Annotated in this window: 49 protein-coding genes, 5 tRNA genes and 2 pseudogenes (1 of these 56 running past the window's edge); 19 read left to right on the top strand and 37 right to left on the bottom strand. The window is 41.6% G+C overall.

The genetic code is table 11. From position 1 onward, the window contains the following. Positions 1–1,238, bottom strand: partial view of an exodeoxyribonuclease V subunit gamma gene (locus FTU64_RS05850; RefSeq protein WP_180059388.1) — the beginning only. Its footprint begins 2,548 nt before the window's first position; only the first 1,238 of its 3,786 coding nucleotides appear in the window; it begins with the start codon at positions 1,236–1,238; the stop codon falls past the left edge of the window. 179 nt (positions 1,239–1,417) lie between these two features. Between FTU64_RS05850 and FTU64_RS05845 the strand changes: the two genes are divergently transcribed. Then, complete coding sequence (locus tag FTU64_RS05845) at positions 1,418–1,939, top strand: hypothetical protein (RefSeq protein ID WP_180024754.1); 522 nt, start codon at positions 1,418–1,420, stop codon at positions 1,937–1,939. A 141-nt stretch (positions 1,940–2,080) separates the two neighbouring features. Here the strand turns inward: FTU64_RS05845 and FTU64_RS05840 are convergent, their stop codons facing one another. Then, positions 2,081–3,499 (bottom strand): phosphate--AMP phosphotransferase, encoded by a 1,419-nt coding sequence (locus FTU64_RS05840; protein ID WP_180059387.1) that lies wholly within the window; start codon positions 3,497–3,499, stop codon positions 2,081–2,083. 205 nt (positions 3,500–3,704) lie between these two features. Here FTU64_RS05840 and FTU64_RS05835 point away from each other — a divergent pair, with 205 nt between their 5' ends. The 7 genes from FTU64_RS05835 to FTU64_RS05805 all read left to right on the top strand — a co-directional run bounded on the left by FTU64_RS05835 (position 3,705) and on the right by FTU64_RS05805 (position 10,005). Beyond that, complete coding sequence (locus FTU64_RS05835) at positions 3,705–4,418, top strand: hypothetical protein (RefSeq protein WP_180059386.1); 714 nt, start codon at positions 3,705–3,707, stop codon at positions 4,416–4,418. 225 nt (positions 4,419–4,643) lie between these two features. After that, entirely contained in the window at positions 4,644–5,588 is a 945-nt protein-coding gene (ubiE, locus tag FTU64_RS05830; protein WP_078189802.1) for a bifunctional demethylmenaquinone methyltransferase/2-methoxy-6-polyprenyl-1,4-benzoquinol methylase UbiE, read from the top strand. 16 nt (positions 5,589–5,604) lie between these two features. Next, positions 5,605–6,273, top strand: coding sequence for an SCP2 domain-containing protein (locus FTU64_RS05825; protein ID WP_180002881.1), 669 nt, complete (start codon positions 5,605–5,607; stop codon positions 6,271–6,273). Between the two features lie 18 nt (positions 6,274–6,291). After that, positions 6,292–7,911 carry an AarF/ABC1/UbiB kinase family protein gene (locus FTU64_RS05820; RefSeq protein ID WP_180007065.1) on the top strand — a complete coding sequence of 540 codons (1,620 nt, stop codon included), beginning with the start codon at positions 6,292–6,294 and terminating at the stop codon, positions 7,909–7,911. A gap of 113 nt (positions 7,912–8,024) precedes the next feature. Next, positions 8,025–8,432: a hypothetical protein gene (locus FTU64_RS05815; protein ID WP_180054276.1), complete on the top strand. Its 408-nt coding sequence runs from the start codon at positions 8,025–8,027 to the stop codon at positions 8,430–8,432. Between the two features lie 106 nt (positions 8,433–8,538). Further along, positions 8,539–9,618 carry a patatin-like phospholipase family protein gene (locus FTU64_RS05810; protein WP_180054274.1) on the top strand — a complete coding sequence of 360 codons (1,080 nt, stop codon included), beginning with the start codon at positions 8,539–8,541 and terminating at the stop codon, positions 9,616–9,618. A gap of 72 nt (positions 9,619–9,690) precedes the next feature. Next, a complete protein-coding gene (locus FTU64_RS05805; RefSeq protein WP_078189807.1) occupies positions 9,691–10,005 on the top strand; it encodes a hypothetical protein in 315 nt (104 codons plus the stop codon). A gap of 70 nt (positions 10,006–10,075) precedes the next feature. On the opposite strand, the gene FTU64_RS05800 is transcribed toward FTU64_RS05805, so the two are convergent. From FTU64_RS05800 to FTU64_RS05790, 3 genes are all read right to left on the bottom strand, one after another. Beyond that, entirely contained in the window at positions 10,076–12,256 is a 2,181-nt protein-coding gene (locus FTU64_RS05800) for a SulP family inorganic anion transporter (protein ID WP_180054272.1), read from the bottom strand. Positions 12,257–12,488: 232 nt separating this feature from the next. Continuing rightward, positions 12,489–14,456, bottom strand: a complete 1,968-nt coding sequence (locus FTU64_RS05795) for a DUF2075 domain-containing protein (protein WP_180007251.1) — start codon at positions 14,454–14,456, stop codon at positions 12,489–12,491. A gap of 89 nt (positions 14,457–14,545) precedes the next feature. Next, positions 14,546–16,906 carry a Tex family protein gene (locus FTU64_RS05790; RefSeq protein ID WP_180059385.1) on the bottom strand — a complete coding sequence of 787 codons (2,361 nt, stop codon included), beginning with the start codon at positions 16,904–16,906 and terminating at the stop codon, positions 14,546–14,548. A 335-nt stretch (positions 16,907–17,241) separates the two neighbouring features. On the opposite strand from FTU64_RS05790, the gene ompR reads away from it, so the two are divergent. The 5 genes from ompR to FTU64_RS05765 all read left to right on the top strand — a co-directional run bounded on the left by ompR (position 17,242) and on the right by FTU64_RS05765 (position 22,857). After that, positions 17,242–18,006 carry a two-component system response regulator OmpR gene (gene ompR, locus FTU64_RS05785; RefSeq protein WP_180059384.1) on the top strand — a complete coding sequence of 255 codons (765 nt, stop codon included), beginning with the start codon at positions 17,242–17,244 and terminating at the stop codon, positions 18,004–18,006. 285 nt (positions 18,007–18,291) lie between these two features. Beyond that, positions 18,292–19,752: an ATP-binding protein gene (locus tag FTU64_RS05780; RefSeq protein WP_168377982.1), complete on the top strand. Its 1,461-nt coding sequence runs from the start codon at positions 18,292–18,294 to the stop codon at positions 19,750–19,752. A 206-nt stretch (positions 19,753–19,958) separates the two neighbouring features. Next, the gene (locus tag FTU64_RS05775; protein WP_180059407.1) at positions 19,959–21,476 is read left to right on the top strand and encodes an acetyl-CoA hydrolase/transferase family protein; all 1,518 of its coding nucleotides are present in this window, start codon (positions 19,959–19,961) and stop codon (positions 21,474–21,476) included. 126 nt (positions 21,477–21,602) lie between these two features. Continuing rightward, on the top strand, positions 21,603–22,022 hold the full coding sequence (locus tag FTU64_RS05770; protein ID WP_168377983.1) for a GNAT family acetyltransferase: 420 nt from the start codon (positions 21,603–21,605) through the stop codon (positions 22,020–22,022). 148 nt (positions 22,023–22,170) lie between these two features. After that, on the top strand, positions 22,171–22,857 hold the full coding sequence (locus FTU64_RS05765) for a DsbA family protein (protein WP_078189812.1): 687 nt from the start codon (positions 22,171–22,173) through the stop codon (positions 22,855–22,857). A gap of 76 nt (positions 22,858–22,933) precedes the next feature. Here FTU64_RS05765 and FTU64_RS05760 read toward each other — a convergent pair whose 3' ends face one another. Beyond that, positions 22,934–23,134, bottom strand: a complete 201-nt coding sequence (locus FTU64_RS05760; RefSeq protein ID WP_067761311.1) for a dodecin family protein — start codon at positions 23,132–23,134, stop codon at positions 22,934–22,936. Between the two features lie 237 nt (positions 23,135–23,371). Between FTU64_RS05760 and FTU64_RS05755 the strand changes: the two genes are divergently transcribed. The 5 genes from FTU64_RS05755 to FTU64_RS05735 all read left to right on the top strand — a co-directional run bounded on the left by FTU64_RS05755 (position 23,372) and on the right by FTU64_RS05735 (position 27,292). Next, positions 23,372–23,620, top strand: coding sequence for a glycine zipper domain-containing protein (locus FTU64_RS05755; RefSeq protein ID WP_218950844.1), 249 nt, complete (start codon positions 23,372–23,374; stop codon positions 23,618–23,620). 234 nt (positions 23,621–23,854) lie between these two features. Beyond that, positions 23,855–24,043: a hypothetical protein gene (locus FTU64_RS05750; RefSeq protein ID WP_180010237.1), complete on the top strand. Its 189-nt coding sequence runs from the start codon at positions 23,855–23,857 to the stop codon at positions 24,041–24,043. Positions 24,044–24,393: 350 nt separating this feature from the next. After that, positions 24,394–24,573 (top strand): hypothetical protein, encoded by a 180-nt coding sequence (locus FTU64_RS05745; protein ID WP_078189814.1) that lies wholly within the window; start codon positions 24,394–24,396, stop codon positions 24,571–24,573. Positions 24,574–24,584: 11 nt separating this feature from the next. Then, positions 24,585–26,033, top strand: a complete 1,449-nt coding sequence (locus tag FTU64_RS05740; protein ID WP_180059383.1) for a hypothetical protein — start codon at positions 24,585–24,587, stop codon at positions 26,031–26,033. A 98-nt stretch (positions 26,034–26,131) separates the two neighbouring features. Continuing rightward, positions 26,132–27,292 (top strand): hypothetical protein, encoded by a 1,161-nt coding sequence (locus tag FTU64_RS05735; RefSeq protein WP_180059382.1) that lies wholly within the window; start codon positions 26,132–26,134, stop codon positions 27,290–27,292. Between the two features lie 66 nt (positions 27,293–27,358). Here FTU64_RS05735 and FTU64_RS05730 read toward each other — a convergent pair whose 3' ends face one another. The 6 genes from FTU64_RS05730 to FTU64_RS05705 form a co-directional block, all read right to left on the bottom strand. Then, positions 27,359–27,634: a hypothetical protein gene (locus FTU64_RS05730; RefSeq protein ID WP_180059381.1), complete on the bottom strand. Its 276-nt coding sequence runs from the start codon at positions 27,632–27,634 to the stop codon at positions 27,359–27,361. Positions 27,635–27,787: 153 nt separating this feature from the next. Then, positions 27,788–29,707, bottom strand: a complete 1,920-nt coding sequence (htpG, locus tag FTU64_RS05725; RefSeq protein ID WP_180010233.1) for a molecular chaperone HtpG — start codon at positions 29,705–29,707, stop codon at positions 27,788–27,790. Positions 29,708–29,824: 117 nt separating this feature from the next. Then, positions 29,825–30,172, bottom strand: coding sequence for a lysozyme inhibitor LprI family protein (locus FTU64_RS05720; RefSeq protein WP_078189819.1), 348 nt, complete (start codon positions 30,170–30,172; stop codon positions 29,825–29,827). A 161-nt stretch (positions 30,173–30,333) separates the two neighbouring features. After that, entirely contained in the window at positions 30,334–30,921 is a 588-nt protein-coding gene (locus FTU64_RS05715; RefSeq protein ID WP_180059380.1) for an OmpW family protein, read from the bottom strand. 306 nt (positions 30,922–31,227) lie between these two features. Continuing rightward, positions 31,228–32,595 (bottom strand): Na+/H+ antiporter family protein, encoded by a 1,368-nt coding sequence (locus FTU64_RS05710; RefSeq protein WP_180007047.1) that lies wholly within the window; start codon positions 32,593–32,595, stop codon positions 31,228–31,230. Between the two features lie 96 nt (positions 32,596–32,691). Further along, positions 32,692–33,567 carry an alpha/beta fold hydrolase gene (locus FTU64_RS05705; RefSeq protein WP_180059379.1) on the bottom strand — a complete coding sequence of 292 codons (876 nt, stop codon included), beginning with the start codon at positions 33,565–33,567 and terminating at the stop codon, positions 32,692–32,694. A 128-nt stretch (positions 33,568–33,695) separates the two neighbouring features. Between FTU64_RS05705 and FTU64_RS05700 the strand changes: the two genes are divergently transcribed. Continuing rightward, entirely contained in the window at positions 33,696–34,178 is a 483-nt protein-coding gene (locus FTU64_RS05700; protein WP_180054258.1) for a DUF4442 domain-containing protein, read from the top strand. 50 nt (positions 34,179–34,228) lie between these two features. Here FTU64_RS05700 and FTU64_RS05695 read toward each other — a convergent pair whose 3' ends face one another. From FTU64_RS05695 to FTU64_RS05575, 25 genes and pseudogenes are all read right to left on the bottom strand, one after another. Next, entirely contained in the window at positions 34,229–34,585 is a 357-nt protein-coding gene (locus FTU64_RS05695; RefSeq protein WP_078192840.1) for a DNA transfer protein p32, read from the bottom strand. 130 nt (positions 34,586–34,715) lie between these two features. Beyond that, on the bottom strand, positions 34,716–35,258 hold the full coding sequence (locus tag FTU64_RS05690; protein ID WP_180002852.1) for a hypothetical protein: 543 nt from the start codon (positions 35,256–35,258) through the stop codon (positions 34,716–34,718). A gap of 160 nt (positions 35,259–35,418) precedes the next feature. Then, positions 35,419–39,618 carry a DNA-directed RNA polymerase subunit beta' gene (gene rpoC / locus FTU64_RS05685; RefSeq protein WP_180054256.1) on the bottom strand — a complete coding sequence of 1,400 codons (4,200 nt, stop codon included), beginning with the start codon at positions 39,616–39,618 and terminating at the stop codon, positions 35,419–35,421. Between the two features lie 140 nt (positions 39,619–39,758). Continuing rightward, entirely contained in the window at positions 39,759–43,847 is a 4,089-nt protein-coding gene (rpoB, locus tag FTU64_RS05680; protein ID WP_180002850.1) for a DNA-directed RNA polymerase subunit beta, read from the bottom strand. Between the two features lie 303 nt (positions 43,848–44,150). Beyond that, positions 44,151–44,522 carry a 50S ribosomal protein L7/L12 gene (rplL, locus tag FTU64_RS05675; protein ID WP_078189828.1) on the bottom strand — a complete coding sequence of 124 codons (372 nt, stop codon included), beginning with the start codon at positions 44,520–44,522 and terminating at the stop codon, positions 44,151–44,153. Positions 44,523–44,570: 48 nt separating this feature from the next. Further along, complete coding sequence (gene rplJ, locus FTU64_RS05670) at positions 44,571–45,077, bottom strand: 50S ribosomal protein L10 (protein ID WP_111885844.1); 507 nt, start codon at positions 45,075–45,077, stop codon at positions 44,571–44,573. A 350-nt stretch (positions 45,078–45,427) separates the two neighbouring features. Then, entirely contained in the window at positions 45,428–46,123 is a 696-nt protein-coding gene (gene rplA, locus FTU64_RS05665; protein ID WP_078189830.1) for a 50S ribosomal protein L1, read from the bottom strand. 3 nt (positions 46,124–46,126) lie between these two features. Further along, complete coding sequence (gene rplK, locus FTU64_RS05660; RefSeq protein ID WP_004868049.1) at positions 46,127–46,555, bottom strand: 50S ribosomal protein L11; 429 nt, start codon at positions 46,553–46,555, stop codon at positions 46,127–46,129. Between the two features lie 115 nt (positions 46,556–46,670). Then, on the bottom strand, positions 46,671–47,204 hold the full coding sequence (nusG, locus tag FTU64_RS05655; protein WP_078189831.1) for a transcription termination/antitermination protein NusG: 534 nt from the start codon (positions 47,202–47,204) through the stop codon (positions 46,671–46,673). 7 nt (positions 47,205–47,211) lie between these two features. Next, a complete protein-coding gene (gene secE / locus FTU64_RS05650) occupies positions 47,212–47,652 on the bottom strand; it encodes a preprotein translocase subunit SecE (protein WP_078189832.1) in 441 nt (146 codons plus the stop codon). 76 nt (positions 47,653–47,728) lie between these two features. Then, a tRNA-Trp gene (locus FTU64_RS05645) sits at positions 47,729–47,804 on the bottom strand. Positions 47,805–47,859: 55 nt separating this feature from the next. Further along, on the bottom strand, positions 47,860–49,050 hold the full coding sequence (gene tuf / locus FTU64_RS05640; protein ID WP_078190047.1) for an elongation factor Tu: 1,191 nt from the start codon (positions 49,048–49,050) through the stop codon (positions 47,860–47,862). Positions 49,051–49,204: 154 nt separating this feature from the next. Further along, positions 49,205–49,279 (bottom strand) — tRNA-Thr (locus FTU64_RS05635). Between the two features lie 23 nt (positions 49,280–49,302). After that, positions 49,303–49,378: transfer RNA gene (locus FTU64_RS05630), tRNA-Gly, on the bottom strand. Positions 49,379–49,416: 38 nt separating this feature from the next. Continuing rightward, positions 49,417–49,500: transfer RNA gene (locus FTU64_RS05625), tRNA-Tyr, on the bottom strand. 54 nt (positions 49,501–49,554) lie between these two features. Next, positions 49,555–49,630: transfer RNA gene (locus FTU64_RS05620), tRNA-Thr, on the bottom strand. A gap of 98 nt (positions 49,631–49,728) precedes the next feature. Continuing rightward, on the bottom strand, positions 49,729–51,222 hold the full coding sequence (gene trpE, locus FTU64_RS05615) for an anthranilate synthase component I (RefSeq protein ID WP_180054353.1): 1,494 nt from the start codon (positions 51,220–51,222) through the stop codon (positions 49,729–49,731). Positions 51,223–51,339: 117 nt separating this feature from the next. After that, positions 51,340–52,008, bottom strand: a complete 669-nt coding sequence (gph, locus tag FTU64_RS05610; RefSeq protein ID WP_180059378.1) for a phosphoglycolate phosphatase — start codon at positions 52,006–52,008, stop codon at positions 51,340–51,342. A gap of 77 nt (positions 52,009–52,085) precedes the next feature. Continuing rightward, positions 52,086–52,799, bottom strand: coding sequence for an FHA domain-containing protein (locus FTU64_RS05605; protein ID WP_180059377.1), 714 nt, complete (start codon positions 52,797–52,799; stop codon positions 52,086–52,088). 77 nt (positions 52,800–52,876) lie between these two features. Further along, positions 52,877–55,108 carry a type II secretion system secretin GspD gene (gspD, locus tag FTU64_RS05600; RefSeq protein WP_180059376.1) on the bottom strand — a complete coding sequence of 744 codons (2,232 nt, stop codon included), beginning with the start codon at positions 55,106–55,108 and terminating at the stop codon, positions 52,877–52,879. Positions 55,109–55,150: 42 nt separating this feature from the next. Next, on the bottom strand, positions 55,151–56,017 hold the full coding sequence (locus tag FTU64_RS05595; protein ID WP_180007029.1) for a type II secretion system protein N: 867 nt from the start codon (positions 56,015–56,017) through the stop codon (positions 55,151–55,153). Next, on the bottom strand, positions 56,017–56,760 hold the full coding sequence (gene gspN, locus FTU64_RS05590) for a type II secretion system protein N (protein ID WP_180059375.1): 744 nt from the start codon (positions 56,758–56,760) through the stop codon (positions 56,017–56,019). The genes FTU64_RS05595 and gspN overlap by 1 nt, the downstream gene beginning before the upstream one ends. Positions 56,761–56,926: 166 nt before the next feature. Further along, the gene (locus tag FTU64_RS05585) at positions 56,927–57,253 is read right to left on the bottom strand and encodes an H-NS family nucleoid-associated regulatory protein (RefSeq protein ID WP_180007248.1); all 327 of its coding nucleotides are present in this window, start codon (positions 57,251–57,253) and stop codon (positions 56,927–56,929) included. Between the two features lie 142 nt (positions 57,254–57,395). Then, positions 57,396–57,548 (bottom strand): annotated as a pseudogene (locus FTU64_RS05580) (acyl-CoA thioesterase); the annotation flags it as partial. Between the two features lie 14 nt (positions 57,549–57,562). Next, a pseudogene (locus tag FTU64_RS05575) lies at positions 57,563–57,671 on the bottom strand (IS5/IS1182 family transposase); the annotation flags it as partial.

Here is a 57,671-nt window from a genome sequence, read left to right as displayed (position 1 = left end):
TCTGGAAAAATATCTTCCCAGCCTTCGCCACCAGACATATTCACCAATAATGCAAAGTTATCCCGCGCACGCTTGCCTAAACGCGTCAGTAGTGAATGCTGTGATTCACGAAATTCGGCATTGGTCGTACTCAGATAGGCCTGAATTTGCGCTGTGCTGACATTGGGATTTCGCTCAATATAACGCTGTTGTAATTTCAAGTTATAACGATCTTTCCAAACTGGATCGACCATGTCTGCCCAATACTCACGCGATGGGTTGAAATACAACAAATGTACTTCGGTATACGCCGCCAAGCGATATAAAAATTTCAGTTGTGCAGGTGGTAATTCTAAGGTCGTAAAAACAAAAATTTGTTCAGGCAAACCGTTATAGGTTTGATGACGCTCATCATCATCGCGTTCATCATCCTCAGCATCCAAATCAAACTGCTGCTGCCGATTTTGCTCAGCACGCGCCAAGGCAAACCAAAATTTATTGTCTATTTCCTGACGGTCATTAAAGTCTTTTTGGAATACTTGATGCCATAACCAACGCTGCCAATGCTCCAGTTGTCGAGCCTGCGTCGGTAGATATTCATCGGCTTGTTCAGGTTTCAGACCTGTGAGTTGCATGATATTTAAAGGCTGATTGTGACTCCACGCCTTCAACCAATCGGTATCGCAATGTGGACAAATCCAGTGCTCAACACCTTCATCAGGGGTATGAATACAACTGCCACGAAAGGCCATGTAGTTGGTAAAAAGCCGAGTGACTTGAGCAGCGATCCAGTACAACATTTCTTGCCGCTTTTGCTCACGTTTTTTTCGATCTGAGAGCTGTGCTGTGCTGTCAAAAATACGCTGAACTAAGGGCTGAACATCTGTCGGAATCTGTGCTGCATCAAACTGATCAGCTGCAATAAAAACCGCTAAAGCATTATAAATACGCCATTGCATAATCAACGGCGGCATGTTGATACCTTTAATCCGCTCTCGGTCTTGTTTATTCGGCAAGGCCCAATCGTAGGCTTTCCACTGCAACCCTAAAATTTTACGATGATGCTTAATATTGGCACTAATACTGATTTTTTCAGCAATTTGTTTTTCTAACCATGCAGCAATGGCTTGATCGGGCACCACGATATGTCGTTCTTGCAAGACGGACAAAGCATTGGTCGATTGATTCGATTTCAATTTTTCGATTAGACAATCCACCAAAACTTCGATTCGTTGACTTTGAATTACATGTATTGCCATGGATTACCTTTACAGCCTGAGTGACCAACTACTACAAAACAACAATGATTATTTACTATACATCTTGGGCTGTCTATGCGACTTTGACAAGAGAATAGATTGCAAAAAATGCTTTTAAACAAGTATCTTAATGATACTTTATGAGAAAAAAACCAATCCAGTATCAAGGGTATCTGCTTATGAAAATTGATAACATTCCTGATTCCATCGACCCTAACTTAAATCTGGACATTATTCGCGCTGAATGCTTAGAGCTCGTCAAAAAACGTGCTTATTTTTCAGCAGGTGCAGCTATTATTCCTGTGCCATTTTTGGATGTGGTGATTGACGTCGGAATTTTGTCACAGCTCATTCCAGAAATTAATGCGCGTTTTGGTTTAGCGCCAGATCAAATTAGTGTGTATGATCCAAAAACCAAACAAATTCATTGGACAGAACTGCGTAAACGTGGTGTCGAATTTTCTGGTTTAGTGGTTGCACGAACCGCGATGAAAAAATCGCTAAATAACATTGCAGCAAAATATATTACCAAACAAGTCACTAAATTTATTCCATTAGGTGGACAATTGGTGGCAGCCAGTTTGGGTTATATTGTGATGAAAAAAGTCGCTGAAACCCATGTAGAAGAAAGCTACCAATTGGCGAAGCGTATTCAACAGAAATTTCCGAACCAACCTGTCCCAACGCCGAACAATGGTTAACGAAACGATGTATAGCGCATCAACAAGATTTAAGAATCAAAGTGATTTAAACCATAGATCTAAAGATGAAGTAAATCTGAAAATGAGCGAGTTTTGAAAATGAAGAAAAAAGCCACGAATTGCGTGGCTTTTTTCATAAAGTCAATCTGCTTTCAACTGCGCTAAAATCGTTTTTAGCACTTGTAAACGAGCACTATGCTTATCATTGGTCGCAATCACATGCCACGGCGCATATTCTGTACTCGTGCGTTGCAACATATCTGCAGCAGCTTTGAGATAGTCATCCCAACGGTCACGATTCCGCCAGTCATCTGGAGTAATTTTAAACCGTTTATGTGCGGTTTCTTCGCGGGCTTTAAACCGCGCAGCTTGCTCATCCTTATCTATGGCTAACCAGAACTTGATGACAACCGTTTGACTGTCATATAAGTCCTTTTCAAAACGGTTGATTTCATCATAGGCCCTCTGCCATTCAACCGTATTGGCAAAGCCTTCAATCCGCTCAACCAAGACGCGACCATACCAACTGCGGTCAAAAATCGTGATTTTCTCTTCAGGGACAATTTTATTCCAAAAGCGCCATAAGTAAGGACGGCGTAGTTCATATTTTTCAGGTGCTGCTATGGTATGAATTTCATATTCGCGTGGGTCTAACTTTTTAACAATACGTTTAATTGCTCCGCCTTTCCCTGCGGCATCCATCCCTTCAAACACGATCACCACGTTGCGTGAATCAAAACGTAAAGCTTCAGCCACCTTACGGCTTAATTTTTTTAATTCTTTTTTATAATCGGCTTCATCAGCGACGGCTGTACTTGGCTCCAATAAAGCCTGTGGTGTTTTGGCTTGTTTCCAACGCCCTACCGCTTTAGTTTCATGTGTTGGACAATGTTTTAAAGTGCGTAAAATATGCTGTGCAAATTGCTGATCACGGACTTGCTCATCTTCACAGTCGATAATGATCCAGTCATGACTAAAACGCTGACGTAAACGTTGCAAGTTGTCATATTGTTTTTTATTGCGCCAATCTAAACCATGCAATTTATGCCAACGCGCTTCACTCGGGTCCATTTCATCCAAACGTTTTTGTAAAGATTTCCAAGATAAATCGAACCAGACCTTAATCACATCGACATGATTATTTTTTAGGTCTTGTTCATAGGCTCGCATGTTCTCGACATATTCATCAAATAAGGTTTCATCCAAAGGCTTTGACACATGCATAGCGGTACTGAGCAAATCACTGTACCAGTTTCCAAACATCACCATGATTTGCCCTTCGGCAGGAATAAACCGTGCATAAGACTGCCAAAAGGTTTGTTTTTGATTAAACATGATCGGGGCATCCGCTTTCACCCTTAAATAGCGTGGATCGACCCATTCACGGAGCTGTTTGACAGCCTCGCCCTTACCCGCAAGCTCGATTCCACTCACTAAAATCAACACGCTTTTGGCATTGGGCTGACGGCTGGTATTTTTTAGTTGATACTGCGCTTCAATCAGCTCAACCGAGAGTTGTTCTTCATCCATCAATTGAAATTCTGTTTCTTTTAAGCTCATGGCGGACCCTTGGTTTTATTCTGTTTTGAGTATAACCATGCCCTTCACCCCACAACAATGCTTTCATGTATATGCTGAAATGCAAAATATGACCGTTTCTGCAACAAACTGACTCAGATTGACCTATAATTTCGTCACTTTGTCATAGCCCTAAGCTCCAACACCCACTAAGATTCAAACATCTAAAAAATAATTGAGACACTCAATGTCCAAACTTGCGGTATTAGATGATTTACTTGAACTGTATTACCAGTTGAATTACCACAAAAAGCCAGAAATTTTACAGCGTTTACAAGATGTCCAGCAGTGGCAAAAGCAGCGCATGCAACGTACGCATGCTGTGCAATTTGCTGAAAAACACAATGTACTGATGTCTGAATATTTTATTAACCGTTTATATGGCGGTCCTGATTTTGATGCATTAGCTGCACAAATTGCACGTCTCACCCGCTATGCGCACAAAGCAGAAAAACTAATTCCAGATAATGCCATTAAGACTGGCACTTCGGGCGTACAACTTGCGATATTGGCCGTACAGCTCGATGAACAAGTAGCCATGCAATTACTGCAAGATTATCCAAATAATCCAACCCTGACCGATGAAATGATGCGTCAGACCTATCTCAAGCTCGATCAAGGTAAAGACCGCATGTTGCAGCTGCAACTGCTGGACGATTTAGGCCGCAATTTAGATAAATACATGCGCTCATTTATGGTCTATACCGCATTTAAAATGTGTAAGGGCGCAGCAAACAAATACAATTTCGAAATAATGTACGACTTTATGCAAGATGGCTTCTTGGCAATGAAACCGCTCAAGTCAGCAGAAAAATTTGTCCGCGAATTTACCGCTGTAGAACGCAAAATCGTTGACCGTGTACATGCCGGAGACCCGAACCCGTTTCAGCCTGCGGCTTAACAAAACTCACATCCCATAAAGCCCGTGTTTGATATAAAACAAACTGGGCTTGCAAGACTGAATTCAGATTTTTTATAGGGGATTTGCAAAGCAATTACAGCAGACCCTTATTTTTTCTGTATATTATTCACAACAAATGCAAATGACTGCTGTATAACAACAGAGAATCTGTCATCATGCTTGCAAAGCAACATTAACCCTATTTATAAGTTAGGAGTGACTCTAATGTCTAACGAGAATCAAACGCCTGCCCCTACACCTGAGTCGGCACAAAATACAGACAAAGTGAGTCCATTCTTAACTGAGCCTTTACCACAAGGGACAGCGCAAGGTCAGCAACAATCTTTAGAACAACGTCTGACCGACACACCTGTGACAGGTTCAGTACCCAAATATAATCTGCCACGTGGCGCGAATACTGGTAACGTTGGGGCAACCACGCACTTTGGTTATCAAACCGTGAGCAGCGAAGATAAAGCACAAAAAGTAGCGGAAGTTTTCCACTCAGTGGCTGCAAAATACGACATCATGAATGACTTAATGTCATTTGGTATTCACCGTCTATGGAAACGTTTTGCCATTAACATGTCTGGTGTACGTCGCGGTCAGCACGTCCTAGATATTGCAGGCGGTACTGGTGACCTTGCCAAAGTATTTAGCCGTGAAGTTGGCCCGACAGGTCATGTGGTGCTTTCAGATATCAATGAATCGATGCTCAATGTCGGTCGTGACCGCCTCATTGATGCTGGTTGTACCAATGTCGATTTCGTTTTGGCCAATGCTGAAACTTTAGAACCTTTTGCAGACAACAGTTTTGACCTATTGACCATTTCATTTGGTCTACGCAACGTGACTGACAAAGATGCTGCACTAGCTGCCATGTACCGCGTTCTTAAGCCAGGTGGTCGTTTACTGATTTTAGAATTCTCTAAACCGGTATTTGAACCATTCTCAAAACTGTATGACTTATACTCATTCACTGCATTACCAATTATGGGAAAAATCGTAGCAAATGACTCTGAAAGTTATAAATACCTTGCAGAATCAATTCGTATGCACCCAGACCAACGTACTCTTAAAGGTATGATGGAAAATGCGGGCTTCCAAAACTGTGATTACCACAACTTAACGGGTGGTATCGTGGCTGTACACCGTGGTTTCAAACTTTAATACTGCAGGCTGAACTATGTGGTCGATTCTCGCACTTGGTGCAGTTGAACGCTTAATTCATCATGTCATTGATTTGGATGCTATTACTCGCATCCAACTGAATGAATTGCAAGGCAAAATGCTTCGTGTGGTGATCGACTCACCACAGTTGTCGGTGGATGTGTTTTTTGACGATCAGAAAGTTCGCTTAGAACCGACGCCTACAGGACATACTGAAACTGCATCCATCTTTGAGCAACGCCCTTTCGAGCAGCAGTCAAACATAACTGAAGCAACGGCGACCTTACATGTCAAAACGGTCGTCGAGCTCCTCAAACTGCTGTTGGCTGAAGATGTCGGCAATATTCCATTGCAAGGTGATTATCACTTATTGCAGGATATCCAGCGCATTATGCAGCAAGCTGAGCCTGATTTAGCTTCGCATCTAAGCCCTTGGATTGGTCCAAGCCTTGCGCATGAAATTGGTAAGTTACAACTTGCACCCAAACATCTCAAACGTACTTTACAAAGCCATTTGTTCTTTGCTGAAGACGCGTTAAAAGAAGATTCAGGCTTGCTTGCCCCACGCTGGCAAATGGATGACCTGAATCAAGACACCCGAATTTTGAATCAAAATCTGGACCGTGCAGAAGCAAAAATTCAGCAGCTGCACAGCCAAATTGACTCATTACAAGACAACACTTAAGACTAGGTAATTGCATATATGATTCCGCACGTTTCACGTTTACTCGACCTTTGGCGCATTGCTGCGCACTATAGACTCGACACGTTGTTTCCTGCGGAAGAATTACCGGAAAAAGCCCGTCATATTATTTCCCTCATTCGTATACATCCTGCAGCACGTTTAAGCAAAGAACGTAAAAATCCACTGAAGCTAAAACAAGCTTTAGAAGATATGGGACCTTTGGCCATTAAACTCGGTCAATTACTGTCTACCCGTCGTGACTTGATTCCACCTGAAGTTTTACAGCAATTGGTGCTTTTACAAGACCGTGTAAAACCTTTTTCAAATGACGTTGCCAAAATGCGCATTCAGGAATCACTCAAAGCCGATGTTAATACCTTATTTGCACGCTTTGACGAGCAACCTTTAGCCGCAGCATCTATCGCACAAGTGCATACTGCTGCACTGCATGATGGTCGCGAAGTCGTAGTGAAAGTGGCTCGCCCGAATATTCGCAATCAAATTCTGCATGATTTTGAAATATTAGAGTGGCTTGGTCAGTTCCTTGAAAAACGCCTAGAAGCCGCTCGTGCCCTGCATCTGTCTGAAATTATTCAAGACTACCGTCAAATTATTCTCAATGAATTGGATTTGACTTTAGAAGCGGATAACACGCGTCGTATGCGTCATTACTTCACCGGTTCAAGCATGATGTACGTGCCTGAAGTCTATATGGACAGCCGTGATGTCATGGTCGAAGAGCGTATTACGGGTGTACCAATTTCAGATATTGCGACCTTTGATCGCTTGGGCATGGATCGTAAAGATTTAGCCGAAAAAGGGCTCACCATTTTCTTTACCCAAGTGTTCCGCGACAACTTCTTTCATGCAGACATGCATCCGGGGAATGTCTTCGTCGAAACCATCAATCCAAGCAATCCACGCTTTATTGCCTTGGACTGCGCGATTATGGGTGAGCTTTCAAAGCACGACCAAATGACCGTAGCACGCATGCTGCTTGCGGTTATGAACAGCGACTTTATGCAGCTGATTCAAATCGTGCATCAAGCGGGTTGGATTCCACCGGGTACAGATCAAGATGCATTAGCACGTGAAATGCGTCGTACGGTTGGCCCGATGGTCTCTAAACCAATGCATGAATTGGACTTCGCCGGCATCCTGATTCAAGTGATGGATATTGCGCGTCGTTTCCATTTAGAGATTCCGCCACAACTGATGTTGCTGCTCAAAACCTTGGTCCATGTCGAAGGTTTAGGAACTGATCTCTATCCTGAATTGGATATTTGGAGTTTGGCAAAACCAATCCTCACCGATTGGATTAAAGCGCAAATGAATCCGCAGAAAAACTTAAAAGAACTCGGACAAAAAATTCCTGACTTACTTTTAGGTGCGCAAGATTTACCAACGCTGATGATCGACAGTCTGAATGGTTTAAAAAATCAGTCGGCTTGGCATGCCAAACAACTGAATGAACTGCAAAGCATGCGCTTGCAAATGGAACATCAGCAAAAACGTAGTTGGGTTTTTGGCAGTATTATGGCCATCTTCCTCTCCATCGCGATAATTGCGCCATGGTATGTTTCCATCGTATTAATTGCACTTTCAAGCTTACTTGCCATTTGGCGTGTGTTTAAATAATCTTTGTATTTAAATAATATGTTGTATCCATAGCTCCTTTAAGCCTTTTGACAATAAAGGGCTTAAAGCTATAAAAACAAAAAAATTCAAAAATTTGAATAAGGCTGAACGCCATGTCATACAGTTATTTAGGGGTACTGTATAGTCGAAATCCACTCCGAGCATGTGCAACGGCCTTGCTGTATAGTTTTTCGACCCTGCTCGATGTGCTAGTTCAATTAAATATGCACATGCCTTTCCTAAACTGGCAACCGCCAGCCAACACCACTCTGTATCGGATGCAGCATAGCGCTGCATTTTGGTGGATTATTTTCTTCAATGCACTTCCCTGTTTATTCCTACTTTGTTTACCACAGCAAAAGCTGATGGCAGGGTTAAATTATTGGTTATTTGTTGAGGCCGTGATTTTTATCATTAACTTTTTTGCGTGGGCGGTCTTTCCAATGGCAACATGGGCAATCGTCTGCCTCAGTTTGTTTCAATTGCATCGGCATAATGAACAATTATTACAGCATTCCTGAGCGACGCCCTGATATGACTGAGAAGTCATTTGTCGTAAGTTTCAGCCATTGGGTCTGTGCAAAAACACACTAGAATAATTCTACGACTGTATTTTAAGCGACTGCCATGACTCAAATTTTGCAAAAAAGACCGCCTGCGCTCAATATCCGTGCTGGCCATTTAGCCCGCCAACTGATTGAACAAGAGGGTTTAAACGCTGCTCAAGTGGATATCCTGCCCGGTGCTGCGGGTGGTCCGAAAGGCATTGGTATTCAAGGTTTAGATCAGGCGATTTTTGCTGACTTTTTGCCACGCGCGCAACAAAAGCGTACTTTAATTGGTTCATCGATTGGCAGTTGGCGCTTTGCCAGTATTGCTGCTGGGGGAGCCATTGAAGGGACGAAACGCCTCTCTGAGCTGTATACCAATCTGAGCTTTCATAAAAAGATGAGCCGTCAAGAAGTCAGCGATGTGTGTCGTGGCATGCTGATCGATTTGATTCAAGGTCAAGAAGCGGCACTGGTTAATCACCCGGATTATCACCTCACTGTGCTTTCAGTCAAAGCTCAGCATATTTTCCAAAGTGATAAAGCCCTGCCTCTGTTAGCCTCTGTCGCAGGGATCGTGGGCACGACAGCGCTCGCACGTAAACACAGTCGTTATTTCATGCAGCGTGTAATTAGTCAGCCTGTGTCAGGTCATCAATTTACCGTGGCGGATGATGGCTTTACCACGCATTACCATGCATTGACTCAAGACAGTGTCATGCCGTGGCTTATGGCTTCTGCATCTATTCCCGGTGTCATGGCCGCGATACGTGATATCCCTGATGCGCCACAAGGCAGTTACCGCGATGGCGGCCTGATTGACTATCATATTGACCTACCCTTCCAAAGTCAGGGCATCGTGCTGTATCCACATTTCACGGATAGCATCACCCCAGGCTGGTTTGATAAATTATTTAAACGCCAAGCCAATCCTGAAAATCAGGCGCGTACCCTGTTACTGTCACCTTCACAAGAATACCTTGCAAGCTTGCCGCTTGGCCGACTGCCTGACCGTAAAGACTTTACCCTCAAAGGCTTAGACAACCAACAACGCATTAAAATGTGGAATCAATGTGTGGCTGAAAGTCAGCGTATGGGCGATGAGTTTTTGGAGTTGGTTGAAAAGCAACATTTCCCAGCAGTCATGCAAGCACTCTGAGCGTTACAGTAATCTCTTGCGAGGGACGCTATAATCCTATTTCAAAATTTTGAGCTTATTTAGTATAGATTTATGCGGATATTTTTAACTGTTTTGCAGTATGCCTGCATCGCTTTTGCACTTTTCCTTGTTTATCAAGTGTCAACCGCCTTGATCAGCGGCCAATACGATTTAATGGAAGTGGTGGCAGATGTTGGTACGATTTTAATTTGTATCGATTTGGCGGTGTTTTTATTTACCAGTAATGCAAAACAAGGCATTAGCATCGAAGACTATGCGAAACAATTGGAACAAAAGCCGTCAAAATTGGTATATGTGACCCGTAAATTGGGACATTTCGGTATTTTGCTGATCATTACCAGTTGGATCGTACCGATGATTCGCTAGTGTATTTTAGTTCAATAAAAAGGATCATCATGTGTTCATGATGATCCTTTTTTATGTCATCAGATTTTATTTATCCGAAGAAATTAACCCGTCCAGTTCTTACATCATACACTGCACCAACAATCGCCACTTTACCTTCTTGCACCAATTGCTGTAGCACTTCACTATTTTGCAAAATATAGCGGATGTTGTAATGCACATTCATTTGCGTCACTTGCTCTAAAAATGCCGGACTCAGCGTTTGTGGTTGCATCAATTCGGCAACACGCGATACAGACTCATTGAGTGGCCCCAGCACATATTGAATATGCGGCATACGCGTCAGGCTCTGTATCGATTGACCAGCTAAATACAACTGACAAGCACTGCTAACCGCACCACAGTCCGTATGACCAAGCACTACGATCACTTTGGCGCCTTTGGCTTCGCAGGCAAATTCCAATGAACCCAAAACTTTTTGCCCCGCGACATTCCCCGCTATGCGCAAACTAAATAAATCACCAATTCCAACATCAAAAATCATTTCAGTCGGCGCACGAGAATCCATACAACCTAACACTGCCGCAATCGGATGCTGCCCTTCTTCTGCGGTCACCCGCAGTTGACGATAGATATCTCGTTGCAAACGCTCATTTTGTACAAAACGTTCATTGCCTGCTTTGAGCAAAGCGAGCACGGCCTCTGGCGTCAAACGTTGCTGTAAAGCTGCGGTACTGATATCTATATCTAATGCCGCCTCCTGCGCATCGGCATAGTGTGCCTTGAAACCAATCAACTGTACTTGCACTTTACGCTGCACAGCCTTTTCCTGTTGGTACTCTTGAATGAGTTGGAAAATATCAGCATCCATATCACTCACATGTGTGGCATCAATCACCACTTGTTCACCGCGATGGATATGTTCCAATGCCGAGATTAATGCCGACCGGTTGAGAAAACTGACTTGTGAAGGCAATTCAATCCGTGTAATCACCCCATGTAAATGATGCTCTTTATACACCTTCAGCCCCTTATTAAAATTGGCGTATAAAATGAAGGCCGCACTACTGGCTAAACCAATCAAGATTCCGAGCAATAAGTCTGTGAATAAAATCGCCAATAAGGTAATAATAAAAGGAATAAATTGTTTCCAACCTTTTAAATACAGCTGTTTAAACAATTTGGGATGTGTCAGTTTAAAACCTGTGAGGATTAAAATTGCAGCTAATGCTGAAAGCGGAATCATGTTCATCAAAGGCACTAAACACAGCACGGCAAACAAGAGCAACACGCCATGAAAGATAGCAGAACATTTACTTTTAGCTCCGGCACTGGCATTGACCGAACTACGGACAATTACTGAAGTTAGCGGCATCCCGCCTATAGCGCCCGAAACGACATTACCGATGCCTTGCGCCCATAACTCTCGATTGGGGGGTGAAGAGCGCTTATGCGGATCTAATTTATCTGCTGCTTCTAAATTTAATAAAGTTTCTAATGACGCCACAACCGCCAAAGTGATAGCACCCGTGTAAATCAGTGGATTATTTAAAGCGGTCCAATCTGGAAAGATCATCACATTTTGTAGTTGATCCCAAAGATTTGGAAGTTGGATGAGGTTCGATGGATGAACTGCATAAGACGAACCACTGAGTACCAACACAGCATTGCACAGTGCAGCGAGGACTACAGCAACTAAAGCAGAAGGCAGAACCCACTTTTTGCATGGGCTCTGCTCCCATAGCAACATCAGCACAAGGCTACCGATACCGATCAGAACGGCACCGATATCCCATTGCAAATCGAGCGGCTGTGACTGCCACAGCACAGACCATGAAAATTGGTTCAAGCCAAATAGATAAGGTATTTGACTCCCAATCAAGATCAGTCCGATGGCTGCCAATAAACCCAATATGACATTGTTTGGAATAAAGTTGGCAAAGAAACCGAGCCGAAATATGCCAAATCCAATATGTAAGATACCGGCAAAAACAATACACAATAAAAAGGCGGCATAGTTGCCGCCGAGTAGTTCAAGCTGTACCAAAATGACTGCTGTTAAACCTGCTGCTGGCCCTGCAACACTGATATGTGAGCCACTCAATGCTCCGACTAAAATACCACCGACAATGCCGGCAATAATGCCAGAGAGAATCGGTGCGCCAGAAGCCAATGCAATGCCTAGGCATAGCGGTAAAGCTACGAGAAATACCACTGTTCCAGATAAAAAGTCGTGAATATGAAATCGATGTCGTTCAATTTTAGATGTCATCATTTTACCGTTTATAATAAATATCAAATAATTAGATGTAAGTATGTAAAGCCTAAAGTTTGTGACCACTTTATGGCGTGACTTATATTGTCTGACAATCGAACGATTCTATAGTGTGTTTTGATACGTGATTTGTGTGATTTTTACACTTTATTGCGAAGTTTAAGATTCAGCTCATTTATCTTTGATAGGCCTTAAAAGAAATAAAAAAACCTCCCAAATGGGAGGTTTTTTATAGCGTATTGAAACCACATTGCTTCAAAAAATTATACGTCGAATCATAATATTTCTTGGGACGAGTCCAGTCACTGTCATCTACAGATGGTATATACAACACCATACCTTGTCGCGCCCGAGTCAGTAGCACTCGATATGCATTTAACAGGTATTTCTGCTTTTCAGTTTGCCTTATATTTTGCCATCGACTACCTTTAAAGGCTTGAAATTGCCAATCTTGATCAAAATAAAAATTAATATCCCATGCCACGCAACTGTAATCTATTTCCAAGCCTTGCACATCAAACTCAGTTGCAATATCTTCCAAATAATACGCAGAACGTACATCTGTATTTGAATTCAAAAACCAATCTGCAGGTGTTATTTTATTCTTTACATCAATACCTTCGGCTTTTAAACGTCTGGCACCCGAACTAGCAATAACCCCAAAGCGCTCTGAACCCTTAGCCTTTCTTTTTAACCACTGTTTAGCAACATTAAAATCACGACAAAGCAGAATAGGATAATCTTGGGACATCATATGGTAAGTTTCTTTCGCGGACTTTGCATCACCATCTAATACATGTTGAATCAAATGTGAAACTTGTTCGCTGCGAAATGACCGGACAGAAACAGCAAGATGTAAATCTTCCTCATTTTTTCCATTTTTTTGAACCCAGAATTGTTGTTTAGGATCAGTTAAATAGACTTTATCCTGCAAAATTTTGTTAGAAAAGTAGATCTTCCATTTCGGGTATTTATGTTCTAATGCTGATAGCCATTCAGAAACACCTGCTTCTCCAGTGTTAATCTCCTGCCCACCACCAATCAGGCAAACAACGACACACCAATCAGCGTGGCGATCCATAACACTAATGAGAAACTCTGGTTCAGACATCGAAAAATTATCAATACCTTTTTTCTGTTTCATAAAGTTTGAAACCTGATCCTTTTGCCAGGCCCTTTGAGCTTCATCAAAAATAACGACTTTTTCGATTGGCACCTCATTTGATTTCAAATAATGATCTCTAAAATGATGAATATTTTGTATAAAGGCTTTGGCTTCACGTTCTGCCTCAGATCGCGTCTTTTTTTCTGTTTGTTGCTTAGCAAGTTCCACGGTATTTCGAACCAATGCTTCACGTAAAACATCAACTAAAGGACCATTTCCAGATAAAAATACAGAATGTTCTTGTTCATTTGTTTTTAAACGCTGGTTCGCAATATTAAGACCGGCCAATGTCTTTCCTGCACCAGGTACACCCGTTAAAAAACAAATCGTTTTTTTATTTGTTAATTTTGCATCTTCAATAATTTGTTCGATTTTTTTCGAAGTGATCGCTAAATTTTTTGCACCGGCATCACTTCTAGAAATTTCATCCACTGTATGACCTTGATATAACGCCTGAGCTGCTTCAATAATTGTGGGTGTTGGTTTATATCGAGACTCAACCCACTGTTTGATATTAAGTTGCGTAAGACCTGCAAATTGATAAAGCGCTTGTTCGATTACAATCCGTAAATTATGGGTGTTACAGCATAAAGTATCTTGATAAGTGGATACCGCTGACCATGACTGTTCACAACTTTGAGCTTGGGTTGAAATTAAAAGTGGTATGACCTTTTGCTGATGACTACCTTCATGAAAATTCAACAAATCCAAACAATAATCTATGACCTGAGTCTTAGCATATTGTGGGTAACTCTTTTCACCTACTTTAAATTCAATAACAAAAATTAAATTACGTATCAAAAGAATGTTATCTACGCGCTTACCCATCCGTGGAATAGAGAATTCAAAAAAGATTTCTCCCTCATCTAAAAAATCCAACTGTTGTTTTAAAATCTCAATTTGTTTTAACCAAGCGTTCTTTTGTAAATCTTCCAATGCAAATTCATGCTGTAGTGCCAAAGCCCCCATAATTTCTTGTTCATTTGTATGTATGAATTGTTGCACTGAACCCTGATAATAACTACGTAACATTATGGTCTTCTAAGTTTATTTAAGCTTTGATTGTTTTAATCTTATATAAAAAAACCTCCCATATGGGAGGTTTTTTTAACAGTTAAAGATTACTTCGAACCTTTAATCCCTGCTTGTAATAACAACGCACCTAAACCACCGATTTTATTTTCTTGTGGTTTCGCTGCTTGAGGTTTTTTATGACCTTGTGGGCGGTCGCCTTGCGGACGGGCATGCTGTGGACGTTTCGCATGTGGCTTACGCTCACCTCGTTGTTCTTGCTGCGTATTGTCACGACGTGGTTGACGTTGTGGTTTCGCTGCAGCAGCACCTTCTGCACGCATAGACAAGTTGACACGGTTACGTTCAACATCGACATTCAAGACGCGAACTTGAACAATTTGACCAGGCTTCACAACTTTGTGCGGATCTGCAACAAATTCATTTGCAAGTTCAGAAATATGCACTAAGCCGTCTTGGTGTACACCCACATCCACGAATGCACCGAAGTTCGTCACATTTGTAACCACACCTTCAAGCTGTAAACCTTCAGTCAACTGAGCCACTTCAGTGATGTCTTCACGGAATTTTGCCGTACGGAACTCTGGACGCGGGTCACGACCTGGTTTTTCAAGTTCAGATAAAACGTCCTGAATCGTTGGCAAACCAAATTGGTCATTTACAAATGCTGCTGCATCGACCTGACGGATAATTTCAGTATTACCAATAATATCTTTTACAGTCGTTGCTTTAGCTTCCACAATTTTTGCCACCAAGTCATATGACTCTGGGTGAACTGCAGATGCATCCAATGGTTCAGAACCATCTTGAATACGTAAGAAACCTGCTGCTTGTTCAAAGGTACGTTCGCCTAAACGAGGTACTTTCTTCAAACTTTGACGGTTATCAAAACGACCATTTTCTTTGCGGAATTCAACGATTTGCTGTGCAATCGATTTGTTTAGACCCGCGATATAACCCAAAATAGCAGATGATGCAGTGTTGACATCAACACCTACTGAGTTCACACAGTCTTCCACAACCGCTTCTAGCGTTTTTGCCAAACCGGTTTGGTTCACATCATGTTGATATTGACCCACACCAATCGATTTAGGATCAATCTTCACAAGTTCAGCCAATGGATCTTGTAAACGACGTGCAATCGATACAGCACCGCGGATCGATACATCTAAATCTGGCAATTCATTTGACGCCAATTCAGATGCTGAATAAACAGATGCACCCGCTTCAGAGACAGACACACGAATCAAATTCAAATCCGTATTCGCAGCCATCATTTCAGCCACAACCGCTTCAGTTTCACGGCTTGCAGTACCATTACCAATCGCAATTAATTCAACATTGAATTCGCGGCAAAGGCGCGCAAGTTCAGCAACTGAACCTGCTTTATCTTCTTTCGGGGCAAACGGGTAAATAGTGCTGTGTGCAAGAACATCACCTGATGCATTCACAACAGCCAATTTCACACCCGTACGGATGCCAGGGTCTACACCCAATGTGCAACGCGCCCCTGCAGGAGCAGAAAGTAATAAATGACGTAGGTTTTCAGCAAAGACATCCATCGCTTCAGCTTCAGCAGCCAAACGTTTTTCAGTCAATAATGAATGTTCAATCGCAGGGCGAACTTTACCAAGCCAGAATAATTTTGCAGTTTGTTTTAAGAAATCTGCACGCGCTTGTGGTTGTGCTGTTTCTAAATTGTATTCAGTATCAATACGAGCCAATGGTGCATCATCTTCACCATCGACTTTTAAGCCCAAGACATTTTCTTGACGGCCACGGAGCATCGCCAATAAACGGTGTGAAGGGACTTTATTTAAGCTTTCAGAGAAATCAAAGTAATCACGGAATTTTTTACCGACTTCTTTTTTCTCATCGCTTGCAACTAAACTTTTCAACACTGCAGTTTTCGCAAATGTCGCTTTTAGCTCAGTGGTTAATGCAATATTTTGTGCCCAGTCATCAATTAAAATGTGTTGAATCGCATCTAATTGGCTTTCAACATCAGCATAATCTTCATGGCTAAAGCCTGCCAAAGCTTCCGTAGGATCGATCGCTTCATTAAAGATTTTTTCAGCGATTGGGCCTAAACCCGCTTCTTTGGCTTTAAATGATTTACTGGTACGTTTTGGACGGTACGGTGCGTAAATCTCTTCTAAAGCATTTTTCGTTTCTGCTGCATTCACGCGAGCAAGTAAGTCATCAGATAACTTGTTTTGTTCTTTTAGAGATTCGATTACCTTTTCACGGCGCTCAAATAAATCACGCAGGTAAGTCAGACGTGTATCGAGCTGACGTAATTGAGTATCGTCCAGACCTTGCGTCACTTCTTTACGGTAACGTGCGATAAATGGAACACTGGCACCTTCATCAATGAGCTTGATGGCAGCTTCAATTTGATTTGGACGTACGGCAATTTCTTTTGCCAACTGCTGAACTAAGTCAGTCATCGTATTAGATCCCTGCAAGGATAAGTTCTAAAAGCCATGATTATAAAGACCAAGACCATAAAATCCACAATTGTTTTTATAAATTTATTCGTGGTTTTTAATGCCAATTCATCTCAAATACACATTTTTTTACGAAACTGACTATGAAACAGCAAATTAGCGAGACTTAGACAAGCAAACTGATTCGAACAACATGTATACATTTGGTATCTATGTCTTGATTTTAACTGCAATATTTGTTGCTTTAGAGCATAGTAAATTTATATAAATGAATCGTATACTCAAGTGAAATCGACTTTTTGTTTACGATGACAATAAAGAATAAGGAGCACGTCATGAGTTTAGTTGTACCTGCTGAAAAAACAGATGCCGTACAAGCCGAAACCGACCGAGTCGAACGCATTCTGGTTGTCGATGATGATGTGCGTCTACGCACCCTCTTACAACGCTTCCTAGAAGATAAAGGTTTTGTGGTCAAAACCGCACATGATGCGACTCAGATGGATCGTCTGTTGCAGCGGGAACTCTTTTCCCTGATTGTGCTCGACTTTATGTTACCTGTTGAAGATGGCTTGAGTATTTGTCGCCGTCTGCGCCAATCTAACATCGATACCCCAATCATTATGCTGACCGCTCGTGGTAGCGATTCAGACCGTATTGCAGGACTTGAAGCCGGTGCAGATGACTATTTACCAAAACCATTTAACCCGAATGAGCTATTAGCTCGTATTCGTGCGGTCCTACGTCGCCAAGTGCGTGAAGTTCCGGGCGCACCAAGCCAACAAATGGAAGTGGTGTCTTTTGGTCCTTGGTCACTCGACCTGTCTACTCGTACATTAACCCGTGAAGGTCAAGTCGTCACATTAACCACGGGTGAATTTGCCGTACTCAAAGCATTAGTTCAACACCCACGTGAACCACTGACACGCGACAAGTTAATGAATCTTGCTCGTGGTCGTGAATGGGGCGCGATGGAACGTTCAATTGACGTTCAGGTTTCTCGCCTGCGTCGTTTGGTTGAAGAAAACCCAGCACGTGCACGCTATATCCAAACCGTTTGGGGCGTGGGTTATGTCTTTGTTCCAGATGGTGCTGAATAATCCAAATAAATAGTAATAAAAAATTCCGCCGTTCATTAGGCGGAGTCTTTTCATTGAACATTAAATTTATCCAATAACCTGCGGTTCGCCTTACTTTTGTTTCGGCAAAAGTAAGCAAAACCATTGTCATACGCAAAACTCGTCTCATTTCTGCTTCATATCAGAATCATCGCAGAAACATAATCTATTCCATGCTTCCTGCCTCGAACAGTTGCGTATGACCTGAACGCGTATCCAACAGGGTTAATTGATCTCACACTCTAAAATTTACTCTAGGGATATAGCGTGAAACTCGAACCCATCGACCCACAGGAATTTACCGACTACGTTACCTACTCCGAAAAAAAACGGACACCTTGGGAACGCTTCCTCGATAAAATCAAACCCCGCTCTGCAGCCATGCGGACCACCGTATTGGTCTTATTTGTGGTGTTTTTTAGCCTGTTTATGTCCTTATGGTTCTTTTGGCGCACACTCTATTTACCCGAAATTCAACAACATGCTCGTTACCTCGCGGTCGAACTTGAAATCATTAACAATCCTGATTTACGGATTTTTCATAACAATGCCGAAGTGGATGTCGACGACTGGATGCGCAACCGTGTCGGGATCGAATATGTGACCGATCCGAAAGAATTCCCCAACGTCAAAGACAAAGTCATTGCAGAGTTCTTTACCAATCAAATTGAAAAGAAACTGGCCAAAGAAATGCGCATTGATAATGCGACCGTGTATTTCCAATTTAAACCTGACCCACGCATCTGGATTCAAACTCCAGAAATGAATGGCAACTGGGTTCGCGAGCCTTTAAAAACCTATGCCAACTATAGCGCAGAGCTGATTTTAGGCTGGTTATTGGGTATTCCGCTGATTGCTGGCATCATTATCTTAACCTTGGTTCGTCAGCTCAACCGTCCACTAAAACGTTTACAAGATGCGGCAAACAACTACAGTAAACACGGCACTGCACCTTATTTAGAAACCAACCATGGGCCACAAGAAATCCGTGAAGTAAACCAAGCCTTTAACCACATGGTCTACACGCTGGAACAAACTGAACGTGATCGTCGCATCATGTTGGCCGGTATTTCCCACGATTTACGTACTCCGCTGACCCGTATTCGACTCAGCGCAGAAATGATGCCTGATGATGACTTCCTAAAAGAAGGTCTGATTTACGATGTTGAAGATATGGATGCGATTCTGAATCAGTTCATTTCGTATATGCGAGATGGCTCTGATGAAGTTCCGCAAGATACTGATTTAAATGCGCTATTGCAGGAATTAGTGATTCAATTTAAACCTTTAGATATTCGCTTTGAACCTCAAGACTTGCCCGTTATTCAAGCACGTAGCCTGTCCTTAAAACGACTAATAGGCAACTTAATCAATAACTCAAAACGCTATGGTGCCGAGCCGATTGAACTGTCTACCGAATATGAAGGTGACCATATTCAAATTCGCGTTGCCGATAATGGCGAAGGGATTCCTGAAGACCAAATTGAAGACCTGATGCAACCTTTTGTACGTGGTAATGATGCACGTACCATTCAAGGCAGTGGACTCGGTTTAGCCATTGTAAAACGTATTGTGGATATTCACGAAGGTCAACTTTCAATTCACAATCGAGCAGAAGGTGGACTCGAAGCGATCATTTCTTTACCACTGCAAAAACTCGAAAATGATGAAATATTAAACAACAGCCCATTGGAAAAAATTAAGCAAAGTTTAACTGAACGCTTTTAACAAGCGTTCAAAAAAGCAACGAACAGTTTTGTTTAAGCTTTAACCATTGATATTTTTAACTTTATTATTCAGTAGTTTAAAAAACATAATAAAATCTTATACCCACATTTTTTCAAAAAATTAGACCTTAGCCTAACAGGTATGCAAAATGGCTTTTTTGATCGGTACAATCCGTATCAGTTTTGAGAATTTCACGAGAGTATATGATGTCTTTAGATCGCATCCGTTTAGCTGCCCTTCACGACAAAGTTATCAGCGCAGAAAAAGCTGCTGAATTCATTCAGGATGGTATGACGGTAGGTATGAGTGGTTTCACACGCGCAGGTGAAGCGAAAGCTGTACCTTTAGCGTTGGTTCAACAGGCTCATGCTAATCCTCTTAAAATTACCCTAATTACTGGCGCGAGCTTGGGTAACGATTTGGACAAAAAATTGACTGAAGCAGGTGTTCTTGCTCGTCGTTTACCGTTCCAAGTAGACAATACATTACGTAAAGCCATCAACAAAGGCGAAGTGATGTTCATCGATCAGCATTTGTCTGAAACAGTTGAACAAATGCGTAACCTTCAGCTTAAAAAGCCTGATGTGGCAATTATTGAAGCTGTTGCGATCACTGAAGATGGTGGCATCATCCCTACAACTTCTGTAGGTAACTCTGCAAGCTTCGCAATTTTTGCTGAAAAAGTGATTGTTGAAATCAACACCAACTTAAGCCCAGCATTTGAAGGCTTACACGATATTTATATCCCAACATATCGTCCAACACGTCAAGCTATTCCATTGACTCATATTGACGAACGTATTGGTACACATGCAATCAACATCGATCCTTCAAAAATCGTAGGTATCGTATTTAACAACGAATTGCATGACTCTCCATCTACAGTGACTGCACCTGATGATGAAACTCAAGGTATTGCTAACCACCTTATCGCTTTCTTTGAAAAAGAAGTAGAAGAAGGTCGTTTACCGAAAAACCTTGGTCCATTACAAGCAGGTATCGGTTCAATTGCAAACGCAGTATTGACTGGTCTTAAAGATTCTAACTTTGAAGACTTGATCATGTACTCTGAAGTACTTCAAGACTGTACATTTGAATTGATCGACGCAGGCAAAATGAAATTTGCTTCAGGTTCTTCTATTACGCTTTCTGCTAAATATGGCGAAAAAGTATTTAATAACCTTGAACAATACAAAGACAAACTTGTATTACGTCCACAAGAAATTTCGAACCATCCAGAACTTGTACGTCGTTTAGGTATCATCGGTATCAACACTGCGCTTGAGTTTGATATCTACGGTAACGTGAACTCAACTCACGTTTGCGGTACAAAAATGATGAACGGTATCGGTGGTTCAGGTGACTTCGCACGTAATGCACACTTGGCGATCTTCGTGACTAAATCAATTGCAAAAGGCGGCGACATTTCTTCTGTTGTTCCATTTGCTTCTCACATTGACCATGCTGAACACGACGTTGACATCTTAGTTACTGAACAAGGTCTTGCTGACTTACGTGGTCTTGCTCCACGTGAACGTGCTCGTGCAGTAATCGACAACTGTGCTCACCCTATGTACCGTGATGCGCTAAATGATTACTTCGACCGTGCATGTGCGAAAGGTGGTCAAACACCTCACCTTCTACGTGAAGCATTGTCTTGGCACATCAACTTCGAAGAGAACGGCCACATGTTAGCTGCTCAACCTGAAGTGAAAACTGCTTAATTGACAGTGAAATGAAAAACGCTCTTCGGAGCGTTTTTTTATGGCTTTTATTTTTCAATATGACTTATCAAGTCTGCAAAACTCGACTAATCTAAATTGGTCAAAATACATGCTAAAACAAAAATTATGTTTATTATCCGCCCCTATCTCGAATCTGATTTAGATGAAGTGATTGCACTTTGGGAACTGTGTGATCTGACCCGTCCATGGAATAACCCTGAAATTGATATATTTCGAAAATTGGCTCAACGTGATCAATTATTTTTATTGGCTGTCAAAGATGATCAATTGATCGCAACTGTCATGGGTGGCTATGATGGACACCGAGGCTGGGTCAATTATCTTGCCGTACATCCACATTTTCAACGTAATGGCGTTGCCACCGCCCTCATTCAACAATTAGAAAAACGCTTAATTGCTTTAGGTTGCCCAAAACTTCAATTACTGATTCGCCAAGACAACATTGACGTACAAAATTTTTATGAACAATTGGGCTATGAAGAGGTTGAAGTGATTTGTTTGGGTAAACGTTTAATCACGGATTAATAGTCCGACAAATCTTCGGTCAATCCTTGAAGCAACATAAAAAAAATTCGACATTGCACCATCGAAACAAAAATGGATTGCATTGCTTGGCTTTAAATTTTAGGATTTGCCCCCATCATTTTCCCAGAACATAGAAAAGAGATTTCCCATGCGTGTAGATATCTGGTCAGACGTGGTTTGCCCATTTTGTTATATTGCGAAAAAACGCCTTGAAGCTGCTGCCGAAGAATCGGGTGTAGAACTTGAAGTGTTTTGGCATAGCTATCAACTTGATGCAGATGCGCCCGCTCGCCTAGAAATTTCTAATACTGAACGTCTAGCTCAAAAATATGGCCGCAGTATTGAAGAAGTTGAAGAAATGCAGCGCAATATTGCCGAAATGGCAAAAGCTGAAGGTATTGAATTTAACTGGCAAAAAGCCAATTCAGGCAATACTTTCAACGCGCACCGCTTGATTCATCTTGCACAAAGCAAAGGTCTCGGTAGTGAAGCCAAAGAAGCGTTCTTCTATAGCTATATGACGCAAGGCTTGGCCATTGGTGAACGTGAAACCATAGAAGATGTTGCATCTCGTATTGGTCTAAACCCTGTTGAAGTTGATGACTTATTAGACTCAGATGAATTTGCCGATTTCGTTAAATACGACGAAGAAGTAGCACGCGACCAACTTAAAGTCACCGGTGTACCGTTTTTTGTCTTTGAGCAACGTATTGCATTAGCTGGCGCTCAACCGAAAGACGTGTTTAAACAAGTGATGGACAAAGCTGCGGAACTTCCTGAACTTGCTCCTACACCTGTATGTAATGATGAAAGCTGTGAAACGCCTGAAAAATAATTCAGCGTGTTCAAACAAAAATCCCCGAACTTCGGGGATTTTTTATGATCAGTTTTTAACATCAATAAAATGAAACTTATTCCACCAAGAAGCTGATTTTTAAGTTCACTCGATATTCCGCAATTTTATTGTCTTTCACCACGACTTTTTGTTCATTAATCCATGCACCCTGAACGTTTTTCACAGTTTCAGTGACTTTATTAATTCCCGTTTGAATTGCATCTTCAAAACTTTTTGTGCTACTTGCATTTACTTCAACGACTTTAGCAACAGACATTGTATTTATCCTCATTGTTATGATTTTGAATCTTCATCATATGATTAAGTCGCTTATTTTGGTTATTTTTTAAACATCAAAACAGCAAAATATTACATGTCTTACACAGGAGTGAATTCCACTTCGAGGGATTACAAACTGACCATCATTTATTACATGCTTTCTGTTTAAGCTGCGGTCGCTTCCGATTAGGCTAAAAGCTTCATTCTTCTAATGATCATGCTCGGGAGTAATGTCATGACAATTGAACCTCAAGTAACTTCTGCTGAAACCGATCTATCTACCAATACAACCCCTCAAGCAACCGCCAACGAGTCGCAAACAGGGAAGAATAGCTTTCTCTCGCGTTTTTCTCCGACCGTCAAAGGTGCTGCGATCGGCGCTGTTGCAGGCAGTATTTTGCCCGTTTTTGGCACGATCAGCGGTGCCATTATTGGTGGTATCGCAGGCAAAGTCTATGAAAAGAAATGTGCCAAACATTCATAGATTTTTCATCTTTATCTGAGTGATACAACGCTGTCACTCAGCCACCAAAAGCTCTAGAGCAATAACTCTAATAGATTGTTTTATATAAATATTAATTCATACCGTTTATCTTGCGTTGCCGAATCGATCATTTTTAATTGATTATTTTTTGATATTATTTTCACATAAATTCAAGTGATTAATTTTCTCCCTGACTCATTTTTTGAGTCACTAATGATTGATAGGAATACACAAATGAACGCAATCAAATATGCTATGGCTGTTGCTGTGATGGCGCTTTCTGCAACTGTTTCTGCACAAATCGTTTATGTACCAGATTTTCCAGTAAAAAAAGCTGTGACTGCTGAAACTGCCAATGCAGATAACAAAGCACCTGCTGCAGATACAACTAAAGTTGTAACAAACACAGAAAAAAAAGCATAATTTTTAGCTGATTTTTCCATAAAAAACCGATGGCTCCCACCATCGGTTTTTTATTTTATGTGCCTTTACTTTGGGCTTTATTCTTTACTTAACATTAAAAATGAACATCTAAAAGCGCTCGATCGCTGATGATGACTTCAAAAAAATTGATCAAACCATACCGCTATATCTTTTGCAAAACCTATCTTTAAGCTAATGATTTGGTATTATTTTTAAACAAAATGCGCATTAATTGTCATATTTAACACTTAATTTGTAGAAGCTGACATTTATTTCCATGTTTTTTTTAATGAAATCTCTATAATCAAATGAACTAATCGACTTCTTTATTTTTAAATTTACATTGTCCTATGCAAGAACTTCAGGCACTGATACAAGGAAAAATTTCACCGCAGGTCATCGATATTGAACGCCTGATTGAATTGGCCAATACATATCGAAACCCGAATTCGGCTGAATATAAATTAGTAGAACTTGCAACCAATATTGTATTGGCTAAATATTTAGAAAAAGCACAAAAAGTCCTTTAGGAAGCGGACAAATGAATTTACAAGAGAAAGTACAATTAATAAAAGAAATCCATGTACTGACCCATCAACTTGAACATCGTGCTTTGAATTTTTATGAAACGGCGCTTTCTAAACGTCGGATTCATGAAATTTTTGCCTTATGCGATGAACCAATTTTTCAAAAGCAAATATTAAGTTATCGCGCATTAACTAAGCCACAAATGGCTGCAACTGAATTTTCCAAACAAACGCCATATTCATGGTTATTTCGTGGCTATTTTAACCATGATGCTGCACTTGAAAATGCTTTATATCAATATCCAGAGATGGGTTGGGCCTTGCTGCATGACCATGAATTAGGTTGGCAAGTGTGGATGATTCCAGCCAAACAGCGCACGGCTTTACTCAGTGAATGGGGCAATTTTAGCGAATGCTATGATTGGTTAATTGAGCAACAACAGCTATATAAATGTTTAATCAGTGATATCGATCTACGTCTACATGCCTTACGCCTAAAGGATGAAATCATCACAGCGCCAAGCTGTGTTGCAGCAAGTGTGGACGACCTACTGCCAATTGAAGCGATAAATAAAGACGGATCTGTCGATCTAGATCATCGCGATAAGCAAATCAATGAAGCGGATCTGTTGCTTGATAACTCAAATACAGATAAACCGGAGCCTTCTGCACCTGATACCGCTCCTCTTGTTCTAATTGAGCAACCAACACATGCGCCATCAGAGGAACATCTCAACTCGACAACGACAGTTGTTGAACTTACTGAACAGATTCAAATCGCTCAATACACCGCTCGCGTTCAAACGCTGCAAAATATCGATGCGCAATTGGCCTTGTATGAATTGCAGTTTATGGATCAGCCTGAACTCACAACGCAGCTTGATGTTCTATTGCATACGACAGATGGTACAGATTGGAAAAACCAGCCGCTGTATTTAGCAGAACAAATCAATACCGAGGGTCGCTTCATCAAGTATCTCTTGTTGTTTGGTGCGCAAACGCAAATGGAAGCCATTCGACTCTCTCAACTGTTTTGCCAACAACATCAACATGAACTTGCCGCGATTAAAGTCATATCATGGGACAGTCTAGAGCAACTCTGTGCTGCACCTGATCAGCTCTATCAACAGTCTCAGCATGCTGAAATGATTTGGTCGCAATACGACTATTATCCATTTATCCCGGCACAATTAATTCATACGCAAAAATTCATTCATTTTGATGAACCTGAACCGACGCTACATACCCCGTTGTTATTATTACAAGAACGTCAAAAAATACGGTTAATCCACGGTCAAAAACGCATGGCACTCTTGCGTACCGAACAAACCTTTCCCTATTTGATCCTCCATCGACAGCAAGGTTTAAATTGGCAAAGCATCCAAAATGTGATCCAAAAATTGCCTCAACCCATTGATGTGATTTCGCTTTATCAAGCACTTAAGCAAATGACCGAAGATTAATTGCATTTATTTTGTAGTTTGGCTTGCATTTATCCGACAAAAATAACAAAACTACAGATGCAGGATACTCAGATGATAATTAAATAGAGCCAAAATATATGCATAAAAAACAACAGTACTTTATTCGGACTTTGCTTTTTTCCGCATCAATGAGCTTGATGTATCAAGTTGCTTGGGCCAATGAAACTGATGCTGTCATCAATGAAACTGAGGGTGAATATTCGCAGGATGTGCCTGTAACTGACCAAAGTTCACCGTATATCACGCCAAAGACCTATGATTTTTTAGATCAAATTCCACGTTGGATTGATGCAACACCGACCTTCTTACCTGAACAATCAGATCACCCCATTGTTCCGACAACAGAACAAACGGAAAATAATAGCTGGACCGATAAGCAACAAAAAAAAGTTCGTCAATGGGCAGATCGCACTGCAGTCAAAATGGACCATTGGTTTGGGAAAAGTGAGCCAGAAAAGCCTGCCAATGCAACCCTACGGGTCATTTTAGATAACAGCTGGGATAAACATGACGGTTACGAAATTAAGCCACGTATTCGCGGTAAAATTAAGCTTCCCACTTTAGAAAAAAAATTGAGTGTGGTCTTTGGTGATGACTCACTTGATAATGAATTAGAAAATAATGCTGCAATTACCAATGAAAACCCTGCGGGGCGTAGTGATAAAAATTATGACAATAAGCAAACCCGTGAAGATAACAGTTCACTGGCTTTACGTTGGTCAGAAATTTCAGATCGACTGCCCTTCGAAACTGACGTTGATCTCGGTTTACGTTCTGGTGATGACCTATATGTCCGCTTAAAAGCAGCTAAAAAATGGCAACTCGACAATGATTACAGTTTTTTAGCCGAACAAATTTATCATTATGGTATCGATAGTGAAAATTATCTAAGAACCAATTTAGAATTAACCCATGCCCGTCCAGGCCAACCCTTTATCTCAAACCAATTCAACCTGACCTATGCAGATGCACAGGATGATGATCTGAAATGGGATAACTTCAGTTACCGCCAACACCAATTTTTTAAAGGTAACCGATTCAACTACGGCCTATATACAGGTGGTTTTTACAATAACGATCAACTGCGTTTAAACAGTTGGGGACCCTATGTATCATGGCGACAGCCCTTTCTACGTGAATGGTTTTATATCCAAGGTGATCTCAACTACCTCAACAACCATCGTGACGATAAAAGCCACTTTGTGGGCGCTTTAGTGCGCCTTGAAGCCTTGTTCTAAAACTCTCTATAACACAGCGAAAAAAAACCCATCTCAACAGGATGGGCTTTTTTTAATAACTCAGGTTCAATTTTTCTTAATCACACTCACACGATCATTACGTGCAATACGCGGTTGCTTTTCAGCAACTTTTTTTACTTTAGGAAAGCTGTATTGAACACGATCATTGCGCATCACACGGCGACTATCAACAAAAGGGTTGATATCGTATTGTGCGATCTGCTTTGAAACCTGCACACGGTCATTACGCACCATTTTTTGCTTAGCGCTGTCTGCCTGAGCAGATTGCATGAGGCCCATAGAGAGCAGCGAGCCCATTACAGCGATCACTAAAATTTTCATCTTAAGATTCCCAACACTTAATGATCGTTATTATAGATTAATTATCTATTTTTAATCTATTTTAAAGATTGAAACATGGACGTTTTTATTCATGTGCTCTATCGAAAAACCAAATAAAAAACCTCCCGAAGGAGGTTCATTTCATATCTACCGTTACTTCAGCAATAAGCTGTTAATCCGTTTGATGTATTGGGCAGGATCTTCGGGTAAACCGCCTTCAGCAATCAACGCCTGATCAAAAATAACATTTGCTAAGTCATCAAACTGCACCGAACTTTCTAATTTTTGTACCAAGGGATGGGATGGATTGATTTCCAAGACTGGTTTTGACTCGGGAACCGCTTGGCCTGCTTGTTTCAGCATACGAACCAGTTGCGGTGATAACTCACCCTCAGCCACCACCAAACACGCAGGAGAGTCCACTAAACGTGTTGTTACACGCACTTCAGAGGTCTTATCTTTTAACGCATCCGACAGTTTTTCAACAACAGGTTTAAACTGCTCAGCAGCTTCCTCAAGTGCTTTTTTCTCTTCAGCATCTTGTAGATCACCCAAATCAACTGCACCTTTCGATACATTCTGTAATGGTGTTCCATCAAACTCAAAAACAAATTCCATCGCCCACTCATCCACTCGTTCAGTCATGAGCAGCACTTCGATACCTTTTTTCTTGAACAATTCAAGTTGTGGTGAGTTTTTCGCAGCATTTAAACTATCAGCAGTCACATAGTAAATTGCCTTTTGGCCTTCTTTCATATTGGCTTTATAGTCTGCAAATGATGTTTTCACTTCATCATTATTTGACGAAGCAAAGCGTAATAATTTTAGAATACGCTCACGATTCGCTATGTCTTCGCCTAAGCCTTCTTTTAAGACTGAACCAAACTCAGCGTAGAATTTTGCAAACTTCTCTTGATCAGCAACATCTTCAGATTTCGCCAAACCATCTAGCACCGTTAAAATACGGCGGGCGTTACCTTCACGAATCGTTTTAACGTCGCGACTTTCTTGTAATAATTCACGGCTTACATTAAGTGGTAAGTCTGCGCTATCAACCACACCTTGAACAAAACGTAAATAATTTGGAATCAAATTATCCGCATCATCCATGATAAATACACGTTTCACATACAGCTTAATTCCTGCTTTAGCTTCACGTGTGAAAATATTGCTTGGTGCGCGAGATGGAATATAAAGTAACTGTGTATATTCCGTACTTCCCTCTACACGGTTGTGTGTCCATGCAAGCGGGGCTTCAAAATCATGGCTCAGGTTTTTATAAAACTCAGTATATTGTTCTTCACTGATCTCATTTTTATTACGCGTCCATAATGCACTTGCTGAGTTAATCGCTTCCCACTCATCCGTCAGTACATATTGACCAGGTTTTGCTTCTTCGCCTTCGGCAGCTTCCTCTTGTTGCCAAACTTCTTTCTGCATCTCAATTGGCAAACTAATATGATCAGAGTATTTATTAATAATCTGCTTAACTTTGTAACGATCTAAATAATCTAAAGCATCCTCGCGTAAATGCAAAATGATGTCGGTTCCACGTGAAGCCTTATCAATTGGCTCTACATCAAACTCACCTGTACCATTACTAACCCAACGTACCCCTTCAGCGGCATTTACCCCAGCACGACGTGATTCCACTGTAATTTTTTCAGCAACAATAAAACCTGAATAGAAGCCCACACCAAATTGACCAATCAATTGTGCATCTGACTTTTGATCACCCGTAAGCTTCGACATAAAATCTTTAGTGCCAGACTTAGCAATCGTACCCAAATGATCAATCGCTTCTTGTTGTGTCATACCAATACCATTATCCGAAATGGTAATTGTCTTCTGCTCTTTATTTAAATGAATACGCACATGTAAATCTGGATCATTTTCATAATATTCAGGATGGTTAATGCCTTCAAAACGTAATTTATCGCAGGCATCAGATGCGTTTGATACCAACTCACGAAGGAAAATTTCAGGATTTGAATATAAAGAATGTGTTACTAAATGCAGTAACTGAGCCACTTCCGCTTGGAAGCTGTGTTTTTGAGATTGTTGTTCGCTCATCAGTCTCTCCGTTCATACTAAGTAAAATTATCAATTGCCTATATGAATGGAGGGACTTCACTATTTTTCAATAGTGTGAATGGAAAATTTTTATTCTATCGCACTAAATTTTAAGGTTTAAAAAGGTCCTTGTTTATAAACGCGGTCCATGTAGAGATCCAGTTTTTGCTGCCGCATTTTATATACATCACTTAAACAACTGACATTGTCACGGCACTGATCGCGTAGTTGTAGCCATTTTATTTGTTGATCTTGAATTGCACCACGTGTCCCCATGGGAACCAAATGACGAATAATCGTATAGGTCGTGGCCATTTTGACATCGGCATCATTAATACTCCGGTTATCACAAACTGCATGTTCGGTAATGGTTTTCGCCTTTTTACAATCAAAACTTGCGGCATAACTTGTCGAAATAAAATAAGCACTGCCCAAGACCAGCATACCCTGAATAATTTTTTTCATCGTCTTTTCTCTTCTTTCAACTTGCTGATTTATTTCGACTCTAACAGTTCCACCTAAATTTTCTATTGCCTATTTGTTCAATTCGATCAACTGATGAATGGAATATGCTGCATAAAAAAAACCCTGCCTAATGGCGGCAGGGTTTTAAGATCAGTTAAAGCTTAGAATTTGTAGCTATAACCAATTGTATACACCATAGGATCGATATCTAAATCGAATTTACCGCCACCTAATTCTTCAATTAAAGTCACTTCAGGGCTTAATTGAGCATAGCGAGCATCGAAGTATACACCCCAGTTTTTCGCATCAGCTGGTTGGTAATTAAAGCCGACTTGACCTGCAAAACCAAAATCTTCTTTTACATTTTTAGCTGCGTCAGATTCATCCCAAGCAACAAATGCTGTACCACCTACACCAATATATGGTGTAAAGCGTGTTGAATTTTTAAAGTTATATTTTGCAGTAATTGTCGGTGGAAGATGCTTAATTTTAGCAGCTTTATCACCATCCAAAAGTACATCATGACCAATTGGAGTAGCTAAAAGTAATTCAGCTGAAATGTTGTCATTAAAGAAATATTCAACCGATGGTGTAAATGCTAACTCATCATCCGCTTTTACTGTACCTAATGCGGTTTCAGTGTCACCTGTTGGAGAAATTACAGAACCACCAACTTTAACCTGCCATTGACCAGCCATCGCTGAAGCAGACATACCCAATAATGCAATAAGAGCAGCTTGTTTTAACATTTTTAAGCAACCTTCTAGAATGAATAATTAATATTAAACATTAGTATTAAAATTATGCAATAACATTATTTAATAATTTATTACATTATTATATAAGTTATTATTAATTAAATATATTTATTTTAATCATAGTGCAATGCTTGGTTTTATATTTTCACCGTTATAATTAATTTATTATTCATAATATACCAACCTTTTTAATCAGAATTAATAAAATGAATTATTTTAATCCAACCAAAATCCTCAGGATTAAATAACAAAAAAGGCGATTATATAATCGCCTTTTTATTTATCTTTGAAAATTTTTTAGAGTACCATTGCGGCAATCCAACCAAAGATCATTAATGGAATATTGTAGTGAATGAAGGTCGGTACCACACTATCTTTCATGTGGTCATGCTGACCATCCATATTAAGACCTGATGTTGGCCCTAAAGTTGAGTCTGATGCTGGAGAACCTGCATCTCCCAAAGCTGCTGCTGTACCAATAATGGCAATCGTTGCCGCTGGGCTAAAACCAAATTGAATACAAAGTGGTACATAAATAATGGCCAAAATTGGGATTGTTGAGAATGAAGAACCAATACCTAAGGTAATTAATAGCCCTATCAATAGCATCCAAAATGCAGCTAAACCTCGGCTGTTTCCAATCCATTCAACCGAAGCTTGTACCAGTATTGGTACTTGATTCGTAGCCTCAATCACAGATGCAAAGCCCTGCGCAGAAATCATAATGAAACCCACCAGTGCCATCATGCGCATACCACTGATAATGACATCATCGGCTTCTTTCCACTTAAAAATACCTGCACAGCTTAAGATCGCAACACCAACCAGACCCGCCAAAATCATCGACTCAGATATGACTTGAACAGAAAGCGTAGCAACCACTGCAACCGCAGCCATGATCAAAGTAAATTTAGCGACTTGTGGTTTACCATTTTCATCTGCTTTTACATCAGATGAGATGGTGTGCTGTGATTCCTTAACCTGAACGTCAGCATACTCTCGTGGTTTACGGTAGCTATAAAAAACAGCAATTAATAAGCCAACAAACATCCCAAATACTGGAATTGCCATAGCAGTTGGAATTTGATCATAGCTGATGTTGAAACCGTATGGCTTACCAAAGGTATTGATGTTTTGACCTAAAATATCATTAAGGAAAATAGCACCAAAACCAAAAGGTACCAGCATATAAGTCGCCACAAGACCAAAAGTCAGAACACAAGCAATCAAACGACGGTCAAGTTTTAAATGATTAAATACACTGAGTAATGGTGGAATTAATACTGGAATAAACGCAATGTGCACTGGAATCACGTTTTGTGAACATACGGCGGCTAAAGCGATAGTAGCGAAAATTACGTATTTCACGCGATTCTGGGCTTTCACATTACTGTTACCTTTGAGTTTAGTAATGAGTTGATAAGCCAGTAAATCTGGCAAACCTGAACGCGCAAGTGCCAAAGCAAATGCCCCCAACACGCCATAAGCAAGTGCGATTTGAGCACCGTTGCCTAAGCCACTATTAAACGCTTCGATGGTGCCATGAATACCAAGACCAGCTAACAAGCCACCTGTTACTGCACCAATGATCAGCGCAAATACAACAGGCACGCGTGCCAGCGACAGTCCAAACATGACTGTAATTGCGGCAAGAATAGCAAACATAAGAAAAAAGGGAGTCTGACAAAAAACCGTATTTTATCAGAATTTGCTCGCTATTTAGCCCCCTATCGATGAAACTGCCACTGTTGAACGATTTACTTAAAGCTGCTGTGATTGCGCAAATTGAGCGATGTAACTTGCAATTTTTTCGGGTTGGCTCAGCACGGCCCAATGATTGGCATTGACTTCAACTACAGATAAATCTTCAACCCATTTAGGTAATTCTTTAATGTAGTCTGGACTGACAAAATTATCATGTTTCAACACAATCGCTTGTACAGGACAGACGGCATGACGTTGTCTAGGCTGAGTTAAGCGGGGAATAAAATTAGCACGGTAAAGCGCAATACCGTGTTTACCATCATGCTGAATATTATGATTCAAAGGCAATTCTTGAGTACGTTCTAAATCATTCACAATTTTTCCCCAACGTTCAGCATTCAAAAAATGCCACGCGGTCGGTGCCAAAAATGGTAATTGGAATACCCCGATGTACCATGACTTACTTAATAATTTGAGTAATTTTTTCTGCTGATGCTTAAAGCTATTTCTGAGCAAAAATGCCGCATGATCCAAACATGGCCCAGAAATAGTTGAATAAGACAAAATACGTGAGCGAAATTTTGGCTCAGTCACCGATTCCCAAGATTGGATAGAGCCCCAATCATGCGCGGCCAAATGAAAACTACGCTCGCCTAATACCGCTTGCGTCACACTATCTAAATCAAGTGAAAGTTGTTCTAAACGGTAATCTCGTACTTTACGGGGCACAGATGACTGCCCTGCACCTCGCACGTCATAGCTCACAATATAAAATTCAGAACCAAGATGTTCAATAACCGGTTCCCATACTTCCTGATTATCAGGATAACCATGAACCAAAACCAATGCCGGCTTAGTTTCATCACCCCATGTCTTCACATAGAGCCGTTGTTGATCTGCGGTATTCACCCATTGCGTATTTAGTGGTTGCATTCTTCTTGTCCTTTTATCGATTCCATCGAATTGACGTTTTATTTGTGAACATGGGCAATGTGATCAATGCCACAGTTTGGAAACTCATTTAGTATGCAAAGTTCAGCATAAAAAAAAATTGACCCAGTATGAGCATAATCCAGAAAATAATGACAATGCCTATTGTCTCTAAATTCTTACTCAATCATTATGCCCCTTATAAAGGTGCTGGCATTTCGATTGATAAAATTGATCTCGCCAATTATCACATTCGCGTCAAAATGCCATTAACTCGAAAAAATCAAAATATTGTCGGTGTACATTTTGGCGGTAGTCTATATTCAATGGTTGACCCATTTTATATGTTGATTTTGATGCATCACCTTGGCTCACGTTATATCGTGTGGGACAAAGCGGCAAATATCCAATTTTTATCTCCCGGGCGTGGAACGGTATACGCCGACATCCAGCTCGACCCAAATGAAATCAATCATATTAAAAACTTAGCAGATAACCACGCACCTGTTTTACGGAACTATAGCTTAAATATTTTTGATGAAGCAGGCTTACGTATCGCTGAAATTCAAAAAACGCTATACATTCGTCGCAAACAACCCCGTCCACGCAAATAAAAAAGGCGCTTATCTTTAAGCGCCTTTTCATTCAATTTTAGCGGATTGGATTAGCGATTTTGCTCAATTGCAGCACCTGCGCCACCACCGATTGCACCACCAATCGCAGCACCGGTGTTACCACCAAAGATACTTTTACCGACTGCAGAACCAATCGCACCACCTACACCACTATATGTGGCATTTCGGTTTGAACCGTTTTGAGTTTTACTACCGACAGCTGCACCAGCACCACCACCAACGGCTGCACCTACACCACCACCGACGTTATTACCCACACCACCACCAATGGCACCACCTAAAGCTGCAGCACCAATACGTTGTTCATTTGGCGACATGCTTTCACAACCAGCAAGCATTAGGGTCGACATCATCGCGACTGCGCATACGCTCATTACTTTTTTCATTGTGATGTACCTTGTCTTCTTCAATACCTATGATTCTAAAACCATTATATGAAACAATTAAACATAGCTTGTTACGGCTTGGAGCATAAATGCTGCATTTTGTAAAAAACCACGCCTAATCGCTCACGAATCACTCAGGGTTTTCATCCAAAATCATCAAATCTTTTGTTGTTTCACCATTTTCAGTCAGCACAGCATGAGAGAGTTTGGCTTTGCTTTCTGGATCTGTTACCTGATCTAGTTTTAGCGTGCGTTTAATCGGTTCCTGCCCTTTCTTAAACTCTACACCTTCTGCATCAATATTGGTGTTTTGACGAATAATCTGACCGTCCTGCTTCACCGTAGTCTTGGTTTCAATTTTAGAAGTCGGGATGATGACACCACCACGTTGTACTACTGGAATCGATAATTTCTTTTCAGAAAAATCACTTTGGTGATCTGAAAGTTCAATTTCACGTGCCACGATATCCTGACCTTTATTGGTCATTTCTAACACTGTTGCAGTTACTTGGCGTACAGGTTCTTGACCTGCAACACGGCGAATCACTTCTGTTTTTAGTACTGGAACTACAGCTTTATCTTCTACCACAATCGAATTGGGCATAGGTGCAGCAATCGCTGTCAATGAGCTGAATAATGCAGAAACTGCGAATAATTGCTGTGTGAATTTCATCAAAAGACCCCGTTATGTTTAAGTTTAAAAATCAAGAGATTTGTTATGTTCTATTTTTACTATAGGAAATATTTCAATATTAGGAAAGCTTTAATTTTCAATTCATCCACATAAAAAAAGCCACCCGAAGGTGGCTTTTTTGGAATGATTTAAGGGCTAATTAAAGACCGTTAAATTCATCGCTAAATGCTTGGCTTAACGCTTGATCTACATCAGAGAAGTCATTGTGAAGCTCAAGCTCTGCAGCTTCAGACTCTTGACGACGACGTTCTAAGTGGTATGCCAAACCTGTACCCGCTGGGATCAGACGGCCTACAACCACGTTTTCTTTCAGACCACGTAATTCATCTTCTTTACCTGTTACAGCAGCTTCAGTTAACACACGAGTTGTTTCCTGGAACGATGCAGCAGAAATGAACGAGTCAGTAGAAAGCGACGCTTTGGTAATACCCATCAATTGACGTTCAAACTTCGCTGGGAACTTGTTCTGAGCTGCCACAGCTTGGTTTTCTTGAACAACGCGGATGTATTCCACTTGCTCGCCTTTGATGAAGCTTGTATCACCACCGTCAGTGATTTCAACTTTACGAAGCATTTGACGTACGATCACTTCAATGTGCTTGTCGTTGATTTTTACACCTTGCAGACGGTATACGTCCTGAACTTCGTTCACGATGTAGTTTGTCAGTGCAACTTCGCCTTTCAAACGTAAGATGTCGTGTGGGTTTTGCGGACCATCAGAAATGGTTTCACCACGGTTCACATGCTCGCCTTCGAACACGTTAATCGTACGCCATTTCGGAATTAGCTCTTCGTAAATCTCAGAGCCATCATCCGGAGTAATCACAAGACGGTTCTTACCTTTGGTCTCTTTACCGAAGCTTACGATACCTGAAATTTCAGCAAGGATCGCGTGTTCTTTCGGTTTACGTGCTTCGAACAAGTCAGCTACGCGTGGAAGACCACCGGTAATATCACGAGTACGTGAAGATTCTTGTGGTACACGACCAATTACGTCACCGACACCAATTGTTTCGCCATCACGAACAGTCAGAATCGTATTTTGTGGCAAGAAGTAGAACTGTTCGCCACCATCAGTTGTATCCAATACAACCGCTGGACGCATATCTTTACCTGACGCAGGACGTGAAGTCACTGGTAAGATTTCGATTGTAGTCATACCTGTTGCATCATCAGTTTTCGATGTCACAGTTACGCCATCAGCGATTTGGCTGAAACGCACTTTACCTGCAACTTCGGTAACAAGTGGATGTGTATGCGGATCCCAAGTCGCTACGATACCGCTAGCTTCCACAGCTTCGCCATCTTTAATGATGATTGAAGCACCGTATGGAATTTTGTAACGTTCGCGTTCACGACCGATGTCATCTGCGATACCGATTTCACCTGAACGTGAAGTTGATACCAAGTGACCTTTAGCGTGTTGTACTGTTTTCACATTGTGGAAACGTACTGTACCTTTGTTACGAACTTGTACGCTGTTAGCAGCAGAAGTTCGGCTCGCAGCACCACCTACGTGGAACGTACGCATTGTTAACTGTGTACCTGGCTCGCCAATTGATTGAGCAGCCATTACACCCACAGATTCACCTGGATTCACCAAGTGACCGCGAGCAAGGTCACGACCGTAACATTTCGCACATACACCGAAAGTAGATTCACAGTTTACAACTGAACGTACTTTCACTTCATCGACACCTTGCTCTTCTAAGTAGTTTGCAAGTTTTTCGTCGATTAAAGTATTACGTGGAAGAATCACATCATCCGAACCTGGTTTCTTCGCATCTTCAGCAAGTACACGACCCAATACTCGAGTACCTAAGTTCTCGATGACATCGCCACCTTGAATGAACGGAGTCATTACAAGACCGTCGAAAGTACCACAATCTGGCTCAGTAATTACCAAGTCTTGTGCAACGTCAACCAAACGACGAGTCAAGTAACCTGAGTTCGCAGTTTTCAATGCAGTATCGGCCAAACCTTTACGTGCACCGTGTGTTGAAATGAAGTACTGAAGTACAGTCAAACCTTCACGGAAGTTTGCTTTAATTGGTGTTTCAATGATCGAACCATCTGGTTTCGCCATCAAACCACGCATACCCGCTAACTGACGAATCTGAGCTGCCGAACCACGGGCACCTGAGTCAGACATCATATAGATCGAGTTGAATGATTTTTGTTTCTCGTCTTCACCCTGTTTGTTTTTAACAGTAGTGAAAGATAAGTTGTCCATCATCGCTTTCGCTACTTGGTCGTTTGTACGCGCCCAAATATCGACAACTTTGTTATAACGTTCGCCGGCAGTTACGAAACCTTGTTCAAATTGTTGTTCAATTTCGCGAACTTCAACTTCAGCTTTTTCGATAATTGCTTGTTTTTGTGGCGGAATCAACATGTCTTCCATACCAACAGACACACCTGAGTGAGTCGCTTGACGGAAGCCCAAGTACATCAATTGGTCAGCGAAGATAACAGTATCTTTTAGACCTAATTTACGATAGCAAGAGTTGATCAATTTAGAGATGTTCTTTTTCGTCATCTCAACGTTGATTTGTTGGAAATCCATACCTTCAGGTACAACTTCCCAAAGTAAACAACGACCTGGAGTTGTGTCTACAACAATGGTTTGTTGTTCACGGTTACCATTTTCGTCAATGACAGTTTGGTGTACACGTGCTTTTACGCGAGCGTGTAAATCAACTTGACCTGTTGCAAGTGCACGGTTTACTTCGTCAGTATCCGCAAACACCATGCCTTCACCTTTGGCATTGATCGCATCACGAGTGATGTAGTACAAGCCTAAGACAACGTCCTGAGAAGGTACGATGATTGGCTCACCGTTCGCAGGAGAAAGAATGTTGTTTGTTGACATCATTAACGCACGAGCTTCTAACTGAGCTTCAAGTGTTAATGGTACGTGTACCGCCATTTGGTCACCGTCGAAGTCGGCGTTAAATGCCGCACAAACTAACGGATGAAGACGGATTGCTTTACCTTCAATCAGGGTTGGTTCAAATGCTTGAAGACCCAAACGGTGAAGTGTAGGCGCACGGTTCAACATCACTGGATGTTGACGAATTACGTGAGCAAGTACATCCCAAACTTCTGGAGTTTCACGCTCAACCATTTTTTTCGCAGCTTTAATGGTTGTCGCTTGGCCAGACGCTTGTAGTTTCGCGAAAATGAATGGTTTGAATAATTCAAGCGCCATTTTTTTCGGAAGACCACATTGGTGCAGACGTAAAGTTGGACCTACAGTAATTACCGAACGACCAGAGTAATCGACACGTTTACCCAATAAGTTTTGACGGAAACGACCTTGTTTACCTTTGATCATGTCTGCCAAAGATTTAAGAGGACGTTTGTTCGAACCGGTAATTGCGCGACCACGACGACCGTTATCAAGCAATGCATCTACAGACTCTTGTAACATACGTTTTTCGTTACGTACGATAATGTCTGGTGCTGCAAGGTCTAGAAGACGTTTTAAACGGTTGTTACGGTTGATTACACGACGGTAAAGATCGTTCAAGTCAGAAGTCGCAAAACGACCACCTTCTAGAGGAACCAACGGACGAAGATCAGGTGGAAGTACTGGAAGTACATTCATCACCATCCATTCTGGCTTGTTGTTCGACTCTTTGAACGCTTCCATCAATTTCAGACGTTTAGAGGCTTTTTTCAGCTTCGTTTCTGAAGTTGTATTTGGAATTTCTTCACGAAGACGTGAAATTTCAGCTTCAAGATCGATGTCTTTCAACAAATCTTGAACTGCTTCTGCACCCATTTTCGCAGTGAATTCATCACCGTGTTCTTCTAAAGCCGTGAAGTATTCTTCATCGTTTAGAAGTTGGTATTTCTCAAGTGGAGTCATACCTGGGTCAGTTACAACGTATGATTCGAAATACAATACACGTTCGATATCACGTAAAGTCATGTCTAAAAGCAGACCAATACGGCTAGGAAGTGATTTTAAGAACCAAATATGCGCAACTGGAGAAGCAAGGTCAATATGACCCATACGCTCACGACGTACTTTTGCAGTTGTTACTTCAACGCCACATTTTTCACAAATGACGCCCTTGTATTTCATACGCTTGTATTTACCACACAAGCATTCGTAATCTTTTACTGGACCAAAGATTTTGGCACAGAATAAACCATCACGTTCAGGTTTGAACGTACGGTAGTTAATGGTTTCAGGCTTTTTAACTTCACCATGAGACCACGACTTAATCATTTCTGGTGACGCAAGACCAATACGGATGCGATCAAACTCTACAGGAGCATGACCGTCTGAATCCGTCTTTTTGCGCATGATATCGAGCAAGTCTTTCAATTTTTTTCTCCGTGTGTTGTGGAGATTTTCACTTCACAACTGGGTCACAAATATTGTTTTTTAACTGAGAAATCCCCCTTGCCCCTCTTGATTAAAGAGGTGAGAAGCACTGCTTCGCAAGGGAGATTCAATGGAGCTAATTAGTCACCATTTTTCAGTTCAATGTTGATACCTAAAGAACGGATCTCTTTGGTCAATACGTTGAACGATTCAGGCATACCTGGGTCCATGTAATGGTTACCATCTACAATGTTCTTATAGATACGGGTACGACCTTCAACGTCATCCGACTTCACAGTAAGCATTTCTTGAAGTGTGTATGCTGCACCGTAAGCTTCGAGTGCCCATACTTCCATCTCACCGAAACGCTGACCACCGAATTGTGCTTTACCACCAAGCGGTTGCTGCGTTACTAGAGAGTAAGAACCAGTAGAACGCGCATGCATCTTGTCGTCAACCAAGTGGTTCAGTTTCAACATGTACATGTAACCTACAGTTACTGGACGGTCAAAACGTTCACCTGTACGACCATCATACAATACTGTTTGACCAGTACGTGAAATGCCACCAAGTTCTAACAATTCTTTAATTTGTGATTCTTCAGCACCATCAAATACTGGTGTTGCTAAAGGAACACCTTTACGCAAGTTACCTGAAAGCACCAAGATTTCTTCATCAGTCAAGCTATCAAGATCTTCTTGTTCGCCACCAACTTTGTTGTAAATCTTGTCTAAGAAATCACGAAGCTCAAGTACAGTACGTTGCTCTTTCATCATCTTGTCGATTTGATCGCCAAGACCTTTAGCTGCCATACCTAAGTGAGTTTCAAGAATCTGACCCACGTTCATACGTGATGGTACACCCAGTGGGTTAAGTACAACATCAACTGGAACACCGTTTGCATCGTGTGGCATGTCTTCTACAGGTAAGATGTTAGATACAACACCTTTGTTACCGTGACGACCCGCCATTTTATCACCCGGTTGGATGCGACGTTTTACAGCCAAGTAAACTTTAACAACTTTCAATACGCCAGTTGTCAGTTCATCACCTGTAGAAAGTTTGCGTTTTTTCTCTGCAAATTTCTCGTCAATTTCAAGGCTCTTCTCTTTCAAGAACACTTGAATTTGAGTTAAACGTTCAGCAATCGCTTCGTCGACTGGTTGGATTTCAATAAGATCAACCAACTCAAGACCAGACAATAACTCTTCAGTTAATTTGTCACCGCGTTTAGTTGTACCGCCACCGTTAGATTCTTGACCTTTCAATAGACGAACAATACGTTCACGAGCCGCTTCTTCGAAGATTTTGTATTCTTCTTTCAAGTCTTTACGGTAAGCATCAAGTTGTGCTTTCTCAATTGCTTGAGCACGTTCGTCTTTTTCAAGACCGTCACGTGTAAATACTTGAACGTCAATTACAGTACCTTTCACAGATGAAGATACGCGTAATGAAGAGTCTTTTACGTCAGCCGCTTTTTCACCGAAGATTGCACGAAGCAATTTTTCTTCCGGAGTTAACTGCGTTTCACCTTTAGGCGTTACTTTACCGACAAGAATGTCACCCGCAGTAACTTCAGCACCGATATAAACGATACCTGATTCATCCAATTTAGAAAGTGCAGCTTCACCCACGTTCGGGATATCCGCTGTAATTTCTTCAGCACCCAATTTGGTATCACGTGCAACACATGAAAGCTCTTGGATGTGGATAGACGTTAAACGATCTTCTTGAAGTACACGCTCTGAAAGTAAGATCGAGTCTTCGTAGTTATAACCGTTCCAAGTCATGAACGCTACACGCATGTTTTGACCCAATGCCAATTCACCGCCATCTGTTGATGGACCATCAGCAAGAACGTCACCACGTGCAACTTTGTCACCTAAACGTACAACAACGTTTTGGTTGATACATGTATTTTGGTTCGAACGGGTGTATTTGATCAGGTTGTAGATATCTACACCTGCTTCGCCTGCCACCATCTCTTCTTCGTTTACACGAATAACGACACGAGAAGCATCAACGAACTCAATACGACCACCACGTTTCGCAAGTACACACACACCCGAGTCATGCGCTACGTTTGCTTCCATACCTGTACCAACAAGCGGTTTGTCAGCACGTAATGTAGGAACAGCCTGACGCTGCATGTTTGAACCCATCAATGCACGGTTGGCATCATCGTGTTCAAGGAACGGAATAAGTGATGCCGCTACAGATACCACCTGCTGAGCAGATACATCCATATGCGTTACTTTTTCTGGTGGAATACGTACGAATTCACCTTGGTGACGTACAGATACGAATTCTTCAGTTAAGTTACCGTCTTTATCGATACCAGAATCGGCCTGTGCAATCACAGTACCTACTTCTTCAATCGCAGAAAGGTATTCAACGTCATCCGTTACACGACCATCAACAACTTTACGGTATGGAGTTTCCAAGAAACCGAAGTTATTACATTTCGCATAAACAGAAAGTGAGTTGATCAAACCAATGTTTGGACCTTCAGGAGTCTCAATTGGACATACACGACCGTAGTGAGTTTGATGTACGTCACGTACTTCGAAGCCCGCACGTTCACGAGTCAAACCACCTGGGCCCAATGCTGATACACGACGTTTGTGTGTAATTTCAGACAATGGGTTGTTTTGGTCCATGAACTGAGACAACTGGCTTGAACCAAAGAATTCTTTGATTGCCGCAGCAACTGGTTTCGCATTGATTAAATCTTGCGGAGACAAGTTATCAGTTTCAGCTTGAGATAAACGTTCTTTAACAGCACGTTCAACACGAACTAGACCAACACGGAATTGGTTTTCTGTCATTTCACCAACAGAACGAACACGACGGTTACCCAAGTGATCGATATCGTCGACTTCACCTTTACCGTTGCGGATTTCAACTAATGTTTTCAATACATCAGTGATGTCTTCGTTCGAAAGAATGCCTTCAACTTCACGAGACTTCTGATCCGTACCCACTTCGTAAGGACGACCCAAACGACGGTTGAACTTCATACGACCTACTGGTGATAAGTCATAACGTTCAGAAGAGAAGAACAAGTTGTTGAATAAGTTTTCAGCAGCTTCTTTTGTTGGTGGCTCACCCGGACGCATCACTTTGTAGATTTCTACAAGTGCTTCTTCACGACCAGTTGTAGTATCTGCACGTAAAGAATCCGCAATGAATGGACCACGGTCGATATCATTGGTATAAAGTACGTTGAATTGTTTAACGCCGCCTTCAGCCAATTTCACCATAATTTCATGGCTAAGCACGGTATTTGCCGCAACAACTTCGCCATCACGTAACGTTACATCTTCAGCAACAATACGTTCATATAGGTATTCATCAGGAACAGAAAGTTTTTCAAGACCTGCTGCTTCCATTTGACGAACATGGCGCGCGTTAATACGTTTACCTTGTTCAACAATTGTTTTACCGTCTGTACCCACGATATCAAACTGTGCCATTTCGCCACGTAGACGTTCTGGAACCAAGTCAATTTGATAGCTACCCATATCAAGATATACAGGTACTTTTTCGTAGAACATGTCTAGGATTTGTTCGTTGTTATAACCCAAGGCACGAAGCACAACAGTCGCAAGTAATTTACGACGACGGTCAATACGAACATAGACAAGATCTTTTGCATCGAATTCAAAGTCTAGCCATGAACCACGGTAAGGAATGATACGAGCAGAATAAAGAACTTTACCGCTAGAGTGAGTTTTGCCTTTATCGTGGTCAAAGAATACACCTGGTGAACGGTGTAATTGAGATACGATTACACGCTCAGTACCATTGATTACAAAGGTACCATTGTCTGTCATAAGTGGCATTTCACCCATGTAGACTTCTTGCTCACGCACATCTTTGATTGTTTTAGTTTCGCGATCTTTAATGATCAGACGAATTTTTACACGCATTGGCGCCGCATAAGTTGAGCCACGAAGAATACATTCGCGCACATCAAATTCAGGCTTACCAAGACTATACTCAACAAATTCTAAAGCAGCATTGCCAGAATAACTTTCAATAGGAAAAACTGAACGAAATGCGGCTTGGAGACCGATATCTTCGCGGTTTTTTGGAGTTTTGCCGTCTTGAAGGAAAGTTCGGTACGAGTCGACTTGAATCGCGAGCAAGTACGGAACATCCATTACCTTGGGCAATTTACCAAAATTCTTACGGATCCGTTTCTTTTCGGTATATGAGTATGCCATCTGGAGTCCTCGGAAAGTAAACTAAGTCCGCCTGCAGAACGAACTTAGAAGGAATTACGCAGGCCGATATGGCCACCACTTTCACAAATGCTGCAATTTTTAGTGGTATTAAAACGCTTAACAATATTTTTTACTGAAAAATATTGGTAAGCGTTTGGTTTTATAAATTATTTTTAATTTGTATGATTTTTATATCATGCAAACAAAAATCGAGCCGATTATTGTAACGCAAAAAGGCTGATGACCCAAGGGCCACCAGCCATTTTTTGGAGCCGATTATAAAAAAATCGACTCCCCTTAAGATTACTTAAGTGTAACTGTAGCACCAGCTTCTTCAAGTTTTTTCTTAAGTTCTTCGCCTTCTTCTTTAGAAACGCCTTCTTTAAGAACTGAAGGAGCGCTTTCAACAAGATCTTTAGCTTCTTTAAGACCAAGGCCAGTAGCTTCACGAACTGCTTTAATTACAGCAACTTTGTTAGCACCGAAAGAAGTCAACTCAACGTTGAATTCTGATTGTTCTTCAGCAGCAGCACCAGCAGCGCCAGGAGCAGCAGCAACTGCTACAGCAGCAGCAGATACGTTGAATTTTTCTTCGAAAGCAGAAATAAGTTCAACAAGTTCAAGAACAGTTTTTTCAGCAACTGCGTTTAAGATTTCTTCGTTTGTTAAAGCCATGAGAGTAACTCCAAATGGGTATTGAATGGTGTGTAAATTGATTTAAGCTTAAGCAGCTTCTGACTCGTTTTTCTCTTTGAGCGCTGTAATAAGGCGACCCAATTTCGAAATAGGAGCTTGAAGAACGTTTGCAAGCATAGTAAGCGCTTTCTCTTGGTTTGGAAGGTTCGCGATAACGCTAACTTCAGCACCTTGATAAACTTTACCGTCAAATGCAGCAGCTTTAAGTTCAAATGCTTTATTAGTTTTAGCAAATTCTTCGAACAAACGAGCAGCTGCGCCCATGTCGTCTTCAGAAGTTGAGAAAGCTAAGATTGTTGGGCCAACAAGGTTGTCGCTCAAGATATTGAATTGAGTATCTTGAAGAGCACGTTTAGCCAAAGTGTTACGAACTACGCGAGTAGCAACACCTAGTTTACGAGCTTCAACACGTAGAGCAGTTAATTGCTCAACAGTTAAACCTTGATAGTCAGCAACAACAGCAGCATACGCAGTAGAAGCAACTTCAGTTACTTCAGCTACGATCTGTTTTTTGCCTTCGATAAGAAGAGCCATTGTAAAACCTCCTAACGGTGATTTATGCACCTATACAGATGCACTCCCAATTCGTTAGCTCATCACTGAACCAACACGCGGAGGAGGAACAAATCACACCACCGCGTCTACTCAGGCTGGGCTATTAAGAAGAAAGCATAAAACTCCCCTCGCCTGAGGTCTTTGACGCTGATAAATCTAAATTTATCAATTCAAAGTTTGCCTGAGGGGCGATCAGCAAAGTACCGCTTTGCCGACCCGCAAGACGAGAAACTATGCTTCGAGTGAAGCAAATATCTTTTCTTGCGTAAAAATCAAAGCAGCGCTTTGATTTTTACTCAGGGCTTTAAAATTCTGTAATAAGTCGAAACTTATTTAGAAACGTTTGCTACATCAACAACAAGACCAGGACCCATAGTTGAGCTTAAAGTGATCTTTTGGATGTAAACACCTTTAGAAGTAGCAGGTTTTGCTTTCTTAAGGTCAGCTACAAGAGCTTCAACGTTTGAACGAACAGCTTCAGCAGTGAAACCTACTTGACCGATCGCAGCGTGGATAATACCCGCTTTGTCTACACGGTAACGTGCTTGACCAGCTTTCGCGTTTTTAACAGCAGAAGCTACGTCAGGAGTTACAGTACCCACTTTAGGGTTTGGCATTAAGCCACGTGGACCAAGAATCGTACCTAACTTACCAACAACGCGCATTGCATCCGGAGCTGCAATTACTACATCAAAGTCAAGGTTACCCGCTTGGATGCTTTCAGCAAGGTCATCAAAACCAACAACGTCCGCGCCTTCAGCTTTAGCAGCTTCAGCAGCAGCGCCTTGAGCAAACACAGCTACACGTACAGTTTTACCAGTACCTGCAGGAAGTGTAGTCGCGCCACGAACAACTTGGTCAGATTTACGAGGATCAACACCTAGGTTTACAGCAACATCCAAAGATTCTTTGAATTTTACTGCTGGAAGGCCGTTAAGAACTGCAACTGCTTCTTCCAAAGTGTAAACTTTGTTAGCTTCAACAGCAGCAACAATGGCTTTTTGACGTTTAGTTAATTTAGCCATGTCTTATAGCTCCACTTCCAAGCCCATAGAACGCGCAGAACCAGCAATGGTACGTACACGTGCGTCTAAATCAGCACCAGTAAGATCTGGTTCTTTAGTAGTCGCAATTTCTTCTAATTGAGCGCGAGTCAACTTACCAACTTTAGTTTTGTTAGGTACAGCTGAACCCTTTTGGATGCCCGCAGCTTTCTTAAGAAGAATCGCAGCAGGAGGAGTTTTCATGATGAATGTGAACGACTTGTCGTTGTACACAGTGATCACTACTGGAATTGGAAGACCAGCTTCAACTTTTTGTGTCGCAGCATTGAATTCTTTACAGAATGCCATGATGTTAACACCACGTTGACCTAGTGCAGGACCAATCGGTGGAGATGGATTTGCTTTACCAGCTGGAACTTGCAGCTTGATATAGCCGTCAATCTTCTTAGCCATTTCAATTACCTCTGGGTACTAACGCCGCTAGGCTCCCCATACATATAAGTAACGATACCGTTACAACAACAATGCCCGACTCATAACAAATCGGGCGTTTATCAACCAAGTTAAATTAAACCGATTTTTCGACTTGGCGAAATTCCAGCTCAACCTGAGTTGGTCGATTAAATACATTAATCGTCAACGTTAAACGTGACTTATCGTATAGAACTTCTTCCACCACGCCTTTAAAATCGGTGAATGGACCGTCAATTACGAGTAATTCTTCACCTGGTTCAAACATCGTCTTAGGACGAGGTGCTTCGCCAGTATTGCGTACACGTGCAAGAATCGCATCAGCTTCTTTTTGCGTAATTGGTGCAGGTTTTTCTGCAGTACCACCAATGAAACCTAATACTTTTGGACATTCTTTAACAATGTGCCAAGTTTCATCATTCATTTCCATTTCGACTAACACATAGCCTGGAAAGAATTTACGCTCAGATTTACGTTTCTTACCATCCTTCATTTCCACTACTTCTTCAGTAGGGACAAGGACTTCACCAAAGCTATCGGCTACAGCGCTACGCTGGATTCGATCATTAAGTGAGCGTAACACTTGTTTTTCATAGCCTGAATAGGCATGAATAATGTACCAACGTTTCATAGCTCTCTTACCCGATAATAAACTTCATTAACCAGCTCAAAGCATAGTCAAAGCACCATAATAAAATAGATGCCACTAAGACTACCGCAAGTACCTGCCAAGATGTGGTCATGGTCTCTTGCTTGGTTGGCCAAGTCACTCGACGTAGCTCAATTCGAGCATCTTTCAACAATCGAACAAAGCCTTTGCCTTGATGGGTGGCGTATAATAAACCTAAAGCCACGATGATACAAGCCAAAATTACCCCAACACGGACCCAGACATCATTCGCTGGTGCCCAGTATGCTGGCAAATGTTGATTCACCATCATAGAACTACCGAGTAAAATCAACGCGATAACCCACAGAACATAGTCTAAAGGGGAACCAGAATTAACAACTTCAGCAGGATTATTTCTTTGAGGAATTGGCGCGTCGCTTAATGCGTCACGCGATTTATCATTCGACATTTTTGTACTCGTCGTAGGATTCGCGACTTATTATATGACCAGTTGAGCCAGCATCAAGCTTCTTTTTAAAAAAATTTGGCAGGCCAGGAGGGACTCGAACCCCCAACATTCGGTTTTGGAGACCGACGCTCTACCAATTGAACTACTGACCTGCAGAGCAAATCGAGAGTCGAAACTCTCGATCTGTACAAAGATAACTGTATTATATTATGCAGTTACTTTAGAAACAACACCCGCACCAACTGTACGACCACCTTCACGGATCGCGAAGCGTAAGCCAGCGTCCATTGCGATTGGGTGGATTAATTCTACTGACATTTCTACATTGTCACCAGGCATAACCATTTCTACGCCTTCTTTAAGCGCGATCGCACCAGTTACGTCAGTTGTACGGAAGTAGAACTGTGGACGGTAACCGTTAAGGAATGGAGTATGACGACCACCTTCGTCTTTAGAAAGTACGTATACTTCTGCGTCGAATTTAGTATGCGGTTTGATTGTACCTGGTTTAGCAAGTACTTGACCACGTTGAACGTCTTCACGTTTAGTACCACGTAGAAGAACACCACAGTTCTCGCCCGCACGACCTTCGTCAAGAAGTTTACGGAACATTTCTACGCCAGTTACAGTTGTTTTAACTGTATCTTTAATACCAACGATTTCAACTTCTTCGCCTACTTTCACGATACCAGTTTCAACACGGCCAGTTACTACTGTACCACGACCTGAAATTGAGAATACATCTTCGATTGGCATAAGGAATGCAAGGTCGATAGCACGTTCTGGCTCTGGAATGTAAGAGTCAAGAGCTTCAACAAGAGCAACTACTGCGTCTTCGCCGTATTGACCAGCTTCACCATTAAGCGCTGCAAGAGCAGAACCACGGATTACTGGGGTGTCGTCGCCTGGGAAGTCATAAGTAGAAAGAAGTTCACGAACTTCCATTTCTACTAATTCAAGAAGCTCTTCGTCATCAACAAGGTCGCATTTGTTTAAGAATACAACGATGTAAGGTACACCTACCTGACGAGAAAGAAGGATGTGTTCACGAGTTTGTGGCATTGGACCATCAGTCGCAGCACATACAAGGATCGCACCATCCATTTGCGCAGCACCAGTAATCATGTTTTTAACATAATCGGCGTGACCTGGGCAGTCTACGTGAGCGTAGTGACGGATTGGAGAATCGTATTCTACGTGTGAAGTATTAATTGTAATACCACGTGCTTTTTCTTCTGGTGCAGAGTCGATTGCAGCGTAATCTTTCGCTTCACCGCCGAATTTTTTTGCACATACAGTTGCAATTGCAGCTGTTAAAGTCGTTTTACCATGGTCAACGTGACCGATTGTGCCCACGTTAACGTGTGGCTTATTACGTTCAAACTTAGCCTTAGCCATGCTTTTCTTCCTCGTTTACGTCGAACACAATTCTGAGTAAAACCCAGCTCCGACATATCGCCTAAAAAAATAAACACCCAATACTTGAAAAGCAGACTAAAAAGCCTGCTTCTGGAATCTTGTGCAACATTTAAAGTTGCTAAACTGTAAAATCTGGAGCTCTTATCGAGATTTGAACTCGAGACCTCTCCCTTACCAAGGGAGTGCTCTACCACTGAGCTATAAGAGCAAATATAAGCACTTCAATAGATATGGAGCGGGAGACGAGGGTCGAACTCGCGACATGTAGCTTGGAAGGCTACCGCTCTACCAACTGAGCTACTCCCGCACGATGTTGGTACAAACCACTTATTGAAGTCTTAAAATTGGTGGTGAGGGAAGGATTCGAACCTTCGAAACTTTCGTAGCGGAGTTACAGTCCGCCCCCTTTGACCGCTCGGGAACCTCACCATTTTACACTTACTTCAGTGTCGTTCTTTCTACTCACTCTCAAACTTTCTAAGATGGTGCCGGCACACGGATTCGAACTGTGGACCTACTGATTACAAGTCAGTTGCTCTACCAACTGAGCTATGCCGGCGTTTCTTAGTGTTTCGTACGTTTCGTATCGGAACGGTGTGCAGTTTAGCAAATCTTGAAATCCTTGCAAGTGTTTTTTCTAAAAAAAACGTGAAAAACTCATAAAATCAATCCATTTGATGATAATTCAACCGCTTTGATCACTGCGCGAGCTTTTATTTGGGTTTCATTCCACTCTGATTCAGGATTTGAGTCATAAACTACCCCTGCTCCAGCTTGAACATAGACCTTATTTTCTCGAATTACACAGGTACGAATCGCAATCGACATGTCCATTTCCCCATGCCAGCCTAAATAACCAACAGCACCACCAAAAATTCCACGTTTTACTGGTTCAACTTCGTCAATAATTTCCATAGCGCGGATTTTTGGTGCGCCTGAAAGCGTACCCGCAGGGAATGTTGCCTTAAAAACATCCAAAGCATCGACATCATCACGTACTTCACCTTGTACATTTGACACAATGTGCATGACATGCGAATAACGTTCGATCACCATTTGATCAGTCACGTGAACTTTACCGATTTTAGAAACACGTCCAACATCATTTCGACCCAAATCGATCAACATCAAATGCTCTGCAATTTCTTTTTCATCAGATAGCAAATCTTTTTCAAGTGCTAAATCTTCTTCTTTGGTTTTACCCCGTGGTCGCGTGCCCGCCAAAGGACGAACTGTTGCTACACCATTTTCTAGGCGGGACAAAATTTCAGGTGATGAACCGACGATATGAAAGGGAATGTCATTCTCAAGTGTTTGCCCTTGCACCAAGAACAAATATGGAGATGGATTGAGGTGACGTAGTGCACGATAGACCTGCAAAGGCTCACCATCAAAATCGGATACCATACGATGGCCCGGCACAACCTGCATCACATCACCGGCTTTAATGTACTCTTTTACTTTTGCAATAGAGTCAATAAAGTTGTCGTGCCCAGTGATGGATTCAAACTGTGGTGCAGTATGCTTATTTGCTTTGAGTGCAATTGGGGTTGCCAAAAGTTCTTCTAGCTCATCCAATTGTTGCTGCGCTTGGGTATAGGCCTCAGCATCATTTACATCGGCATGTACAATTAAGAATAAAGTATCTTTGAGGTTATCAAAGACAATGACGGTTTTAGATAGCATCATCCAAATATCTGGAATCCCGACTGGGTCAGCTTCTGGCACATTATTGAGCTTCGGTTCGATATAACGCACAGCGTCATAACCAAAGTATCCAACCAATCCACCGGTAAAGCTCGGTAACGTAGGCAAATCTTGCTGTGTAGGGACTTTATATTGTGCTTGGAAGTCACGGATGTATTGAAATGGGTCTGCACATTGTTGTTTTTCAATCGAACCATCAACATGTTGAACGGTCAACTGCCCTTCATTACACGAAAATACGGTGGACTCACCCAAACCAATAATGGAGTAACGTGCCCAGTTTTCGCCACCCTCTACAGATTCAAATAAATAGGCTTGTTTATGTTGTTTTAATCGCGCAAAGACAGACAGCGGAGTTTCTGTATCTGCCAAGCGCTGACGATAGACTGGAATCAAGTTATATCCAGCAGATTTCAGTTGTTCAAATTGAGTTTGTGTAGTCATCTCGGTTTCTCTATATTTCGCGTGGTCAATTTCAGTTAATTTCTTCTCATGCTGATTGAGTGACGCCATCGAAAACCTACACACTTGCTCATTTTCACTTCCTTAACCCTAATTATTTCAACCCAATAATTCTTTTAAGTTATCGACCACATGCTGCGGCTGACAATCTCGAATATTTTCACCATGATTATAGCCATAGCTGACCACAATACAATCAATACCAGCACGACGTGCTGCCTCTACATCATTGACAGAATCACCCACCATCAAAATTTGCTGTTTCGGCAAGGTATAATGCTCCGCACAATACTCTAGCTGCTTGGGATGTGGTTTACGCTCTTCAAAACGATCTCCGCCAATCACATCATCAAAGTATTCATGCATACCTAGTGCCTGCACAATACTGCGTGCCGGTTGCTCTGGTTTATTGGTCACACAAATCAGAATTTTCTCTTCTGCTTTTGCCCAATCCAAGAACGCTAGAATGCCATCAAAGGGCTGCGTCAAGACACAAGGATCTGCATTGTAAATCTTTAGAAAAGTTTCCAGTAAAAGATGGTGCTGTGCGGCATCCACCTTCCCGGTCAAGTATTCAAGTACGCTATGACAAAACAATGAAGTTCCTTTCCCAATCCAGTTTCGCACCTGCGCTTCTGTGACCAACGGTAATTGCAACGCATTTAAACTCATATTCATCGCACGATGTAAGTCAGATGCTGAATCGACTAGCGTTCCATCCAGATCAAATAAAATCATTTGGCGTTCTGCTAAACGAACTTCAAACATAATGTCCCTCTATTTTTTTGTAAATTTTCCCCATAAAAAAGGCATGCCCATGCATGCCTTTTGAGGAATGTCTCGGTTTATTTAAACAAGACCCATGCAATAATTGCAAGAATGATTAAAACAATGACTGAGATTAAGCCCACAGAGGCATTTTTTTGCGCTTCACGCTCTTGCTCTACACATGTCGCTGGAATTTCTACATCACATGCTTCATTTTTCGGAACAGCAGTTACGTCAATTCCCTCAGGAATTGGTGCAGGTTTAGGCACACCCACATTGGTCGGCATACCATCACGAGTCAATTGAACCGAGCCATCTCGCTCTTTCAACTCTGGCATACCTTGATCATTCATTTGTTGTGCTGCGGTTTTAACGATAGGCTCTTGTGTCTCAGTTTCAGAAACCGCAACAGCTTCAGACGGCTGCTGAACAGGTGTAATTTCTTCTGTTTGCAACGCTTCAACGCTTTGTTCAATATCCGCTGGGATCTGAACAGCTTTAGCTGGAGCCAATAAACTAAACTTCACACTGGCAAACTGTACAATATCACCTTCTTTTAAAAGTGATTCACCAGTCAAACGGACATCATTAATAAACGTCCCATTGGATGAATTGAGATCTTGCAACCAGAGTGCCTGATCTTTCAGTACAAAGGCAGCATGTTTACGCGATACATCAGATTCTTGTAAAACAATATCTGCTTGTTGATGACGACCCACCAACATATCTCGCTCAATACTAATTTCTTGTCCTGTTAAATCACCAGAAATTGCTTGAATTTTCCAAGTCATGAAGTTAATTCTCTATTGCTCGTTTTTTTCATCATAGCATGCTGTGGTTTCAAAGCTAAACCACTCTGCTGTCTCACCTAAGGCGTGCCCGCCACTTTGCCATTCGGTACGGTAATGGTTTGGCGCTTCACCGCAGGTTCAATGGCGACTGGCGTGGAGACCACTGCCGCTGGCTGTGTCATTTGTGGTGCTGTCGGTACCGTCTTATACACAGGGGCTGGCGCTGTACCTTTTGAAACAGGTATGCGCTGTTGATACACATCATCCACATTTTCAGGTAATTTCGCAAAATTACCGTCATTATCCAGTGCCAGTTGCAGACTATAGAGCTGACTGTAGCGCTGCTGAGACATTTTCTTCACATCGGCAGAATTTCCAACAATAGTCGGATGAATAAAGATCAGTAAATTGCGTTTACTGTTAGATTTTCCTTCCGAGCTAAAGAGTTTGCCGAGTACAGGAATAGCCCCTAGCCCCGGAACCGATTGACGCCCATGCAATGTATTGTCAGAGATCAAACCACCCAACACAATCGTTTGACCATGCTCTGCCAAGATCGAGGTTTTAATCGCACGTTTAGTCGTAACCAAGTCCGAAGCTTGACCTTTATTGTCTTTTACATCAGAAACTTCTTGCTCGACCTCTAAACGCACCGAGCCGCCATCACCAATATGCGGCACAACTTTCAAAGTAACACCGACATCTTTACGCTCAATTGATGTATATGGATTGGCTGTGCCACCATTGGTGGTGACCGAACCTGTCACAAATGGAACGTTTTCACCCACCACAATATAGGCTTCTTCGTTGTCCATCGTCACTATCGACGGTGTAGATAATAAATTGGATTTGGTCTTTTCTTTTAAGGCCTGAATCATCGCACCATAGAGTTTGCGCGAACCATCACTGCCTTCACGATAGTCACCAAGAACTAAAGAAGTACCCGCACTCACCGCGCTACCCGCACCCGCAGCACCACCAGTTAAATAACCTGCGGCAATACTCTTTAAACTAGCACCAAAGTTATCAAAGTTAATTAAACCTATACCACTACTGATATCGCCCAACGCCCATTGCACACCCAGCTGATCAGCATCCGTGCCTTCAACTTCAATAATCGCTGCTTCAATCAGCACTTGCTGACGACGAATATCGAGCTGCTGAATCGCAGATTCAATTTCACGCATGAGCTGCGGATCTGCTTTCACAATCAGTGCATTTTGTGTGGCATCAGCAATAATACTCACGCCATTGGCATTAAAGCTTGAGATACCGTTTTGCGTATTATTGGAAGAGTTATTACTGTTGAGGTTAATACCTGAACTGGTGTTATTTTGTGAACTGAATGACTGTGAATTCGAACTGTTACTATCATTCATTAAACTGTTCATCGTGCTGCTATTTGAGCTATTCGATGAATTTGTACTCGAAACGGCCTGCCCTGTGACCAAGCCTTGTAAGATTTCTGACAAGTTTTTGGCACTTGCATACTTTAGACGAAAAACTTTCAATCCACCCAATCGATCTGCAGCAGGCACATCTAAGGTCTCAATAATCTTACGAATACGCTTACGTGTCGCTGTATCACCTTTAATGATAATACGATTGGTTCGATTGTCCGCAATAATACGAATTCGTGAACCTTTCGGGTCTTTTGATGCGCCGGTCGAACTCATCGACTCTAACAGCCCAATCATTTCTTCGGCCTGACTCGATTGCAGCGTCACGGCTTCGATATCATTTTGACCCGTTCCATCTAAATTACGAATAATCGTTTCGAGCTGGTAAATATTACTAGCACGGTCTGAGACGATCAGCGCATTGGTCCCCGCCACTGCTGACAAATGTGCAAATTGCGGCATCAGTGGACGTAGGGCTGGAATTAAGTCGTTGGCATTGGTGTTATCAAGCCAAATTACTCGGGTGACAATTTGGTCTCCAGACGCACGGTGGCGCGCATCATAAGGAATGCCCGAGCTTTTTACATTACTGTCTGGAACCAGTTTAATGGTGTTGCCCGATGGAATCGCCACCACGCCATTGACATTCAATACACCGAGAAACAGGTCATAGACTTCATTTTTATTTAAAGGCTTATTGGAAATAACCGTTACATTTCCTCGTACCCGTGGATCAACTGCAAAATTTTTCCCCGTGATATCTGCGACTTCATTAATGAATGCCGTAAGATCTGCATCACGTAAATTGATTTTCCATGTTTGTGCATAACTTGCTGTGCTGACCATAGCAACCAAGGGCACCATGGCATAGGCAGCTAAAGTTGAACGGTTATTATTAAATAAAGCCATATACGCCTGTGTTTCCTAACCCTATAAAGTGATGAAACATCACTAAAAATCCTGTTGTATGGTCATCACTTGATCACCACGTTTGACTTCAAGTTTCACCTGCCCTTCACGGCGGGCTTGTTCTAATAATTGCGCCTCAGATTGTCCTGCACCGACTGCCTGCCCATTTAAAGACATGATGCGGTCACCCGGTTGCAAACCCAATTTATTTCTCAAGGCAGCAGGTGTTCGATTTGAAATCTCAAACCCACCATTACCTGATGGATTCACCCCCATTTCCTGCAGATATTGCTCACGATTTTCTGTCATGCGTTGTACGGCCTGACCAATCGCGGACTGCGTCGTGCCTTGCCCTGAATTTGCAGGATTAGCTGCATTTTGCATGCTGTTATTTTGCAAAGATCCGCCTGATGTTGCATTGGCTGTAGGGACAATCGGTTGATCTAATCCGTTTTCAATACCTTGGAACGCTAATTCACGCCGTGCACCATTACCCTGCGTTAAAATCACCTTATCCCAATAAACTTCAGCCAGTTGATATGATGAACCTTGAATGGTTTCTCCAACCAAGTAGCGATCTGAACTCTCATTGACCTTAATCACTGCCGACGAGTAGCGACTTGGCTGTCCAACCACCACACCTTGTAACACCATATTTAACTGCGCGTCAGCTGCTGAACTGCGGTTTTCCTGAAACAAGGCAAAAGAGCTAATATTAGGAACTTGCGTTTGCTGTGAACCCAATTCAACTCGGTCTAACTGCATGGCTTGTGGCGGTGCAATCAATAACCAAAATAAAGCGGCTAACTTCCAGCACAAGTACAAAATTATTAAAACCAAGACCACAGGTGCAAGTCGATCTGTTTGCTTCCAATTGATCTCGCGGATTTTTTCGAAATAGTCAGCCATCAGTTCACCCCACTCAATAGGGGTTGACGCGAACTAATCACATACGTATCTAATCCTGCCTTACCTTCATAGGAAGCAACATTCATCAAAAAGCGCTGGGTTAATTGCACATCCAACATGAGGTCTGGCTCAAGTGACATATTCATCATTTTTTGTTCACGTTGATCTCGAACATCAATCGACAATTTGCCATTATCGTCTTTTAATTGAGCCAACATGGCAGGCACATTCATTGACTCTTGATGCTGTGCAAAGCTAAATGATAAATCCCCACCTGCCCACTGTATCTCGCCTGATGAACGACTAAATCCCTGTTGTGGCTTATATTTAAACTGCACATCTTTTAATTGAATGGCATTCATTGGCCATTGCCAATCGGCAAAACTTTTTAAGGTTTCAGGAGCAATTTGACCCTCTAAGTTTTTAATACTAATACTTTTACCAAAACCATACCCCATCACACCTTGTAGTTTGGTATTGCCACTATGAATTTCAACATTTGCACCCAAGCGTAATAAAATCAAATCCCACGGGCGTGTGTTCCAGTTTAACGAGCCTTTCAAATTTCCTCGTGTCCAATCTGCTTGCCCATGCCAAATATTGCCACTGACGTTATGTAGCATTTGGTTATTTTTATAAAACTTTGTAATGAGCCACGCTGCTGGCACTTGCAGCATAACGAAAATTAAAAAACTGATCGCAGCAAAAATGAGCCACCGAATATTATTAGTTTTATTGATCATCCCACCACAACCGATCCATCAATTTTTTCCATCATTTAAACATTTTTCTTTATAGACACATTATGCATACTTTTTCTGCATAGCCAATTCAAAGAGATAAAAAAACCAGGCATTTGCCTGGTTTAATTATCCTGAACTCAGGATATGACGATTTCATGAATTGTTCTTAAATTAAGAAGTCTTCTAGTTTCGCGCCTTTTTCTAACTCAGCCACTAACCAACGTGGTTGTTTACCACGACCAGTCCACGTGTCATCTGCATTGGTTTTGCTACGGTAACGTGGCTCAACCGCTTTACGCGTTGATTTTTTACGTTTGCTTAAACCAAATTCAAGAATTTGTTCAACGCTTAAATCTAAATTTTCTGCAATTTCAACAATACGGTTATACGCATCTTCAATCGCTTGATCTTTTTTAGATGCAATCAGTGCTTCAGCTTCTACTTGAAGCTTCTTTAACTCTTCAACTGATAAATTACTAATATCAGGCATAATCTTTAACTCCGAAATTTCATTTTAATAATGCTTATGAAAACTCGCTCATAATATTATAATAAAATTTTTATTCAATAAATAATTTTCATTTTACTACAATATTTTAACACGACTCCTTAAAATATATAAAGTTAAATTGTATTTAAATATTATTTCCCACTGAATTTTCTAAGGCTTTTATTTTGGTTTTAATATTTTCTGGAATAGAGGTTTTTTGCAGGGTCATTTTATCCACGCACACAATAACCGCATCGCCTGTTGCAACGATTTTTTGTTGCTGTTCACTCCATAATAGATTTCTTTCATAAGTCATTTTTCACTCAGCTCCAAGTTATAAATTCCAGCAATTAGATTGAATCTTAATGCTAGTCTTTTGCCTCGATTGCGATATCGCTCAGCAAGAATTTTGAAGGTTTTC

The organism is Acinetobacter sp. YH12128 (assembly GCF_013418655.1).
Classification (GTDB): domain Bacteria; phylum Pseudomonadota; class Gammaproteobacteria; order Pseudomonadales; family Moraxellaceae; genus Acinetobacter; species Acinetobacter amyesii.
The sequence above is the reverse complement of the archived record's forward strand: the minus strand, read 5'-3'. Positions and strand labels throughout refer to the sequence as shown.

Bases quoted from the DNA above. Each gene is read 5' to 3' on its own strand.
- rplJ (WP_111885844.1), bottom strand. From the start codon at position 45,077: ATGGCTCTTCTTATCGAAGGCAAAAAACAGATCGTAGCTGAAGTAACT.
- FTU64_RS05715 (WP_180059380.1), bottom strand. From the start codon at position 30,921: ATGTTAAAACAAGCTGCTCTTATTGCATTATTGGGTATGTCTGCTTCA.
- FTU64_RS05750 (WP_180010237.1), top strand. From the start codon at position 23,855: ATGAACGCAATCAAATATGCTATGGCTGTTGCTGTGATGGCGCTTTCT.
- rplL (WP_078189828.1), bottom strand. From the start codon at position 44,522: ATGGCTTTAACAAACGAAGAAATCTTAAACGCAGTTGCTGAAAAAACT.
- FTU64_RS05730 (WP_180059381.1), bottom strand. From the start codon at position 27,634: ATGAAAATTTTAGTGATCGCTGTAATGGGCTCGCTGCTCTCTATGGGC.
- secE (WP_078189832.1), bottom strand. From the start codon at position 47,652: ATGTCGAATGATAAATCGCGTGACGCATTAAGCGACGCGCCAATTCCT.
- FTU64_RS05790 (WP_180059385.1), bottom strand. From the start codon at position 16,906: ATGACTGACTTAGTTCAGCAGTTGGCAAAAGAAATTGCCGTACGTCCA.
- FTU64_RS05720 (WP_078189819.1), bottom strand. From the start codon at position 30,172: ATGAAAAAAATTATTCAGGGTATGCTGGTCTTGGGCAGTGCTTATTTT.
- FTU64_RS05755 (WP_218950844.1), top strand. From the start codon at position 23,372: ATGACAATTGAACCTCAAGTAACTTCTGCTGAAACCGATCTATCTACC.
- FTU64_RS05745 (WP_078189814.1), top strand. From the start codon at position 24,394: ATGCAAGAACTTCAGGCACTGATACAAGGAAAAATTTCACCGCAGGTC.
- FTU64_RS05710 (WP_180007047.1), bottom strand. From the start codon at position 32,595: ATGTTTGCTATTCTTGCCGCAATTACAGTCATGTTTGGACTGTCGCTG.
- FTU64_RS05795 (WP_180007251.1), bottom strand. From the start codon at position 14,456: ATGTTACGTAGTTATTATCAGGGTTCAGTGCAACAATTCATACATACA.
- rplK (WP_004868049.1), bottom strand. From the start codon at position 46,555: ATGGCTAAGAAGATTGACGGCTATATCAAGCTGCAAGTTCCAGCTGGT.
- FTU64_RS05815 (WP_180054276.1), top strand. From the start codon at position 8,025: ATGTCATACAGTTATTTAGGGGTACTGTATAGTCGAAATCCACTCCGA.
- tuf (WP_078190047.1), bottom strand. From the start codon at position 49,050: ATGGCTAAGGCTAAGTTTGAACGTAATAAGCCACACGTTAACGTGGGC.
- FTU64_RS05840 (WP_180059387.1), bottom strand. From the start codon at position 3,499: ATGAGCTTAAAAGAAACAGAATTTCAATTGATGGATGAAGAACAACTC.
- trpE (WP_180054353.1), bottom strand. From the start codon at position 51,222: ATGACTACACAAACTCAATTTGAACAACTGAAATCTGCTGGATATAAC.
- FTU64_RS05765 (WP_078189812.1), top strand. From the start codon at position 22,171: ATGCGTGTAGATATCTGGTCAGACGTGGTTTGCCCATTTTGTTATATT.
- FTU64_RS05805 (WP_078189807.1), top strand. From the start codon at position 9,691: ATGCGGATATTTTTAACTGTTTTGCAGTATGCCTGCATCGCTTTTGCA.
- ompR (WP_180059384.1), top strand. From the start codon at position 17,242: ATGAGTTTAGTTGTACCTGCTGAAAAAACAGATGCCGTACAAGCCGAA.
- FTU64_RS05760 (WP_067761311.1), bottom strand. From the start codon at position 23,134: ATGTCTGTTGCTAAAGTCGTTGAAGTAAATGCAAGTAGCACAAAAAGT.
- FTU64_RS05770 (WP_168377983.1), top strand. From the start codon at position 21,603: ATGTTTATTATCCGCCCCTATCTCGAATCTGATTTAGATGAAGTGATT.
- FTU64_RS05605 (WP_180059377.1), bottom strand. From the start codon at position 52,799: ATGACTTGGAAAATTCAAGCAATTTCTGGTGATTTAACAGGACAAGAA.
- FTU64_RS05695 (WP_078192840.1), bottom strand. From the start codon at position 34,585: ATGAAAAAAGTAATGAGCGTATGCGCAGTCGCGATGATGTCGACCCTA.
- gph (WP_180059378.1), bottom strand. From the start codon at position 52,008: ATGTTTGAAGTTCGTTTAGCAGAACGCCAAATGATTTTATTTGATCTG.
- FTU64_RS05705 (WP_180059379.1), bottom strand. From the start codon at position 33,567: ATGCAACCACTAAATACGCAATGGGTGAATACCGCAGATCAACAACGG.
- FTU64_RS05800 (WP_180054272.1), bottom strand. From the start codon at position 12,256: ATGACATCTAAAATTGAACGACATCGATTTCATATTCACGACTTTTTA.
- FTU64_RS05835 (WP_180059386.1), top strand. From the start codon at position 3,705: ATGTCCAAACTTGCGGTATTAGATGATTTACTTGAACTGTATTACCAG.
- FTU64_RS05690 (WP_180002852.1), bottom strand. From the start codon at position 35,258: ATGAAATTCACACAGCAATTATTCGCAGTTTCTGCATTATTCAGCTCA.
- FTU64_RS05820 (WP_180007065.1), top strand. From the start codon at position 6,292: ATGATTCCGCACGTTTCACGTTTACTCGACCTTTGGCGCATTGCTGCG.
- rpoB (WP_180002850.1), bottom strand. From the start codon at position 43,847: ATGGCATACTCATATACCGAAAAGAAACGGATCCGTAAGAATTTTGGT.
- rplA (WP_078189830.1), bottom strand. From the start codon at position 46,123: ATGGCTAAATTAACTAAACGTCAAAAAGCCATTGTTGCTGCTGTTGAA.
- FTU64_RS05775 (WP_180059407.1), top strand. From the start codon at position 19,959: ATGTCTTTAGATCGCATCCGTTTAGCTGCCCTTCACGACAAAGTTATC.
- gspD (WP_180059376.1), bottom strand. From the start codon at position 55,108: ATGGCTTTATTTAATAATAACCGTTCAACTTTAGCTGCCTATGCCATG.
- FTU64_RS05825 (WP_180002881.1), top strand. From the start codon at position 5,605: ATGTGGTCGATTCTCGCACTTGGTGCAGTTGAACGCTTAATTCATCAT.
- nusG (WP_078189831.1), bottom strand. From the start codon at position 47,204: ATGAAACGTTGGTACATTATTCATGCCTATTCAGGCTATGAAAAACAA.
- FTU64_RS05810 (WP_180054274.1), top strand. From the start codon at position 8,539: ATGACTCAAATTTTGCAAAAAAGACCGCCTGCGCTCAATATCCGTGCT.
- FTU64_RS05595 (WP_180007029.1), bottom strand. From the start codon at position 56,017: ATGGCTGACTATTTCGAAAAAATCCGCGAGATCAATTGGAAGCAAACA.
- FTU64_RS05700 (WP_180054258.1), top strand. From the start codon at position 33,696: ATGAGCATAATCCAGAAAATAATGACAATGCCTATTGTCTCTAAATTC.
- ubiE (WP_078189802.1), top strand. From the start codon at position 4,644: ATGTCTAACGAGAATCAAACGCCTGCCCCTACACCTGAGTCGGCACAA.
- gspN (WP_180059375.1), bottom strand. From the start codon at position 56,760: ATGATCAATAAAACTAATAATATTCGGTGGCTCATTTTTGCTGCGATC.
- htpG (WP_180010233.1), bottom strand. From the start codon at position 29,707: ATGAGCGAACAACAATCTCAAAAACACAGCTTCCAAGCGGAAGTGGCT.
- FTU64_RS05845 (WP_180024754.1), top strand. From the start codon at position 1,418: ATGAAAATTGATAACATTCCTGATTCCATCGACCCTAACTTAAATCTG.
- FTU64_RS05740 (WP_180059383.1), top strand. From the start codon at position 24,585: ATGAATTTACAAGAGAAAGTACAATTAATAAAAGAAATCCATGTACTG.
- FTU64_RS05735 (WP_180059382.1), top strand. From the start codon at position 26,132: ATGCATAAAAAACAACAGTACTTTATTCGGACTTTGCTTTTTTCCGCA.